The organism is Halobacteriovorax sp. RT-1-1 (assembly GCF_047085455.1).
Lineage (GTDB): Bacteria > Bdellovibrionota > Bacteriovoracia > Bacteriovoracales > Bacteriovoracaceae > Halobacteriovorax_A.
In genome coordinates this window covers 805,998-863,668 of sequence record NZ_JBKIXZ010000001.1, presented here as the reverse complement: position 1 = coordinate 863,668, position 57,671 = coordinate 805,998, and the positions used below count along the sequence as shown (strand labels likewise).

Annotated in this window: 60 protein-coding genes (1 of these 60 only partly in view); 15 read left to right on the top strand and 45 right to left on the bottom strand. The window is 36.7% G+C overall.

Going from position 1 to position 57,671, the window contains the following annotated elements; genetic code table 11:
• Both ACMAWV_RS04285 and aspS read right to left on the bottom strand, forming a co-directional pair.
• Positions 1-1,296, bottom strand: the 5' portion of a protein-coding gene (locus ACMAWV_RS04285) for an SLC13 family permease (RefSeq protein WP_412469877.1). Its footprint begins 165 nt before the window's first position; 1,296 of the gene's 1,461 nt are visible here — the first part of the coding sequence; the start codon lies at positions 1,294-1,296; the stop codon falls past the left edge of the window.
• A gap of 50 nt (positions 1,297-1,346) precedes the next feature.
• Positions 1,347-3,137: an aspartate--tRNA ligase gene (aspS, locus tag ACMAWV_RS04280; RefSeq protein ID WP_392990956.1), complete on the bottom strand. Its 1,791-nt coding sequence runs from the start codon at positions 3,135-3,137 to the stop codon at positions 1,347-1,349.
• A gap of 30 nt (positions 3,138-3,167) precedes the next feature.
• Here aspS and ACMAWV_RS04275 point away from each other — a divergent pair, with 30 nt between their 5' ends.
• Positions 3,168-3,692 (top strand): DUF192 domain-containing protein, encoded by a 525-nt coding sequence (locus ACMAWV_RS04275; RefSeq protein ID WP_412469878.1) that lies wholly within the window; start codon positions 3,168-3,170, stop codon positions 3,690-3,692.
• Here the strand turns inward: ACMAWV_RS04275 and ACMAWV_RS04270 are convergent.
• The 5 genes from ACMAWV_RS04270 to ACMAWV_RS04250 form a co-directional block, all read right to left on the bottom strand.
• Positions 3,637-4,515 carry a septum formation initiator family protein gene (locus ACMAWV_RS04270; RefSeq protein ID WP_103216409.1) on the bottom strand — a complete coding sequence of 293 codons (879 nt, stop codon included), beginning with the start codon at positions 4,513-4,515 and terminating at the stop codon, positions 3,637-3,639. The genes ACMAWV_RS04275 and ACMAWV_RS04270 overlap by 56 nt on opposite strands.
• Before the next feature lie 155 nt (positions 4,516-4,670).
• Positions 4,671-5,507: a hypothetical protein gene (locus ACMAWV_RS04265; RefSeq protein ID WP_103216408.1), complete on the bottom strand. Its 837-nt coding sequence runs from the start codon at positions 5,505-5,507 to the stop codon at positions 4,671-4,673.
• 82 nt (positions 5,508-5,589) lie between these two features.
• On the bottom strand, positions 5,590-5,814 hold the full coding sequence (locus ACMAWV_RS04260; RefSeq protein WP_021266446.1) for a YggT family protein: 225 nt from the start codon (positions 5,812-5,814) through the stop codon (positions 5,590-5,592).
• A gap of 81 nt (positions 5,815-5,895) precedes the next feature.
• The gene (locus ACMAWV_RS04255; protein ID WP_412469879.1) at positions 5,896-6,189 is read right to left on the bottom strand and encodes a hypothetical protein; all 294 of its coding nucleotides are present in this window, start codon (positions 6,187-6,189) and stop codon (positions 5,896-5,898) included.
• A complete protein-coding gene (locus ACMAWV_RS04250; protein WP_412469880.1) occupies positions 6,186-8,525 on the bottom strand; it encodes a DNA polymerase II in 2,340 nt (779 codons plus the stop codon). The genes ACMAWV_RS04255 and ACMAWV_RS04250 overlap by 4 nt, the downstream gene beginning before the upstream one ends.
• 102 nt (positions 8,526-8,627) lie before the next feature.
• Between ACMAWV_RS04250 and ACMAWV_RS04245 the strand changes: the two genes are divergently transcribed.
• From ACMAWV_RS04245 to pheA, 6 genes are all read left to right on the top strand, one after another.
• Positions 8,628-9,116 (top strand): hypothetical protein, encoded by a 489-nt coding sequence (locus tag ACMAWV_RS04245; protein ID WP_412469881.1) that lies wholly within the window; start codon positions 8,628-8,630, stop codon positions 9,114-9,116.
• 76 nt (positions 9,117-9,192) lie between these two features.
• Positions 9,193-9,630 (top strand): 6-carboxytetrahydropterin synthase, encoded by a 438-nt coding sequence (locus ACMAWV_RS04240; RefSeq protein ID WP_103216403.1) that lies wholly within the window; start codon positions 9,193-9,195, stop codon positions 9,628-9,630.
• Positions 9,631-9,834: 204 nt separating this feature from the next.
• On the top strand, positions 9,835-10,926 hold the full coding sequence (locus tag ACMAWV_RS04235) for a chorismate mutase (RefSeq protein WP_103216402.1): 1,092 nt from the start codon (positions 9,835-9,837) through the stop codon (positions 10,924-10,926).
• A 19-nt stretch (positions 10,927-10,945) separates the two neighbouring features.
• Positions 10,946-12,103, top strand: a complete 1,158-nt coding sequence (locus tag ACMAWV_RS04230; protein ID WP_412462944.1) for a pyridoxal phosphate-dependent aminotransferase — start codon at positions 10,946-10,948, stop codon at positions 12,101-12,103.
• Positions 12,103-12,834, top strand: coding sequence for a prephenate dehydrogenase/arogenate dehydrogenase family protein (locus ACMAWV_RS04225; RefSeq protein ID WP_412469882.1), 732 nt, complete (start codon positions 12,103-12,105; stop codon positions 12,832-12,834). The genes ACMAWV_RS04230 and ACMAWV_RS04225 overlap by 1 nt, the downstream gene beginning before the upstream one ends.
• An 8-nt stretch (positions 12,835-12,842) precedes the next feature.
• The gene (gene pheA / locus ACMAWV_RS04220) at positions 12,843-13,664 is read left to right on the top strand and encodes a prephenate dehydratase (RefSeq protein ID WP_146037739.1); all 822 of its coding nucleotides are present in this window, start codon (positions 12,843-12,845) and stop codon (positions 13,662-13,664) included.
• Here pheA and ACMAWV_RS04215 read toward each other — a convergent pair.
• Genes ACMAWV_RS04215 through ACMAWV_RS04200 form a run of 4 tightly spaced genes read right to left on the bottom strand, consistent with a single transcriptional unit; the run spans position 13,661 to position 16,571 of the window.
• A complete protein-coding gene (locus ACMAWV_RS04215; RefSeq protein WP_103216398.1) occupies positions 13,661-14,434 on the bottom strand; it encodes a PP2C family protein-serine/threonine phosphatase in 774 nt (257 codons plus the stop codon). The genes pheA and ACMAWV_RS04215 overlap by 4 nt on opposite strands.
• A complete protein-coding gene (locus ACMAWV_RS04210) occupies positions 14,424-15,170 on the bottom strand; it encodes a protein kinase domain-containing protein (RefSeq protein ID WP_412469883.1) in 747 nt (248 codons plus the stop codon). The genes ACMAWV_RS04215 and ACMAWV_RS04210 overlap by 11 nt, the downstream gene beginning before the upstream one ends.
• Positions 15,163-15,774, bottom strand: a complete 612-nt coding sequence (locus tag ACMAWV_RS04205) for a septation protein IspZ (RefSeq protein WP_103216396.1) — start codon at positions 15,772-15,774, stop codon at positions 15,163-15,165. The genes ACMAWV_RS04210 and ACMAWV_RS04205 overlap by 8 nt, the downstream gene beginning before the upstream one ends.
• A gap of 11 nt (positions 15,775-15,785) precedes the next feature.
• Complete coding sequence (locus ACMAWV_RS04200) at positions 15,786-16,571, bottom strand: WYL domain-containing protein (RefSeq protein WP_103216395.1); 786 nt, start codon at positions 16,569-16,571, stop codon at positions 15,786-15,788.
• Positions 16,572-16,661: 90 nt separating this feature from the next.
• Here ACMAWV_RS04200 and ACMAWV_RS04195 point away from each other — a divergent pair, with 90 nt between their 5' ends.
• Complete coding sequence (locus ACMAWV_RS04195; RefSeq protein ID WP_146037738.1) at positions 16,662-17,159, top strand: hypothetical protein; 498 nt, start codon at positions 16,662-16,664, stop codon at positions 17,157-17,159.
• Here the strand turns inward: ACMAWV_RS04195 and ACMAWV_RS04190 are convergent.
• The 13 genes from ACMAWV_RS04190 to ACMAWV_RS04130 all read right to left on the bottom strand — a co-directional run bounded on the left by ACMAWV_RS04190 (position 17,109) and on the right by ACMAWV_RS04130 (position 29,566).
• Positions 17,109-18,023, bottom strand: coding sequence for a pseudouridine synthase (locus tag ACMAWV_RS04190; protein ID WP_412469884.1), 915 nt, complete (start codon positions 18,021-18,023; stop codon positions 17,109-17,111). The two genes, ACMAWV_RS04195 and ACMAWV_RS04190, sit on opposite strands and share 51 nt — an antisense overlap.
• On the bottom strand, positions 17,998-18,843 hold the full coding sequence (locus tag ACMAWV_RS04185; RefSeq protein ID WP_103216392.1) for a flagellar motor protein MotB: 846 nt from the start codon (positions 18,841-18,843) through the stop codon (positions 17,998-18,000). The genes ACMAWV_RS04190 and ACMAWV_RS04185 overlap by 26 nt, the downstream gene beginning before the upstream one ends.
• Positions 18,844-18,908: 65 nt before the next feature.
• A complete protein-coding gene (locus ACMAWV_RS04180; RefSeq protein WP_103216391.1) occupies positions 18,909-19,676 on the bottom strand; it encodes a motility protein A in 768 nt (255 codons plus the stop codon).
• A 235-nt stretch (positions 19,677-19,911) separates the two neighbouring features.
• Positions 19,912-20,145 (bottom strand): hypothetical protein, encoded by a 234-nt coding sequence (locus ACMAWV_RS04175; RefSeq protein ID WP_021266251.1) that lies wholly within the window; start codon positions 20,143-20,145, stop codon positions 19,912-19,914.
• A 132-nt stretch (positions 20,146-20,277) separates the two neighbouring features.
• On the bottom strand, positions 20,278-21,438 hold the full coding sequence (locus ACMAWV_RS04170) for a chorismate-binding protein (protein ID WP_412469885.1): 1,161 nt from the start codon (positions 21,436-21,438) through the stop codon (positions 20,278-20,280).
• Positions 21,413-22,774, bottom strand: coding sequence for a replicative DNA helicase (gene dnaB, locus ACMAWV_RS04165; RefSeq protein WP_233189671.1), 1,362 nt, complete (start codon positions 22,772-22,774; stop codon positions 21,413-21,415). The genes ACMAWV_RS04170 and dnaB overlap by 26 nt, the downstream gene beginning before the upstream one ends.
• A 71-nt stretch (positions 22,775-22,845) precedes the next feature.
• On the bottom strand, positions 22,846-23,460 hold the full coding sequence (gene rplI / locus ACMAWV_RS04160) for a 50S ribosomal protein L9 (protein WP_103216388.1): 615 nt from the start codon (positions 23,458-23,460) through the stop codon (positions 22,846-22,848).
• Position 23,461: 1 nt separating this feature from the next.
• Complete coding sequence (locus tag ACMAWV_RS04155; protein WP_412469886.1) at positions 23,462-24,472, bottom strand: DUF2232 domain-containing protein; 1,011 nt, start codon at positions 24,470-24,472, stop codon at positions 23,462-23,464.
• Positions 24,473-24,513: 41 nt separating this feature from the next.
• Positions 24,514-25,131 (bottom strand): 30S ribosomal protein S18, encoded by a 618-nt coding sequence (gene rpsR, locus ACMAWV_RS04150; RefSeq protein WP_412469887.1) that lies wholly within the window; start codon positions 25,129-25,131, stop codon positions 24,514-24,516.
• A 323-nt stretch (positions 25,132-25,454) separates the two neighbouring features.
• On the bottom strand, positions 25,455-26,066 hold the full coding sequence (locus ACMAWV_RS04145) for an LON peptidase substrate-binding domain-containing protein (protein ID WP_103216385.1): 612 nt from the start codon (positions 26,064-26,066) through the stop codon (positions 25,455-25,457).
• A 49-nt stretch (positions 26,067-26,115) separates the two neighbouring features.
• Positions 26,116-27,687: an Rne/Rng family ribonuclease gene (locus tag ACMAWV_RS04140; RefSeq protein WP_103216384.1), complete on the bottom strand. Its 1,572-nt coding sequence runs from the start codon at positions 27,685-27,687 to the stop codon at positions 26,116-26,118.
• Positions 27,688-27,869: 182 nt separating this feature from the next.
• Entirely contained in the window at positions 27,870-29,084 is a 1,215-nt protein-coding gene (locus ACMAWV_RS04135) for a NupC/NupG family nucleoside CNT transporter (RefSeq protein ID WP_103216383.1), read from the bottom strand.
• 86 nt (positions 29,085-29,170) lie between these two features.
• A complete protein-coding gene (locus tag ACMAWV_RS04130) occupies positions 29,171-29,566 on the bottom strand; it encodes a hypothetical protein (protein ID WP_103216382.1) in 396 nt (131 codons plus the stop codon).
• Between the two features lie 161 nt (positions 29,567-29,727).
• Between ACMAWV_RS04130 and ACMAWV_RS04125 the strand changes: the two genes are divergently transcribed.
• The 3 genes from ACMAWV_RS04125 (at position 29,728) to ACMAWV_RS04115 (ending at position 33,306) form a co-directional block, all read left to right on the top strand.
• A complete protein-coding gene (locus tag ACMAWV_RS04125) occupies positions 29,728-31,047 on the top strand; it encodes a thymidine phosphorylase (protein WP_412469888.1) in 1,320 nt (439 codons plus the stop codon).
• Positions 31,048-31,055: 8 nt separating this feature from the next.
• Positions 31,056-31,880, top strand: coding sequence for a purine-nucleoside phosphorylase (locus ACMAWV_RS04120; RefSeq protein ID WP_103216380.1), 825 nt, complete (start codon positions 31,056-31,058; stop codon positions 31,878-31,880).
• A gap of 97 nt (positions 31,881-31,977) precedes the next feature.
• Entirely contained in the window at positions 31,978-33,306 is a 1,329-nt protein-coding gene (locus ACMAWV_RS04115) for a PolC-type DNA polymerase III (RefSeq protein ID WP_412469889.1), read from the top strand.
• Here ACMAWV_RS04115 and ACMAWV_RS04110 read toward each other — a convergent pair whose 3' ends face one another.
• From ACMAWV_RS04110 to ACMAWV_RS04085, 6 genes are all read right to left on the bottom strand, one after another.
• Positions 33,307-34,743, bottom strand: coding sequence for a histidine kinase dimerization/phospho-acceptor domain-containing protein (locus tag ACMAWV_RS04110; protein ID WP_412469890.1), 1,437 nt, complete (start codon positions 34,741-34,743; stop codon positions 33,307-33,309).
• Positions 34,743-36,041: an exodeoxyribonuclease VII large subunit gene (gene xseA / locus ACMAWV_RS04105; RefSeq protein WP_412469891.1), complete on the bottom strand. Its 1,299-nt coding sequence runs from the start codon at positions 36,039-36,041 to the stop codon at positions 34,743-34,745. The genes ACMAWV_RS04110 and xseA overlap by 1 nt, the downstream gene beginning before the upstream one ends.
• Before the next feature lie 66 nt (positions 36,042-36,107).
• The gene (locus ACMAWV_RS04100; RefSeq protein WP_412469892.1) at positions 36,108-37,454 is read right to left on the bottom strand and encodes a S41 family peptidase; all 1,347 of its coding nucleotides are present in this window, start codon (positions 37,452-37,454) and stop codon (positions 36,108-36,110) included.
• Between the two features lie 14 nt (positions 37,455-37,468).
• Entirely contained in the window at positions 37,469-38,521 is a 1,053-nt protein-coding gene (locus tag ACMAWV_RS04095) for a murein hydrolase activator EnvC family protein (RefSeq protein ID WP_392990925.1), read from the bottom strand.
• Entirely contained in the window at positions 38,506-39,303 is a 798-nt protein-coding gene (locus ACMAWV_RS04090; RefSeq protein ID WP_103216374.1) for a hypothetical protein, read from the bottom strand. The genes ACMAWV_RS04095 and ACMAWV_RS04090 overlap by 16 nt, the downstream gene beginning before the upstream one ends.
• Positions 39,291-40,064, bottom strand: a complete 774-nt coding sequence (locus ACMAWV_RS04085; protein ID WP_146037737.1) for a cell division ATP-binding protein FtsE — start codon at positions 40,062-40,064, stop codon at positions 39,291-39,293. The genes ACMAWV_RS04090 and ACMAWV_RS04085 overlap by 13 nt, the downstream gene beginning before the upstream one ends.
• A 152-nt stretch (positions 40,065-40,216) precedes the next feature.
• Here ACMAWV_RS04085 and ACMAWV_RS04080 point away from each other — a divergent pair, with 152 nt between their 5' ends.
• Positions 40,217-41,041, top strand: a complete 825-nt coding sequence (locus ACMAWV_RS04080) for a hypothetical protein (protein WP_412469893.1) — start codon at positions 40,217-40,219, stop codon at positions 41,039-41,041.
• On the opposite strand, the gene ACMAWV_RS04075 is transcribed toward ACMAWV_RS04080, so the two are convergent.
• The 12 genes from ACMAWV_RS04075 to sppA all read right to left on the bottom strand — a co-directional run bounded on the left by ACMAWV_RS04075 (position 41,019) and on the right by sppA (position 51,989).
• A complete protein-coding gene (locus ACMAWV_RS04075; RefSeq protein WP_103216371.1) occupies positions 41,019-42,449 on the bottom strand; it encodes an HD domain-containing protein in 1,431 nt (476 codons plus the stop codon). The genes ACMAWV_RS04080 and ACMAWV_RS04075 overlap by 23 nt on opposite strands.
• Positions 42,450-42,588: 139 nt before the next feature.
• Positions 42,589-42,762: a hypothetical protein gene (locus ACMAWV_RS04070; RefSeq protein WP_158246753.1), complete on the bottom strand. Its 174-nt coding sequence runs from the start codon at positions 42,760-42,762 to the stop codon at positions 42,589-42,591.
• A gap of 78 nt (positions 42,763-42,840) precedes the next feature.
• On the bottom strand, positions 42,841-44,388 hold the full coding sequence (locus tag ACMAWV_RS04065) for a sigma-54-dependent Fis family transcriptional regulator (RefSeq protein WP_103216370.1): 1,548 nt from the start codon (positions 44,386-44,388) through the stop codon (positions 42,841-42,843).
• Between the two features lie 130 nt (positions 44,389-44,518).
• Positions 44,519-45,841 (bottom strand): TolB family protein, encoded by a 1,323-nt coding sequence (locus tag ACMAWV_RS04060; RefSeq protein WP_392990921.1) that lies wholly within the window; start codon positions 45,839-45,841, stop codon positions 44,519-44,521.
• A gap of 8 nt (positions 45,842-45,849) precedes the next feature.
• The gene (locus ACMAWV_RS04055; protein ID WP_392990919.1) at positions 45,850-46,494 is read right to left on the bottom strand and encodes a TonB family protein; all 645 of its coding nucleotides are present in this window, start codon (positions 46,492-46,494) and stop codon (positions 45,850-45,852) included.
• A 133-nt stretch (positions 46,495-46,627) separates the two neighbouring features.
• Entirely contained in the window at positions 46,628-47,044 is a 417-nt protein-coding gene (locus ACMAWV_RS04050) for a biopolymer transporter ExbD (RefSeq protein ID WP_392990917.1), read from the bottom strand.
• Positions 47,045-47,058: 14 nt separating this feature from the next.
• Positions 47,059-47,757, bottom strand: coding sequence for a MotA/TolQ/ExbB proton channel family protein (locus tag ACMAWV_RS04045; protein ID WP_158246752.1), 699 nt, complete (start codon positions 47,755-47,757; stop codon positions 47,059-47,061).
• Positions 47,757-48,557, bottom strand: a complete 801-nt coding sequence (locus ACMAWV_RS04040) for a hypothetical protein (RefSeq protein WP_103216365.1) — start codon at positions 48,555-48,557, stop codon at positions 47,757-47,759. The genes ACMAWV_RS04045 and ACMAWV_RS04040 overlap by 1 nt, the downstream gene beginning before the upstream one ends.
• Before the next feature lies 1 nt (position 48,558).
• Complete coding sequence (locus tag ACMAWV_RS04035) at positions 48,559-49,413, bottom strand: hypothetical protein (protein ID WP_103216364.1); 855 nt, start codon at positions 49,411-49,413, stop codon at positions 48,559-48,561.
• Positions 49,413-49,802 (bottom strand): SH3 domain-containing protein, encoded by a 390-nt coding sequence (locus tag ACMAWV_RS04030; RefSeq protein ID WP_103216363.1) that lies wholly within the window; start codon positions 49,800-49,802, stop codon positions 49,413-49,415. The genes ACMAWV_RS04035 and ACMAWV_RS04030 overlap by 1 nt, the downstream gene beginning before the upstream one ends.
• Positions 49,802-51,031 (bottom strand): hypothetical protein, encoded by a 1,230-nt coding sequence (locus ACMAWV_RS04025; protein ID WP_103216362.1) that lies wholly within the window; start codon positions 51,029-51,031, stop codon positions 49,802-49,804. The genes ACMAWV_RS04030 and ACMAWV_RS04025 overlap by 1 nt, the downstream gene beginning before the upstream one ends.
• A 10-nt stretch (positions 51,032-51,041) precedes the next feature.
• Positions 51,042-51,989 (bottom strand): signal peptide peptidase SppA, encoded by a 948-nt coding sequence (gene sppA / locus ACMAWV_RS04020; RefSeq protein ID WP_392990913.1) that lies wholly within the window; start codon positions 51,987-51,989, stop codon positions 51,042-51,044.
• A gap of 158 nt (positions 51,990-52,147) precedes the next feature.
• Between sppA and ACMAWV_RS04015 the strand changes: the two genes are divergently transcribed.
• Entirely contained in the window at positions 52,148-52,417 is a 270-nt protein-coding gene (locus ACMAWV_RS04015) for a hypothetical protein (protein ID WP_146037736.1), read from the top strand.
• Positions 52,418-52,419: 2 nt separating this feature from the next.
• On the opposite strand, the gene rlmN is transcribed toward ACMAWV_RS04015, so the two are convergent.
• Positions 52,420-53,484 carry a 23S rRNA (adenine(2503)-C(2))-methyltransferase RlmN gene (rlmN, locus tag ACMAWV_RS04010; RefSeq protein ID WP_103216359.1) on the bottom strand — a complete coding sequence of 355 codons (1,065 nt, stop codon included), beginning with the start codon at positions 53,482-53,484 and terminating at the stop codon, positions 52,420-52,422.
• Between the two features lie 150 nt (positions 53,485-53,634).
• Here rlmN and ACMAWV_RS04005 point away from each other — a divergent pair, with 150 nt between their 5' ends.
• Positions 53,635-54,471 (top strand): endonuclease/exonuclease/phosphatase family protein, encoded by an 837-nt coding sequence (locus tag ACMAWV_RS04005; RefSeq protein WP_412462950.1) that lies wholly within the window; start codon positions 53,635-53,637, stop codon positions 54,469-54,471.
• A 115-nt stretch (positions 54,472-54,586) separates the two neighbouring features.
• A complete protein-coding gene (locus ACMAWV_RS04000) occupies positions 54,587-55,417 on the top strand; it encodes an endonuclease/exonuclease/phosphatase family protein (protein ID WP_412469894.1) in 831 nt (276 codons plus the stop codon).
• Here the strand turns inward: ACMAWV_RS04000 and ACMAWV_RS03995 are convergent.
• Together ACMAWV_RS03995 and ACMAWV_RS03990 are read right to left on the bottom strand one after the other, a co-directional pair.
• The gene (locus tag ACMAWV_RS03995; RefSeq protein ID WP_103216356.1) at positions 55,407-55,784 is read right to left on the bottom strand and encodes a hypothetical protein; all 378 of its coding nucleotides are present in this window, start codon (positions 55,782-55,784) and stop codon (positions 55,407-55,409) included. The genes ACMAWV_RS04000 and ACMAWV_RS03995 overlap by 11 nt on opposite strands.
• A gap of 2 nt (positions 55,785-55,786) precedes the next feature.
• Complete coding sequence (locus tag ACMAWV_RS03990; protein WP_103216355.1) at positions 55,787-57,514, bottom strand: hypothetical protein; 1,728 nt, start codon at positions 57,512-57,514, stop codon at positions 55,787-55,789.
• Between the last annotated feature and the right edge of the window lie 157 nt (positions 57,515-57,671).

Genomic DNA, 57,671 nt, shown 5'->3' with positions numbered 1-57,671 from the left:
GACAAAAGCCGCAGTAATACTTGAATAATTTGCTTGAGTTGCTGCTGCAATCAGAATTGGAACTAAAACATTGGCCGCAGCAGTATTGCTTACAAGCTCAGTGAGTAATATTGAAATTCCAACAACAAGAACAAGAAGAGCAGCAAAGCTCCAGTTACTAAAAATACTAATCAAGTTATTTGCCACAAAATCGGCAATTCCTGTTTTAAAAAGTGTCGATCCTAGAGAAAGACCAGAGCCAAAGAGTAACAGTGTTCCCCAATCAATCGTCTTAATATCATCTTGATCTAATAATTTTGTACGACTATAAATTGGTGTCATAAAGAGAGTACAAGCAGCAATGATAGCAACCATCCCCGCTGTTAAATATTTTTGTACATATATTGAAACGATATGCCCCTTACCTAATATGAGAGAGCATAAACTTGGAGCAAACCATAAGAAAATTGTAATCGTAAAAATGAGCATTAAGCGTATTTCGTTATTTGTAATTTTATTATTCTTACCTAAGCTCATCATGAGATCATTCTTATCAACTTTCTTAATATCTTCAGTAATTTTTCTCTTTGCATAGAAGAATAAAATTATTGAAAAGAAGATTGTCAGGGGAAAGCCAAACTTGCACCAATCCCAAAAAGTTAAAACTTGATTTGTATGCTGCTCAAGTAGTCCCATTGTAATAAGGTTTGGAGGAGAACCAATTGGAGTGGCCATTCCACCAACGGATGCTGCATAGGCAACAATTAACAAAAAATACTGCTTTGTCTTTTCTTCTTTCACTTTAAAAGACTTAAGTAAGCCAAAACCGATTGGCAGCATCATTGCAGTTGTAGCGGAATTTGAAACCCACATCGAAAATAGACAAGTGACACCAATAACGACGGCCAGAGTACGATTGAAGTCGCCATCAATGAAGCGAGTATTTAGAATCGTCACCGATAATTTTCGATCAAGGCCAAGCTTCTCCATCGCACGCGCTAAAAGAAATCCTCCCATAAACAGAAAGATAATCTGAGAGCTAAAACTACTGAAGGCTTCTTCAAAAGAAACCACACCAAATAGAACAGTCAGAGCAACTCCCATCATTCCTGAAATAAATAAAGGAGTACTTGAAAGAAGCCATTGAATAACAACATAAGAAAATATTGCTAAGAATGTTTTTGCATTAGTTTCGAGCTGTAAATCTGAAGTATAGACTAAGAAGAAAGCGACGATTCCAAGAAATTGAAAAACCACCGACATTGTCGAGCTATGTTTCCACTCATGTAAGAATTCACGGTACAAGCTTTTAAACATAGATCAATATTCCAAAAAAGAGGCCCTCCTAATAAGAGGGCCTTCTACAATTATTTTAAGAAACCAAAGTGTAGTTCATCAGTCTGCTCTTTTGAAGGAACAGATGGTGCATTCGACATCATATCACTTGCTGTCGTTGTCTTAGGGAACGCGATTACATCACGAATATTATCAGTTCCGGCCTTAACCATTGTGATACGGTCTAGACCTAGAGCAATACCACCATGTGGAGGTGTTCCGTACTTAAGCGCATTTACAAAGAACCCAAATTGATTAGCAACTTCTTCTTCACTCATACCAAGAACTTCAAACATTCTTTCCTGAACTGCACCGTTGTGAATTCTAATTGATCCACCACCAAGCTCGTACCCGTTACAAACGAGGTCGTATGCTTGAGCAGGAAGGTCGCGAAGAGTTTTATTGCTAACATTGATCTCTTCGTTCATAAATTTATCCATTTCACTAATCTTAGGAGAAGTGAATGGGTGGTGTTTTGCATAGAATCTTGATTCATCAGTTTCAAAACATGGGAAGTCATTTACCCATAGGAATGCGTAACCGTCTTTGATTAGACCAAGCTCGCGCCCTAGGTGGCGACGAAGAGCATCTGCACTATCGTGTACAATTCCCTCTTGATCTGCAAAGAATAGCCATGTTCCATTTTTTGCATCTCCATCTAAATCAGAAAGACTTGATAAACTTGCAAGAACCTCTTCAGTAATGAATTTAGAGATACCACCAGAAACGGCACCATCTTCAACTTTAAAGAATGCAACACCTTTTCCACCGTGAGGTTTTACAACATCAACGAATCCATCAAGAATCTTACGAGAAAATGTTCCCATTGAAGCTGGTACGAACATCGTCTTAACCATTCCACCACTTTCAATTGCTGATTTGAAAACACCAAATTCAGTATCTTTAAAAATGTCTGAAACAATATGTTGCTTTAATCCAAAACGTACGTCTGGCTTATCTGAGCCGTAGTCTCTCATTGCATCGTTGTAATGCATAACTGGAATTTCAAAATCAGCGCCTAATTCAAAGATATTTCTCATAAGATCAGTTGCGATATTTTTCATATACTCTTCAGTAGCAAATGAAACCTCAATATCGATTTGAGTAAACTCTGGCTGACGGTCAGCTCTTAAGTCCTCGTCACGGAAGCACTTACAGATTTGGAAGTACTTATCAGTTCCACCAATCATAAGAAGTTGTTTAAGTGTCTGTGGCGACTGCGGAAGAGCGTAAACGTGACCAGGGTGAACACGAGATGGAACAACGTAGTCACGAGCACCTTCTGGTGTCGACTTATAAAGAATTGGTGTTTCAACTTCGATGAAGTCGTTTGCACTCATTGTATTTCTTACGTCTAGAGTAATTTTAGAACGAAGCTTTAGAATATCTTGAAGCTTCTTTGTTCTTAAATCTAGGTAGCGGTACTTAAGCTTGTTATCTTCTGTCGCTTCAGTTGCACCATATGGAAGAAATGGAATATTATTAATATCACACTCTGATAGAACTTCTAGTTCAGTTACGTGAACTTCAACTTCTCCTGTGGCCATATTCTTATTTAGCGCTTCTTCAGGACGTCCTGCAACAGTCCCAATAACCTTGATAACTGATTCAAGATGACATTTTTTAAGAAGATCAGCGTCGCCCTTGAAGTTTGTGAAGTTAAGTTGAGTTACACCAAATTTATCTCGTAAATCGATAAAAGTTAGACCACCTAGGTCGCGGTTCTTATTTACCCAACCGCATAGTGTTACTACATTACCGATGTGCTCGGCCCTTAATTCTCCTAAATTGTGAGTTCTCATCAAACCCTTAATCTGTGACATGCTAATCCTCTTGATATATAGTTTTTTGGTATGAAATTTATAACAAATTCTTCACATATTCTCAGTACATTTTTTGTATTTCTACTATTAACGCTAGGCACACATTCACATGCCCAATTTATTAATCCGAAGTGGGCCGAGAAGATCATGATTACGCCAAAGAAGAATGAGATTAAAGTCTCTTGGGCAGTATCAGAAGAGGAAAAGCAACAAGGCCTAAGTGGACTAAAGGCCAACAAGATGAAGAAAAGTGAAGGCCTCGTTTTTGTCTATCAGCAAGAGATGCCACTAAAGTTTTGGATGCCTGATACTTACTTTGATCTCGATATTATTTTTTTAGATAAGAACTTTAAAGTTATTGCTATTGAAACACTACCTCATTATCCAAGTCGCAATGAACCGCAAAAGATTCCAACAACTAAGGTTTATCAAGGTCAATTTGTTTTAGAATTGCATGCCGGTATGGCAAAGAAGTACGGAATTACTAAGGGCTCCCAACTTAAATGGAAGAAAGCCCTCGATCAGAAGTTTCAGAAGTCTCTGGGAATAAAATAAGATACTCATCACGAGCGATATAACCTAAGTGATCACGGACAAGTTTCTTTTTATAGCGGTGATTATTTCTGATTAAATCAAGCTCTTTCATTAGGCCATCATTCTCTGCTTTTAATAGAGTCACTTCATGGTAAGCCTGATCAAGCGTCGATTTCTTATCAAAGTATTCAATTACCCCACCCTGAGAAAAAACTAAGCGGCCTAGAAGGAATAAGCAAAATCCCCAACATAACTTCACACCCCAGTGCGTAAGCTCACCTTTCTTTTTAGATTTAGATTTTACTTTTCTCTTAGCGCTTACCGCAGTCTTGGCCTTAGCAATTGCCTTTACTGGTGTTTGGTCAGCATAATTAACAGCTGCAGGAGCTGTTGTCTTCTTTCTAAGAGGTGAAGACATTTCAATATTATCTGCTTGAGTAATTGGTTTTCTTGTTGGAGCTGCACTTGGTGAAGCTGAAACTGATGGTTTTGGTGCTGCACTTGCTTCACGTTGAGCTCGTTGTGCTCTAAGTTTCGCCAATACAGACGATCCGGATTCACTTGATGCTCCTTCATCACGAGATGGAGCAGACATTGGTCTTGGACGAGCACTTGTTGCAGATGCCCTAGGCATTGGAGGCGGCGTTCCCATTGGGGCAGAAGCACGACTCGGTGCACCTGCAGGAGTCCCTCTTTGATCTTGTCTCGAGGCCATCTTTGCACGATTTCTTTCAATCGCTTTTTGCATTGCTGCACTTCTTGAATTTTGCTCTGAACTACTATTAGTCGTCGATGCAGACCCTGACGCAGAAGGTCCACGATTTCTTCCTAGTGAAAACTGCAAACTTACATCCTGTTTTTTGCGAAGTATTCCTCATGAATACTTTTTTTCCCAATATCAATATTTTAATGCGTTTCAAAATTTCACACAAGTAGTTTTCTCACGGAAAACTTATCGTGACAAAGTGCACAAAGGCGATTCGAAGTTTTTTTATTCGTTTACGAAAGAAGATTTTGAGAAGTCGAATAATCAAAATTTGTGTTTAAAGACTCGATTTGAAGCCAAAACTTTCTGATAGTTGCCAACTCAATTAGATATAATTTCAAAGTCTCATCAAGTCCTCTTAGAATCTGAGCATCACTATCAAGCTCTCCTTCTTCAAAAACTAAAGATAATTCTTCAAATATTCGGTGAAAGCGATCTTTCGGCTTTAGAATGAAATGCTTTTCTGAAATACTAAACTCTAAAAGATTCATTTTCTCTTCCAGGGCCTTTTCCAGACGTGTGAAAAGAATACTTGCGATACACACATCGCCAATTGGACCTAGTTTCAGTCTTTGTCCGCTCCCCTCAAGCTTATGGCTTTTAAAATTAATGCGAATGGCATCGTCACTTCTTTGATACCACCAGCTAAAGCCCGGGTCAGAGATATTGCAAATTAAATCTTCCTCTAAAGGGAAGCGCTTATTAAAAATTTGATCGTAAATAACTTGAGCAAGATCTAAGTTAGGAATTTCGTAGTAAAGAGATTCGGCCACTTCACTCTTTTCAATTCGTAGTGACTTAAGTGTCGATACATCGCCAGAGCTAGCTAATTCGAATGTTTCACTAATATTATCTGTAATTACACCACGAATACTAAAAGTCGAGCTACTTTTAACGATATTGTATACGAAACCAGAGGTTTGAGGATATTCAACACATGATTCTGATTCAGACTCTAAACTTTGTGAGCCAAAAAGAAATTCATTGCGAAAATCTTCATCAGCTAAAAATTGTTCTTGTGTATTAAGATTAAAAGTCTCTTGTGTAAGAAAATCAAACTCGTTGTGCACTAACCCCTCCATAGGCAATACATATAATTATAATTTAATAACTTTTGATACGTATTGGCAAGAATTTGAAATTACAAAGAAACTAAAAAACTGCGACGAAAATCTTTAAAAATAAAATCACAATCATCGGAGAGATATCAAATGGAATATCCATTTCTGGCAACATACGACGAACAGGGCCACATGTGTAATCAGAGAGCTGCTTTATTCTTACACAAATTGGATGTGATTTATATTGAGGGATATAAGAAATAATCACATCAATAATGAGAATAAAAATATAAATATCAATTAGTGTTCGAATCAAAATACAACCCCTTTGAACTGCTAAATAGGATATATAAGAAGCCTAAAAAGTTCAAGGGATGGTTAGCAAATAAAAGCTTACCTATTTCACGATACTGGCCGGAATGCCCCTTCCAAGCTTGTTGCAGGCGATTTCATATTTATTCTGACAAGATAGCTCAAGATACTTTTGTGCCTTAGCATACTCCCCATCTTCCTGATAAATATCAGATAATAAGAAACAGGCCGGAGCATTATTTTCTTGTTCACAAACATATAAGTAGAAATCGCGTTTGAAAAAAATGTAAAAGATTGCCATGATAAAAAAAACAGAACCCATGAAGGCCCAGTTCTTCTTATAGCTTCTTTTTGGTGCTGTATATTCTTGATCGCTCATTCAAATAAACTCATTTGTGAACCCATGACAATATCGTCAAAGGAGATACCCATAAATTTTAGCACATCAGTTGCAACTGGTGATAACTGTTTATCAATATAATGCTGATAATCGATGTCCTTAGGCGCAAAAACAAGAGGAACAGGGCCATGAAGCGTCATTAAGTAATCGATTTTTCTGATGTTCTTATCAGGTTCTCTCTCCTGTAATAACCTAGCGGCCTTTACATGAGGAGGATTTGTTTTTGTGTATTCGCTGATATCTTTTGATAATCGTTTTGAATAAACCAATTGCCTATCAAAAAAACCATTCTTTAAATCATTAACGTAATTCTTAATATATTCATTTAAAGACTCTGAATTAAAAAACCTCTTATAGATTTCATACTGAAAGCTTTTAGCGGCCTTCGTCCAATCAGAACGAACAAACTCCATTCCAGAAAAATATAATTCACCATTTTCAAAAATTCCGGCATAGCGCTTCTTTGCACCCATTTCAGAACTTCGAGATTCAGGGATAAACAACTTCTTAAAGCATTTCTCATATTCCATTTCAAGATGAGACTCGAGGTCGTAATCTCTTTCGATTAACTCCGTTAAGTGAGTTGTTATTTTACGAGCTAGATCTGTACCGGCCTTATCCTTTTGAGATGATTCTAAGAACTTTAATTTTATGAAAACAGAATCAGTATCACCATAGACAACTTCGTAGCCAAGAGAGCGTGCATAATTCATGGATTCATTAAGAAGCCACTGACCTGTTGATGTTATCGATGTCGCTAGATCCGCGTGATAAAAGCGGCAACCACCAGAGCCCATTACACCATAGAAAGAATTCATGAGAATTTTAACGGCTTGAGATAAGTTCTTATCCTGCCTTGTTTTTGCTATTTCACGCTGTTTTAAAAGAAAGTCAATTTGTTCTGGAAGAATATGCTCTGTCTTAGAGAAAGCAACTCCATTTTTAAGTATTGTTGAATTCACATCCCCTTTTAAGCGCGAAAGTGGATCAATCTTAAAAGTTTTAATAATTGTTGGGTAGAGAGATTTAAAATCTAAGACCACAACATTTTCATGAAGGCCTTTCGTTCCTTCAATAACAAGTCCACCCAGAGATGCACTTTCCTTATCAATATCTAAGGTATTTCCCGCAATAAAACCTTTACGGTGTAGGCGTGGTAAATAAATATGATCAAAAGCACGTGTTGAACTTGATAAACGATCAATTAACATTCCACTTAATTGTACGCGACGATAGAGATGTTCAATAATTTCTAACTTTTTATAAATATCTAAAACAAGAGTACAGTCGAGAATATTATACTTTGCAAGAGCATGCTTTTCTTCTAAGAAACGTCTTGTAATTTCTTCAACCTTATCCATTCCTGTTTCAGTGATATCTTTATTTGCACCAAGAACTTCAGTAGCAACAGTATCAAGTTTAAAATTTTCAAATTGATAGAATGCTGCTCTTAAAGTTGGCGGGCCATCAATAACCTGACGACCAGCTATTGTTGAAAACCAACCGGCTCCCTTTCTTTCTCTAAGACGTACTTGCGAGCCATCACGGCCAAGATTAAATTTAATGCCAAATTGTTGGCACTTGCGCTCTAAAAATTTTAAGTCAAAACCAATAACGTGCCACCCAACAATGAAGTCAGGATCATAATCAGGAAAATCATTAATGAATGCAATCATTAACTCTTTTTCACTTCGATAAAAAGTTGTTAACTCATCATTAGTATATTGGCCGCTTTCATCAACCATATAAACTTTCTTAATATCGCGATCACCTATTTGATGTATCGCAATCGAATACAGATCATTGCCCATACTCGTTTCAATATCTAAGGACATGATATTAAAATTAGGCGTTGGTTTTTGGGCGGACTCATGAATTCCCAAAGCCTTCATTTGAGGATTGTGGAAGACACGCATATTGCCAATCATTTGAACTTGACCTTGAATAAGTACTTCTCCATTTATGAATCTCTCCATAAGGAAGCGCTCATTTGGCCTAACGTCACTTTCATAGGTACGAATCCCATTTTTATGAAAGTGCTCTCTCGTATCCATAAGATCTTTATGACGATTAAAATAGATACCATCTAAAGTTCTGCCATTAAAGGCCTTAAGGTTTAACTTCTTTCTTTCTCCTTGAAAGCTAAGATTTAAATTAGCATCACTTTCAATAAAAAAGAGAGGTCTTTCATTTGAAATAATTACTTTGATCACATCCTCTGATGTCTTAATCCAGAAGATTAAATCCATATGATTTGCCTGATCAACGACCTGATCGTGAATGATAAAACCTTGTGTACTCGTGATATTCGTCATAGACAGAGCGTAGCTTATTTAAAGCAATTTGTTAAAGAGGATTTAGCCTTTTTTAGCATTTTCTTAAGTTTAGACATTGGTAAAAGCCCCGATATGCAGGGCATGACAATAACAATCGTATTCACAGTATTCAATTTAGTTTTTTTAGTGGATTTCTTTTCGGAGAAAGATGACAAGGGCAAGAAGTATCGCTTACTAAGCTATATGTTCTTTGGTGTCTTGGCACTCTTATCCATTCAAGTTTTCCAAAACCCTGTAATGAGCGTGGTATTTACAGCACTATCACTTCTATCCCTAGGATTCGCTCTTTTAAATGAATTCTTAAATCCCCCTAAGAATTCGAAAGAGAGGGTCTACAATGGCCTAGTGAATATGCTCTTACCAGTTGCGATTTACTTTATTGCCCTAAGATGGTTCCCTTCACAAGGAAATCTCGTGGCAGCAGAAGGAGGACAAGATATTAATCGCAATATCTTCATTATCCAAACTCTTCTTGTTCTGGGCGTAGCTTTCAAGTATTCCCCTACCCTCATCTTTACCAAAAAAGCTACGAAAGAACTTAATGAAGATATCAAAACTATCAAGTTATAGTCCCATCTGGGGCTAGATCATGTGGCCATGATTACCCGATCTATGCTAGTGTGTAGATACTTAAACGGAGATAATTATGGCCACTTTTAAATCAACAAAACACTTCTATGGCTTCCCATGTACACACCGTCAATGGAAAGCAGATTCACATTGTCGATTCGTTCACGGATACTCACGCTCATTCCACTTTGAATTTGAATGTTCACAGCTGACTAAGGAAATGTGGGTAATGGACTTTGGTGATCTTAAAGACGTTAAAGCTTGGCTTGATGATATGTTTGATCACACTTTTCTTGCATCACAAGACGATCCATTTATGGAAGAATTTAAAAAACTTGATGAAGCTGGTGTTGTTCAACTTCGAGTCCTTCCAAATGCAGGAATGGAAGGAACGGCCGAATTTGTTTATGAGAAAATGTCTGAACTAATTAAAAAGAAGACAGACGGTCGCGTTTGGATTTCACGTCTAGAAGTGAAAGAAAACGAGAAAAACTCAGCTATTTATATTCCATAATTCTTGTCGTGGGTTCATTATATTTCGAGTATATTGGGCCCATAACTATCCCTAAGCAAATAATTCCATTTAGAACAAATAAACACTGAATAAATTAAGAAAATTTAAGTCAATTTCGATGAGTTAAAGACTTGAATAGTATTGTATTGAGTAATATAAATTTATCTTAATACTTGACCAAAAAGAAAGCCTAAAGGATGTCACATGAAAATAGCGCCACTAAACTCTTGGATAAAAATTGATGAAAAACCACTTGTTATCGCAGGCCCGTGTTCTGCGGAAAGTGAAGAGCAAGTATATCAAATTGCAAAAGAGCTCGTGGAGAATGGCAAAGTGGACGCCTTTCGTGCAGGAATTTGGAAGCCAAGAACTCGCCCTAATACATTTGAAGGTGTAGGTCTTGTTGGTCTTCCTTGGATGGAACAAGTTAGAAAAGATTTTAATATTCCAATTACAACTGAAGTTGCCAATGCCTCTCACGTTGAATTAGCACTAAAACATAACGTTGATATTCTTTGGATTGGGGCACGTACAACTGTTTCACCTTTTGCTGTTCAAGAAATTGCAGAAGCTCTTAAAGGTGTCGATATTCCTGTTATGGTGAAGAACCCAATCAATTTAGACCTTGCTCTTTGGATGGGTGCTATCGAAAGGTTCTCAAATGTAGGTCTTGATAAACTTGCTGCGATTCACAGAGGTTTTTCAAGTGCAGAAAAAACGAAATATAGAAATAAGCCTTACTGGGCAATTCCAATTGAATTAAAAAGACTTATGCCTGAGCTTCCAATTATCTGTGACCCTTCACACATTGCAGGGAATCGCAACCTAATTGGAGAAGTATGTCAGAAGGCCATGGATATGAATATGGATGGTGTGATGGTTGAAACTCATATCACTCCAGAAAAAGCATTAAGTGATGCCGCTCAACAGGTAACTCCAAAAATGCTTCACGATATCATCACTCACCTACAAGTAAGAGATGCTATTGGACACAATGATGGCTTTGAAGACGAACTTAATAAACTTAGAAATAAAATCGATCAAATTGATAATGATATCCTAGAGTTTATGCATATGCGTATGAATATCGTTAAGCAGATTGGTGCACTTAAGAGTGCAAATAACGTAACTCCACTTCAAGTAGGAAGAATGGATACGCTAATGAATGATCGTATTGCTAAGGGTGAAAAGCTATCTCTTGATCGCAGATTTGTTGAAGAGCTATACCACGCAATTCACACTGAATCAGTTAGAGAGCAAACTCGAATGATGAATGATTTTAAGAAAGAATCTTAAAAAGTGATATAATTAAATTATGAAAGTATCTGAAAGAGTGGAAGGAATTGCTCCGTCTGGAAGTATCCAGATATCGGCACAAATTACAAACCTTAGAAATCAAGGAAAGGATATCATCGGTTTAAATATCGGTGAGCCTGATTTTCTACCAAAAGAAAGTATTCTTGAAGCAATCTATGAGGCCCTCAAGAAAGGGAAAACTAAGTATTCTTCAGTAAGTGGTGAGCCAGAGTTAAGGCAAGCTATTGCAAGTTACTTTAACAAACGTTGCAATACTCAGATTGGCCCTCAAAATATTCTCGTAGGTAATGGCTCAAAGCAAATTATTTTCAACTCTTTTCAATCAATTCTAGATGAAGGTGATGAAGTTATCGTCCCTATCCCATATTGGGTAACTATTCCTGAAAGTATCAAGCTAGCTGGAGGAAAGTCTGTTTTTGTTAATTCACAAGAAGATTTTCACCTTGATCTTGATGCAATTAAGAACGCTATTACACCTAAGACAAAAGCAATCTATATCAATACACCAAATAATCCATCAGGTGCTGTGTATACAAGAAAAGAATTAACAGAACTTGGAGAGCTTGCTATTGCTCATGATTTAATTATCGTAAGTGATGAAGCCTACGAGTCTCTGACTTATGACTGTGAATTCGTCTCACCTCTTATGCTTGGTAAAGAAATCGCAGATCGTTCAATTTCAATTCAAAGCTTTTCAAAATCATTTTGTATGACAGGCTTTCGTGTCGGTTACATGATTGCCAAGGAAGAATTCATTAAGAAAGTTGATAGTTTTCAAGGTCATCTTTGTGGAAATATTCCACCTTTTACTCAATATGGTGCAATCAATGCCATTGAGCATAGTGATGAAATTATTGGCGATATGCTTAAGACCATGCATGAGCGCAAAACTCGTGCCTATGAATTATTTTCTCAACTCTTTAAAGTCTCTAAGCCTCAAGGAGCATTTTATCTATTCTTAGATATAAAACCATTTATTGAAAAAGGTATCGTAAAGGATTCTATTGAGATGGTTCAAAAGCTAATTGAAGAAGCTGGTGTCGCTCTTGTTCCAGGAAAGTTTTTTGGTCAAGATGATTATATTCGCCTAGCTTTTACAGATTCTGTTGAACGTATTGAACAAGCTTATGAAAATATAAAAAAGGTTCTTTGTTAATGAAAGTTGGAATAATTGGTTTCGGACGACTTGGAAAGTTAATTTCAAAATACCTAGAAGAAGATTTTACAGTTGAGGTTTATGACATCAACGAAAGTGTAAAAACGGAAGTTGAGGCCATGGGTTGTCACTTCAAGTCTCTTAAAGAAGTTGCAAGTAATCCAATCGTCATCCCTTTTGTTCCAATGAATAAATTTGAAGCAGTCATTAAAGAAATAGCACCAATGTTATCAAAGGATGCTCTCATTGCTGATGTTTGTTCTGTCAAAGAAATGCCTGTTGAAGTGATGAAGAAATACTTACCTGAATCAGTAAGTATCCTTGCAACTCACCCAATGTTTGGACCGGACTCAGCGGGTGAAACATTATTTGGAACAAAGATAGCGGTTTGCCCTGTTCGCATTGAAGATAAGTATTATCAAAAGATCTGTGCCTTTATGCGTTTTCATGGAATTAAAGTTATTGAAACAACTGCCGCAGAACACGATAAACAAATTTCACACTCTCTTCTACTCACTCACATGATTGGGAGAACGCTAATGGATATGGATGCGAAAAAACTTCCTATCGACACTAAAGGTTACCGAAGACTTTTAAAAATTCTCAAGACTGTCGAAAATGATTCATGGGAATTATTCGCGGATATGAATGAGCATAATCAATATGCCAAACAAACCCGTGAGGACTTTATTGAATCATTTAATAAAGTAGTTAAAAGGCTTGAGAATTGAATAAAGGCATGAAGGTAGCATTTCAAGGCACCAAAGGTTCTTACTCAGAAGAAGCACTCTATAAATATTTTGGTAAAGACGTTAAGGCCGTGGGCATTGCCCTAAGTGAAGACGTATGTAGCGCCCTTGAAAATGAGGAAGTCGCTTGTGCCATCTTACCTATCGAAAATAGCATCGTCGGAAACGTCGATATCAATATGGATTTAATTTTTAAACATGACTTCTTTGCCATTGGCGAACTCTACCTAGAAATTAACCATTGCCTTATGGCCAATCAGGGTGTTGATGTAGCGGACATTAAGGCCGTCTACTCTCACCCGATTGCCTTGGCCCAATGCCATGGCTTTTTTAAAGATCAAGGCCTAAAACCTGTTGCTGAATTCGACACTGCAGGTTCTGCCAAAATTATCTCAGAGTCGAAGTCTTTGAATGAAGCCTGTGTTGGATCTCGTCTATGCGCTGACTACTACGGCCTTAATATCATTCAAGAAAAGATTCAAGATGAAGCGGCAAACTACACGCGCTTTCTAATTTTCGTCAAAGAAAAGAATATTCCAACAGGAATTGGGAAAGAAAAAACAAGTATCGCTTTCACAACAAAGCACCACCCAGGAGCACTTCTTGGTTGCCTACAAGTTTTCGCTGACTACAGCATCAACTTAACAAAACTAGAATCCCGCCCTATTCCACACGAGCCGTTTAAATATATCTTCTACGTGGACTTCATGGGTGCCCTTCACAATGACAAGGTTCAAGAATGCCTTAAAGAGTTAAAGCGCGACGCTAATGACATTAAGATTCTTGGAAGTTATCCTGCTGGACAATTCTAAGCCTTAACCTTTCGAATCGCGATAAAAGAGATGTCATCGTACTTAAGCCAAGCATCTTCGTTTTGAATTTTACAAAACTCAGCGAGGTTTTCAAATGACTTATCAAAAATCCCCTGTCCAATAAGTTCAGTAAGGGAGTCATGAGGGATATTGTCGAATAAACCATCACTTCCAATGAGAATGGTGTGACCTTTTTTGATATTGGCCCCAGAAGTTGATTCAATCTTAATAACGTCATCACCCATGAGGTTATTAACGTAATTTCTTTCAGGGTGAGCAAGGGATTCTTCCTGACCTAGAACGCCGGCCTTAACCATATGGCCAACTCCAGAGTGCGGAGTAGAAGTATAGATTTCATTGCCGTGGGCATTCCAATAAAGAATTTCCGAATCCCCAACGTGGTAGAAGCGAACCATATCATCTTTTATCTGGGCAAAGGCAAGAGTTGATCTTGCTCCGGCCTTAAGGTCAGAGACGTGTTGATTGGCCGTTTCAATAAGTTCAATACAATTACTTCCATCTTTATACTGGGCCACAGCTTCAACGATAGCAACGGCCGCATCTCGGCCACGTGGATGTCCTCCAGCACCGTCAGAAACTCCAACAACAAAAGATTTCTCTTCACCACTAATAAAGAGTGCATCTTCGTTATTGTCATTAGTTTCTTTTAGTTTGTGTTTAGCTATGAAGTAACCAATTCGATAATCACCAAAATCGAAAATTTCATGTTCAAATTCTTGTATATCGGAAACAATTTTCTTAAACGGCATCTGACCAATCCATGGTTTCTAGGTGATAGCGAAGCATACTAATATTCTTAAAACGATTTAAGATCATCCCACGTTTAAGTCCACAAATAATGTACTTAATCGATGGTGATAGCTTTTTATAATGCTTCTGTCCTCCTAGGATATCATAGAAAATTCTGATGATTTTGATAATATCTTCATCGCGATTATCTTTTTTCGAATCGCCCCAGTGGTGAAGATCGATAATCTTTAAATCAAACTCTAATCCAAAGCGACGAATAATAATATTTTCAGTATGAAGGTCACCATGATACTCACCTTCTAAGTGGATTGATTCAACACCGACAACAATCGAATAAAGTAAGTGGATGGCAGAAAAGATTTCCAGACGCTTATTCTTTTGTTTTTGAATAAACTCTCCAAGCATCTCCCCTTCAATAAACTCAGATGTTAGGCAGGCAACTTTTTGACCTTTAAGAGTAATTAATTCATGCGATAGGCAGTCCATAACAATTGGACTATGTTTAAGCTTTTCAAGCTTCAATGAATATCTAGTGCTTACCTTGAATTTCTTATTTCTTTGCGGGAAGTAAATTTTTACGGCCCTTTCAATATTGGTGTGTTTTTCTCTTACGCGGTAAACTTCACCTTCGTAACCAGAACCAAGTTTCTCAATGACAACATAACGCCCGGCAAGGGTGCGCCCAGGAGCAATATCAAACTCTTCAATCTCAACTATATCGCCTGTTTTAGTCAAATGGTCCTCCACGGTGTGTATGTAGCATATCGGCTTGAGAGTGCATTTGCTCAAGCATAATCTTCTTAACCTCACGTCTTATTATAATAATTTCTAAAACAAGAAAGACGGCAAAAACGATATAGAAACCGATGGATTTAAAGAAGGCCCAACGTGAAGTTGATTCATAAATAGCAAGGTAGCCCATAAAGATTCCATTAAAGAGTAAGAAGTAAGCCAAGTGGTACTCGATCTTTGTCATGATCTCTTCGGGAATATTTGCTTTCTTTTCCATATCTTCCATCATGGTAAGCATTAAGCTTTTTCCTTGCCTAAGATTAAAGATCAGAAAGCCACTTAGAAAGAGGCCTGTAAAAAATGGCTGAAGCTTAAACCACACACCATCGTGTCCAATTAAAGAGATTGGTCCAAGAACTAGAATGATAATGAAATTTAATTTAGAAATAGAGTGAATATGTTTAAAGAAGATCTTTTCAAATATGATTTCTATAATCGCCAGTGAAAGACCACCAATAATGGCAATCTCCACTGTCTGTGTTTCTTCCAGATACCAATAAAGAAGCGCTGGGAGAAACGATATTAGAAATAAGTTATTCTTTTTCATCTCATATCGGATTATGCAGCATTTCTTCTTTTCTGGCAAAACTCCTCAAATTCTTCTTTAATACAACTTGGTTCAAGAATTTCAATTTGATCACGCATTGAATATAGCCAGTCAAATAAGTATAGCGACTTTTCAACTGAGGCCGCCCAAATGATTTCTCCATACTGATTTGTTGTTGAGTATGGATGACCAAGAAAGATTAAATTACTAATTGGAGGTAACTCAAAGCCATAATTTAACTTTAGGACTAAGCGCTGGTCACTTCCATCAATATGTCTTAAGGCATTGATATATTCTTCAATTTCAAATCGTGAATACATGGAAGAGTAGTCGAATTCTTGAAATTCAATATCATCGACTTCGTTCATATCAATAGTGATTAATTTCTTAGTCACAACATCTTCACTAATGACTTTATATAGATTTTGAGAAAGAACGACTCGCCAAGGTCTAACTTTCTTTTTTGATTGATCTAAGAAAGTAAACTCACACACTCTTCCTTCTTTACAAGCGGCCTGGATATCTTTGATCAATTCACGATGTGAAGTATTCTCCAGTAATACATCTCCATAATCTCTACGCCAAGAAAGTGGCATTAATAAGAATTCATCATCCTTAGGGCGCAGATCAATCGACAACCCATAAAAGTGAGACTTCTCATAGAACATATAGAATTCATCTCGATTAATGTGATTTTTTCTTAGGAAAGTAACCAAACTGATTGGCTTTCTAATTTCTTCTAAATTAAACAAAATATTCCAAAAATTTTGATCTTCCATAGACGAAAATGACGTCATTACAGCTCCTTAAATAACCTACTATATTTATCGGATATGGCCATCATTTCCTTTAGTGATTTTTATAAAATTTAGTGCGATAATATTGCTATGGTATTGAAATCACTACTTAGAAATCCAGTACTAGGATTCGGAATATTAATATTTATTATCTTTATCTTTCAGTTAAGAGAAAACGGTGCCTTTCAAAAAAGAGCGGATAGTATGCTTGCAACTTCATGTCGTTCAGTAAAAGTGCGTCTTGATAAGTATATGCACCCTTCTTGGAAGATTGAATGTAATAAAAATAATCTCGAAGTGACAATTCCTGTTGATGAAAAGATCGTACCAGAAGGCACTGACAAAGAAATCCTTCGCCAAGAAATGTATAAGGCGTTGGCCAATTCTTATATTTCAATTTCACGCTATGCTATGGATGAAAGTCTTGAGCGTACGATGATGGTCGTTGTGAAACTTGTTCACCCAAAAATGATTCTCTCTTCTCTTTCAGAAGGGAAATATGTCGTGAAGTTAAAGACTCTTAAGAATAAGAATAACCTAGCTCGCCACATCCATCAGACTATCCAAGTCCAAGAGGTCGCAGAATAAGTCTGCCTTCTCTGCTTTAAAACAAGTCGTGTGTCCATTAACGTCTAAGCAATACTGAAATGCGTGTAAATAAAGACGCTTATCTTGTTCTTTATTATATTCTTCGTTATAAAGCGGATCCCCGATAATTGGAAGGCCAGCATTAGAAAGTTGAACACGTATCTGATGGCGATGTCCTTCGTTGAGTGTAACCCTAACTAACGTAAGATTCTTTCTTTCGTGATAGTAGAGAGAATCTACCTTTAAAGTCGCTTCCACTCCAACATCATTCACAATCATCTTCTCACCTTTAATTCCACTTGAAACGAGACGATCTGTTAGATGTAAACTCTCTTCAAGCTTGCCACTTACGACGGCCAAGTAAATCTTCTCTTTTGCAATTTGAGAAAAAGAATTACGAAGATTCTCATGGATGAGCTCATCTTTAATATAGATAAGCACACCACTCGTTAACTTATCAAGGCGATATAAAAGGCCCTTCTCATAATCCGAGCGAGGGTTTCCAAGGCTTGGAAGATTAAAGTGATCACGCATGAAATTAAGAACAGTATTTGTTTCACTATACTCCATAGGGTGTCCGTGGATCCCCTGTGGCTTATTTAAAACGATAAAAATATCATCCTCATAAATCACTTCAATAGCAACTCCTGTGTAGATAGGATTGACGTGATAGCGATTTAAAAGGTCTCTTGGCAGATATAGCTCACTCTTAGGAGCAAGATGCGACTGTAGCGCAACCTTTGATATATAAGAGGTCTTGATTGCTTTATTGGAAAAATGGAGCTCCCCTTTAAGGAACTCCTTTAATGTATCTTTTTCAGTGAGATTACAGAAATTATTATTGTGCTTCAACTTTGTGGCCATTATCTTCTAGATCACGTTTTCTTATCATAAATTCAACTTTACGATTTTCATTATCAATCTCCATTTGAGATCGACCAGGAAGATCAGTTAAACGAGTATCACCATAAAATACCGTTGAAATTCTTTCTGGATTGATCCCTCTTCTAATGAGAGATTTTGTGGCCGCAGTGGCACGGGCCGATGATAACTCAAGAGCATCACTCTTACCATCATTAGAAACTTCACCGCGAGCAGCATAACCCATAACAAAGACTTTCCAATTTCGCTTTTTAAGAAGATCAATCATTCGCTGATAAGAAGATACCGCAATCTTTGTTGATTCAATTTCAACAGAGCCGCGTTTAAAATAGATTTTATCTTTTATACGAACAACGATCCCTTCAGATTGTTCATATACTGTCACATTTTCGCTTAAGTTAAATTCCTTAAGGTCGTGGCGCATATTTTTTAAAACTTCTTCAGAGCCACGATTAATTTCGTGTTTATCAAGTAACCCTTCCATTGTAAGAAATTCAATTGGAAATGGTTTGATTGGAGTTTGTGATTCCATCATTGTTGGAAAGTTATCAGGAGACTTCCCCTTTTGAATAACTTCACCCTGCTGAAGAACGTTACCACCAAAGGCATTGCGAATTGAACCAAGGGCCGCTTCATACTTAGCAGTCTCAGTCTTTGCAAAAGAAAGAAGTAGTACGAAGAATGTTAGTAGAAGTGTTACAAGGTCAGAGAATGTAGCCATCCACCCCGGAAGGCCAGGAACACACTCAGGACACTTTGCTTTACCACCATCATCTACTACTGCAGCACTATCATCTGCCATTTCTTACTCCTTGATTACCTTTAGTATTTATTCCTCAAATACTGGTTTTTTTATTGGTTTTAAGCCTATTCTTCACCTTCATCCGAAGCAGATCTTTCACTTGGCGGAAGGAATGAATTAAGTTTTTCAATAATCATACGAGGGTTTTCACCTGCAACAATTCCAAGTGTTCCCGCTACTACAATACTCATGGACATAAGTTCCATTTGTGATCGGTATGAAATTTTATTTTTAACAGGTCCTGCAAAAACGTTGGCAATAATCGCACCATAGAACGTTGTCAGAAGGGCAACGGCCATGGCCGGACCAATCGCCGACGGATCTGAAAGGTTCTGAAGCATCTGTACCAGACCGATTAGGGTCCCGATCATTCCCATAGCAGGGCCATCTGCCGCAACACCATCAAAAACATCTGCCCCAGTCTTGTGACGAGACTCCATTGAATCAATATCCATTTGGAGAATCGAAGCAATAACTTCAGGAGGTCTGTTATCCGCTGCAAGAGTCATCGCCTTCTTCATAAACGGATCATCAATTTCAGCTTTCTCTAAAGCAAAAACTGACTCACGTCTGGCAAGCTCTGCTAGTTCTTTAATTTTGTTAATTTTGTCTTTAGGATCAACTGGCGTGAAGAAGATCGATTTCATTGCAATTGCAACAAGACCTTTTACAACCTCCATTGGCCAACGATAAAGAGTTACTCCGATTAGACCTAGACCAACAACAAGTACTGAAGGGACATCAATGAAAATTGAGATCGCCCCACCTGACATAATGGAACCCATGATTCCACCTACTGCTAATACTAATCCAATGACTGATGCTATATCCATACAACATTCCTATGAAAATTTTCCTATTTCATTCTAAGTATCGGAAATGAGAAGTCTTACCTTAATAAAATTTTAGTAAGCACTTTAAATTGCATAGTTGTGGAAATTTCTACCGATTGAAGATGTTCAGTAAGGAGAATAAAAAAATGCCCCTCTCACTAAACCTAAGCTTAATAAGAAGGGCATTAAGGAGATTATTGAGAAACAAGTCCTATGTTTCCAAAAGATTAACTGACTATTTTACTTTAGAAGTATCGACACCATTCTCTTGAAATGTTGTGTCGAGAAACTTAAGCATTTTTGATCTCAATTCATCCATTGAAACAGTATCATCAAGCATTAACTCTTTCTTAATGAAATCAGTTGGTACACCTGAGATTTCAACTAAATCATTTAATTGCACCATAACGTCCTTGTTGTGAGTATCTTTGTTCTGTGTTGTCTGTGTTGTGTTGTTTGTCATATCCATTGACTTCCCTCTCCTGCGACAAATTTTCAACGATCCATGTTGGAGCAATCCTTTGCTTCACTTTGTCACAAAAAAATCATATCTAGCGTGATATTTGAATGTCAAAACTAACAAAACAGATGTAAGAATTTATTAGATTTTTACATCCTTAAAGAAAACCTTAAGAAAGCTATTAGCTTTGGCTTTTAGTTCGAAGAATTCGCTCTCAGCGTCACTTAGTAGAGTGATTCCTCCTCCTGCCCCGTATAGAGCGAGGTTAGAAGATGATGCAATATCTAAAGAACGGATATTTATAGATGATTTATAAATATTGTCAAAATTTAAAATGGTAGAACCTGTGTAAATTCCTCGGTCTTTATTTTCGATATTTTTTATCAATTCCACGACTCTTTTTTTCGGTGCACCAGTGATACTTCCTCCTGGAAACAGGGAGGTAACTAAAGAGAGGTTGTTGCACTCTTCTAGCTCTACACTTATTTTAGAGTACTGATGAATAAGTCCTGGCACATAAAAAAATTCGCGCATTGATTCAACTTTTGAAAAGTTTTTTCCAATGGCAGACAGATCATGTCTTAAGAGGTCTGTAATTATATTGAGTTCACTTGTATTTTTGACGTCGTTAATTAAGAAGTCTTTGCCAAGATGATCGGCCACAGTTCCCTTGATTGGTCTTGTTGTGAGTTTTTTTCTTTCCTGGTCATACTCGTATAAGCATTCTGGAGAATTACTAATAACGAGACGCTCTTCAAATGGAAGACTTAGGATATGTGCAAATTCACCGAGCTTGGGATAAAGCTCTATACTTAAAAATGTATTAATCAGATCATCTGTATTTGAAATTTTTAACTCGATAAGAGAAGTTAGATTTAGCTGGTAACAATTTCCGGCCAATAAATTTTCATATGTCTTATGAAATAGATTTTCATACTCATCTTTAGTAATAATTTTTTCTACTGTAGCTGTCGTTTTCTTATGGGCTTCTGTAGGCCTTATAATGCTTTTCTCTTCAAAGTTTATAAGTGTTGCAAGGCTTAGCTCTTCTTCAAAGTAAGGGGCATCAGACAAAAAGTAATGGCCTAATTCATAATGCAGAGATTGCACATGCCAGCAGTGTCCTAATAAGTCTTTTAAAGCAGCAACAGAGAAGTCCTGTTCAGTTTGACGGAGTCGATCGTAAATTTTCTTATTTGTTATATGAAGGTATTTTGAAGGCCTCTCAAGTTTTAAGAAGCCTTCTTCATGTTTAAAGAGAGCGTAAGTCGATTGACTAGTTTCTGCCATCGTCTTGCGCATAGGCGATATTTTCGAAACTTGTATGCGCACCAACGAATGTTAGCTTTGCAGTTCCAACTTCACCACCACGGTTTTTACCAACGATAACTTCTGCAATCCCCTGATCTTTTGTATCAGGGTTATAATATTCATCACGATATACGAACATAATAATATCCGCATCCTGCTCAATTGATCCAGATTCACGAAGATCCGAAGTCATTGGACGTTTGTTAGGACGAGATTCAACCCCACGGTTAAGCTGTGAAAGTGCGATTACCGGACACTCAAGTTCTTTGGCCATATTCTTTAGGCCCCTTGAAATTTCCGCAATCTGCTGTTCACGAGGAAGCATCTTATTGTGTGAACTCATTAGCTGAAGGTAGTCGATAACCACAAGTCCCAGACCTTCAGATGCTTTGATCTTACGACAAGCAGACTGAATATCGAGAAGGTTTGTCCCAGCATTATCATTAATATAAATTGGCATATCAGCAAGTTGCTGAATCCCCTGCCCAATTTTTCTTAAATCTGTTTCAAGGAACTCTTTTGTACGAATTCTTTTTGAATCGATCTTCGCACGTTGAGTTAGAAGTCTCATTGAAAGTTCCTTGGCCATCATCTCCAGAGAGAAAAGAGCAACTGGAAGTTTTGAGAACTCACAAGCATTCTGTGCAACGTTTAGAGCAAGAGCAGTCTTCCCCATGGCAGGACGGGCAGCTAGAATAATTAACTGACCAGGTTGCATACCAAGTAATAACTTATCAAGGGCACCATAACCAGTCGGTACACCATGAATCTCACCGGCAACGCGCGATGTATCTTCAATTTCTTTAATGTTTTCTTTTAGACACTCATTAAGCTTAATCATACTTCCTTGTTTGGCCTCGTTTGTAAGACCAAAGAAGATTGATTCTACTTCCTGAATGAAGTCTTGTGCATTTCCAGAGAAAGTTGCACCTTTGTCCGCTACCTTTCTAGCTTGGCGAACGAGGTCTCTAAGAGACGCCTTGTCTTTTACAGTCTTTGCATAGTGACGAAGGTTTGCACTTGATACCTGATCTTCTGTAATATCAAGAATGAAGTTCTGACCACCAATTTCATCAAGGCGATTGTGGTCTGAAAGATATGAACAAATTGTTACGTAATCAACAGGGTTATTCGAGTGAACCATATCTTTAATGGCATCGAATACAATTCCATATTTCGGATTATAAAAATCCTTTCCCTCTAATTTTAAATCAGAGATTTCATCAAATGACATACTATCTAAAATTAAGCATGAAAGTAGAGATTTCTCAGAAAGAGTATCGTTTGGAAGTGTTCTTGCGTTGTTCGAGTTGTTTTGCTCAACCATATTCTGCCCCATAATATGATTAGAAAAAAGAAGGGAGGCTTAAAGCCCCCCTCTTTAATATAAGAAAAAAATTAGCTTCTTAGGATTCTATTAGCTTCCATCTTAAGCTTTTCTTCTTCAGACATCTCACCTGAGTTGTCACCAGAAGCAGCAGCTTCAGCAGCTTCTTTAGCAAGAAGTTCTTGAGCAGCTTTCATTGCAGCAAGTTCTTCAGCTTTTTTCTTGTTTTCTTCTTCTTGAGCTGGATCCATTTTTACAGTTACTGTAAAAGTAGCATCTACACCTGCGAAAACTTTAGCTTTAACTTCGTAGCTACCAATCGCACGGATTGGGTTTTCTAGAAGAAGGTGTCTTCTTTCTACATCGTGACCTAGTTTACCTAGTTCAAGAGAAAGTTCGTGAGTAGTAACAGAACCAAATAGTTTACCGTTAGTACCTACTCTTTTGATAAGTTCAATGTTTAGTCCATTGATTGCACCAGCAACTTTTGTTGCAGATGCTTTATCAGCTTCAACTTGCTTAGCAAGTAGTTTCTCAAAGTGCTTAACCTGAGCTGTGTTTGATTCATCAGCTAGAACTGCAGCACCATTTGGAATTAGGAAGTTTCTTGCATAACCAGCTGAAACGTTAACGATCTCACCAACGTTACCAAGAGACTTTACAGTTTCTTTAAGAATAACTTTCATTTTATATCTCCTTATTATTTTTAAAAAATCTTCTAAAGTTGACCCAATAGTCTAATAGGCCAACAATCGCAATAAAACGATGAGCAAAGAAAATAGTCATAATCGCAAGAATTGAGCGAACAAACCCAGTCACCTTAATATATTTTAAGAAGTCTAAGTAAACACCCATTCCTTGAAAGAAATAGAATATTCCTAAGCAAAGTAAGATATTAAGGCCAATAACCTCAACAATCTCACCACCAATATACTCTCCACCTAAGAAGAGAGCTAGCCCAATAACTACGATAAGGGCAAAGTACTCTGGCACTTGAAAGCGCACAAAGTGCTTTAGACCAAATTTGTAGCCATGAAGCATTTTCCATAACTTTGCATTTCTTAAAAGCATGAAAACTGTTAACCATAAAATAAAGAACGTACTTACAAAAATAACAGAGAAGCCCCATTGATAGATTCTCTTAATGATATCTTCTGGGTTTTCAAAAACACTTTGGTAAGTTGCTGCGACTTCACCACCGCGAGCAATTAATTCTTTATAATCTGGTGAATTCTTTAATTGTGACAAACCTTCATTTACTGAAGTTGTAATCGTCGTCGAGATTGTTGAAGGAAAAATCACTTCAATTGTTCCCAAAAGTCCGAAGATCACAAGTAGAAGTATAAATCCTCTCTTTAATAATCCTTTTACAGGATCTTCATTGCGTAAAATCGTAGCGGCACTCAAGTAACCAATGATAACAGCGTAGAATAAAACGTACGCCGAGTTAGCAAGGATTAAAAAAGAGTCGTTCGTTTGTGCAGCAATAAAGCAAAGAACGATCATTACACCGAAAGTCACAAGCGTCTTTAAGTTTCCATAGATTAAGAAAGCGAATGCCACTGGAAGTGGTGAAAATACACCTAGTGGATAAGCAACACTTAAGATCAAACTCACTACACATAAGAAAAGTAACTTCCCAATTGTGAAGTTATCTTTTGAGATAAGTGTAAATGTGTTTGGTTTCTTATCGTTCATTATCTTTTTCTAATTCCCTTAAGACTAAGTTCTCAACGCTCTTAGTGAGCGAAGTCACCTCTAACGTGAGATACTAGACCAATATTTCTTGCTCTCTTAATTGCAGATTGTGCCCATCTGTGGTGCTTAGTAGAAACACCTGTAACTCTTGCTGGTTGAATTTTACCAAACTCGTTGATAAGCCAGTTGTAAGTTTTTGGATCTTTCCAGTCTGCAGTGATGCTGTTTGCTTTGAACCAACAGTTCTTTCTCTTAGCAAATCTTCTCTTATCTTTTTCTGCACCTTTTTCTAGTTCATCAGTTTGTGAACCTGGGTGAGCTTTTGAGAATGGAGTTTTGTAAGCTTTAACAACAGCTTCTGCGTCTGCGTTGTTGTCTGCTAGTTTAATGATTAGATACTTGTGAACGTCTTCGTTGATTTTGAAACGTCTTTGAAGTTCTGTGTTTAGGTCTTTGTTACCTGAAACGATGAAATAGATGTAGTTACCTGTTTTAGCACCGTTCTTGGCAGTTTGAGCAAATGTTCTCATTCCCCAATCATCAGTTAAAAGGACTTCACCTTCGTAATTTTTTACAACTTCTGATACTAGGTTTTTAAGGCTAGTTTGTTGCTCTTCAGTTGCGCCCGCGTGAGCTACTAATGCTAACTCATAAATCATACTTTATCTCCTGGACAATAGTTATTATTGGCCTCCCTACCACAGGGAAGCGAGTAAATTAACGGTCAAATGTGGTGCTAATCTATCAGCAACAGCGCTTTGTGTAAAGCGACTTCGGGTACGCGCCACCTTTACGTGATTACAATACGTTGGACAATACAAGGAGGGGCAGAGGTATGTAGTTTCAGACACTTAGATGATAGCGACGGTAATAATATCCCTCGAATGAGCGTAAAATAGCCTAAATATGCGAATTTTTTTCAATTTATTCAAAAGAGAACAACCTAAACTACTGAATTCTCGATAAGGTGGCGCGTACTACTTTAGTCGAGCCATTCAAGAAGGACGTCGATCTTAGCGTTGATATCATCGATTTCAAGAATTCCCTGCTTTAGATCTGGCGAAGTAACCACAAATTCAGTAATGGCCCCGATTAAAACAACAGGATCTTTTGTTGCTTCCATGAGGGCATCGTACTCAACTTGATTTTTAAAAAATGATTTTGCCCAATGACGAAAAACGAGACCAAGCCTTTGCAGTGAAATCATGTGCTCAGGCATCACTGTTAAAAACTCTGTAATCGGGTCGACTTCAATTGTATTAAATGGAAGCTCTTCATTATAGACGTCCATGATGAGACCTTTAAAAAGAGGCTCAAGAACAACAAGCATTGTTCCATCTTTTGATTTTTGAAGAATTTGTACGCGGCCAAGCCCCACAACTCTCTTTACCGCATGATACTTTTCATGGTCAATTCCAATGGTATCAGCTTCTTCATCAGCATCTTGCAAAGTCGCATAGGCCAAAGCGACAGGTGTATTAGTTTTCTCTGCTTCATGAATCATATGTATGTAGCGTGGTTCAAAAATATTGAGGGGCTTTTTTAAGATCGCCTGATATGAAACTTTATGTAATGGGAATAGAAGTGCTCTCATATCAGTAAAACCTTAAAAGCAAGTAAGGGTGCCTTAGGCACCCATGCAGCTAGAATATTTCGTATTGTTCAACGTGATAAGAGTTCTCCGAGCGAATCTGAAGATTAACGCTGAATACCTCTTCCATCGTTTCGATAATATCAAGCTCTTCACCACAAAGAGATGCCGTCACTTCTGGGTGAGCATAAATTGATATCTTCTTTGACTCTGGATTGTTGCGAATTTTCTTTCCAAGTTCACGAACAATCTCATAGCAAATCGTATTTACTGTTTTTACAATTCCATTTCCTTCACAGTATGGACAAGGCTCACACATGATACGTGTAAGAGTGTCACGAGTTCTCTTTCGAGTCATCTCAACAAGCCCTAGTTCGGAAATAGGAAGGACTTTTGTTTTTGAACGATCTTTCTTAAGAGCGTCTACTAGTGAGTTATAAACAGCTTCGCGGTTTTCAACTTTTTCCATATCGATAAAGTCGATAATAATAATCCCACCACAGTTTCTAAGTCTTAGCTGATAAGCGATCTCTTTAACTGCTTCAAGATTAGTGCGAAGAATTGTTTCTTCTAATGTTTTTCGTCCGACAAATTTACCCGTGTTAACATCGATTGAAACAAGGGCCTCTGTTTGGTCGATATTTAGTGAACCACCTGAACGAAGGTAAACCTTATTGCTTAGTCCCCTTTCAATTTCAATATCAACACCAAATTTTTCAAAGATCGGATTTGTTTCATCAAAGAATTTTGCCTTCCCCTTAATTTGTGGAAGATACTTTGTTGCAAATTTTTCAACTTCTTTCACACCGTCTTTATCGTCGATAATAATATTATCAACATCTTCATCTGTAATATCTCTTAAAACTCGTTGAATAAAAGTTAAGTCTTCATAACAAAGCGCAGGTGCTTTTTCTTTCTCAGACTTCTTTTGAACTTCTTTCCAAATCTTTGTCAGCATATCGTAGTCTGACTTAAGAGTTTTGTATGAGCTTCCCTCTGCAACAGTACGAGCAATAACACCCTTACCTTCTGGACGAATTGTCTCAAGCATCTCTTTTAGACGATCACGCTCTTCCTCATTTTCAATACGGCGAGAAACACCAGTGTGCTCAATAAAAGGCATATAAACAACATAGCGCCCAGGGATTGTTACATGACGAGTAACACGTGGACCTTTAGTTGAAATAGGCTCTTTTGCAACTTGAACAATGATCTCATCCCCTTCTTTTAAGAATGATTCAATCGTTGCAGACTCTGGACGCATTTTCATATCCATCGATTCTGAAAGAGTTGCTAACTCATCAGGAATCACAAGACCATTTTCTTTCTTCTCTTTCTTAATTTCCTCGGCCTTCTTTGCCATCTCTCTTTGCTCATCAAGAGTCGGAAGATAAGCATCATCAACGTAGAGGAAAGCTGCTTTTGAATAGCCGATGTCAACGAATGCAGACTGCATTCCTGGTAAAACTCTTAATACTTTTCCTCGGTAGATATTCCCAAGGCGTGGATGCGGCGTTGTCGTTGGCTTAGTTCTCTCCATTAGGAAGTCGAGAATTTCACCATTCTCCATCAAAACAGCACGCCACTCGTTAACTGTTTTGTTAATAATTAAATCTTTAGACATATATATTCCTTTTAAACTCAAATCGAAATATGCAATAAAAACACGAGGCAAGTCGGCGAGCATAGCTCAAGCCAAAGACTTTAACCTACTAATAATTGTACGTCTGGGCAAGGTTTTGCGCTAGAAGATATAATATTCCGCGTTACCCTACTCAACTAATCAATCATTAAAATAAATTAGAATTAAATGAAGATACCAGCGATACAGGCCGTCATGAAACATGCAAGTGTCCCTGCAATTAGAGACTTCACACCTAGCTTTGCAAGGTCTTGCTTACGGTTTTCAGCGATCCCACCGATTCCACCAATTTGAATCCCAATTGATGAGAAATTGGCAAAACCACAAAGGGCATACGTTGCAATAGTAATTGAGCGCTCCGATAGGTTACCCATATTCGCCTTAAGGTCTAAGTAGGCCACGAACTCATTTAGTACTAACTTCTTACCAAGAAGCATTCCCACGATTTCCGCATCCTTCCACTCAACACCTAATAACCAAGCAAATGGAGCAAATAATTTACCCATGATTAGCTCAAGAGTAATTCCTTCAAAACCAAACCAACCTGTGATTAGGCCAAGAGCACCGTTGAACATTGCTACAAGAGCAATGATTGCAATCAACATTGCACCAACATTAATGGCAAGCTTTACACCTTCACTTGCACCATTGGCCGCAGCATCGATTAAATTTACACTGTTATCTTTTAAATCTAATTTTAAGTCACCTTGAGTTAGAGACTCTTGTGTCTCTGGCACCATAAGCTTGGCACAAACAAGTGCCGCTGGAGCCGACATAACTGATGCCGAAAGTAAGTGTGCAGCATCAATTCCGAAACCAACATATGAAGCAAGAACCCCACCTGCAACAGTGGCCATTCCACCAGTCATTAGCGCCATAAGTTCCGATTGTGTCATTTTTGAAACCAGTGGCTTTACCACAAGTGGTGCCTCAGTTTGCCCAGCAAAGATATTGGCAGCGGCCGCTAGAGACTCAGCTCCCGATGTCCCCATCACAACTGACATGACTTTAGCAAAAGCCTTAATAACAACCTGCATGATACCTAAGTGATAAAATACACTCATTAATGAAGACATAAAAATAATTGTCGGAAGAACCATGACAAAGAAAATAAAGCCGAATTTTGGAACATTTGAAAGTGGACCAAAGATAAAGCCTGAACCTTCGTTAGTATAATTTAGAATTGCAGTGAAAAAACCACGTGCACCTTCAAAGAAGTTTTGCCCTACATCAGTTTTTAGAATGATGAGACCAAAGAAGATCTGAAGAGCTAGCCCAGAAAGAACGAGACGCCAATTAATTTTCTTACGGTTATTTGATAATGCAAAAGCAACACCAACCATAACGATCAAACCAAATGCCGAAATAACTCTTTCCATGGAATACCCTATTACTAAATTAAATTAATTCTAAAATTAGCCTTAGAGTATAGGTTTGAGCATAAATGGACAATAAAAAAGAATAATTAGAAGTTAAACGACCAACCAACTTTTGGATTTACAGCATTAAACTCTTTGATATCTTGTGCCGTATTTGACGCATGCCAATTAAGACGACTAGTCGTATCAAAGTCACGGTAACCCGTTTGACGAATTGTTGCTTGAGACTTTGCAGCTTGATTGTAGGCCACAACACCAACACCAACAACAATCCCTACAGCAGCACCAACGAGAATATTTTTAAGGTGATCCTTAGGCTCCTCAACAAAAGATAATGTCGACAGACCAAGAATAGCACCACCAAGGCCAAGACCAGCAACAGTTGTTAAGTCACGTAATCCTTCTTCCTTAAAATTTGTTTGTGCAAATGAAGAGAATGAAAATGTAAGAGCTAAACATATAATGATAATTTTTTTGAACATTTCTATAACCTTAAAATCCCTGCGCTACGCATTAAGTTTCATCATTGCCACCTCTAATGGCCGTGTCTATAATGACCCTTTTACTATTCTATACGCATAAGTAATTTGATGCAATAAATGCACAGGAATTATTAGGGAATTAAATTTTTAAAAGGAATACTATGTCGGAAAATTTTAGCGCATATCAGATCATCTCAAAAAAAAGAGATGGTAAAAAATTAACAGATGAAGAAATTAAGTGGTTCATAAATGGGATTACAAATGGTGACGTTGCTGACTATCAAATGTCTGCACTACTAATGGCCATTTACTTAAATGGTATGAGCGTAAAAGAAACTGCCGCTCTTACAGATGCCATGCTTTACTCTGGAAAGACGCTAAAGTTCTCAGGAGTGAACGTGATCGACAAACATTCAACTGGTGGTGTTGGAGACAAGGCATCGTTCATTCTTGGCCCAATCGCTACGGCATGCGGAGTTAAGGTTCCAATGATGGCCGGACGTGGTTTAGGCCATACAGGTGGAACAGTTGATAAAGTTGAATCGATTAAAGGATTCAAAACTGAACTAACTCTTGAACAATTCAAAAAGCAACTTAATAAAGAGAAGATCGTTCTTATTGGTCAAACAAAGGATATCGCTCCTGCTGACAAAATCATCTACGGTCTAAGAGATGTAACGGGAACAGTTGAATCAATCCCATTAATTACAGCATCAATCATGAGTAAGAAATTAGCAGAAGGTGCTAATGGTATCGTAATGGATATTAAAGTTGGTGACGGTGCATTCATGGATAATATCAAGGATGCAAAAGCACTTGCAAAAAGTCTTCGTGATACAGCAAAGCGCTTTGATAAGCGTATGATCACAATGATTACAGATATGAATCAACCACTAGGTCAGTATATTGGTAACTCTCTAGAGATCATCGAATCAATTGAGACACTAAAAGGTAACGGTCCAAAAGACTTAACTGATATCAGTGTTAAGCTTGCAGGTGCAATGATCTATATTGCAGGAAAAGCTGATTCACTAAAAGAAGGTGAAAAGAAAGCGCAAGCAGTAATTGATAATGGAAAAGCACTTAAAGTTTTCAAAAACCTTATTAAGGTTCAAGGCGGAGATGAGAAAGTTTGTGACGACTACTCTCGCCTACCGATAGCAAAAGAGAAGACTGTATTTAGCGCAACTAAGAATGGTTACGTTTCTGCGATTGCTTGCAAGAACATGGGCCTACACTGTGTAAGCCTTGGTGGTGGACGTGCAAAAGCAACTGATAAGATCGACTTTGGAGTTGGTTTTATTCTTAATAAGAAAGTTGGTGACAAGGTTTCTAAAGGTGAAGCACTTGTTGAGATCTACCATAACAAAGATCAGAAGAAACAAGTTGAAACTATCCTTGCAGACTTAAAGAAAGATATTAAAGTTACAACTGCTAAGCCTAAAGCAAGTAAGTTAATCTTTGAAGTGAAGGAAATCTAGAGGTACGTATGCACGCAATTTTTAAAAGACTAGAAGAGACAAAAAGTTATATCCAAAGCAAATATGACAAGGCACCTGATATTGGAGTTATCCTAGGTTCAGGACTTGGTGAATTTGCTAACCTTTTAGAAAACAAAGTTGAAATCAGCTACGAAGAAATCCCAGGTTTTAAAAAGACAAAAGTTAAGGGCCACAAAGGTCAACTTGTTATGGGTGAGCTAGGTGGAAAAGTTGTAGCTGTTATGCAAGGACGTATTCACCGCTATGAAGGCCACTCTCTTGATGAAGTTGTTTTTCCTGTCCGCGTTTTAAAAACACTTGGTATTAAGAATCTAATCATCACAAATGCTGCTGGTGGAATTAATTTAGATTACAGCTCTGGTTCACTTGTTCTAATTACAGATCACCTAAACTTAACTGGTGAAAACTGTCTTGTGGGAGAAAATATTGAAGAGCTAGGAACTCGTTTTCCAGATATGACTTATGCATGGTCACCTGCTCTTAAAGAAATTGCACATGCTTCGGCAAAGAATATTTCATATGATCTTAAAGAGGGTGTTTATGTTGGTGTAATGGGACCAACTTATGAAACTCCTGCGGAAATTCGTATGTATCGTAATTTTGGTGGAGACCTTGTTGGAATGTCGACAGTACAAGAGTGTATTGCTGCTAACCACATGGGACTTGATGTTCTTGGTATCTCTTGTGTGACAAATATGGCCGCAGGGATTGAGAATACTAAACTAAATCACGATGATATTAAGCACGAGGCCGCTCGTGTAATGAAGAAATTTCTAGAGCTTCTTGAAGAAGTTATCTCAAATATCAAATAAAAAAATCATAATTTCTCCCTACCTCGGTGGGGAGAACTTTGCTATAATCTATTCAATACCTAACCACGAGTGAATACTCGGCTTTCATGGATTATTGATGGAAACACATTCTTCAAAGAAAATGCTAGCAGACATGAGCTTCTGCGTCTTCGATTTAGAAACGACTGGTGGAAACCAGAAAAAAGATAAAATCATTGAAATTGGACTTGTCCAAATCGATAACCTGGAAGTAGGAGCTCAAAAAAGCTTTCTTATCAATCCAGAAAGAAAAATCCCAGACTTCATTCAAAAGCTAACTTCCATCACACAAGATGAAGTTGAGGGCGCACCAATAATTGATGCCGTTATTGATGAAGTTCTAGAGTTTATTGGTGACCGAGTTCTTATCGCTCACAACTCTTCATTTGATATTCCATTTTTAAATTCAGTTTTAGAAAGGCTTGGAAGAAAGCAACTTGAGAATAAGGGTTTGTGTACAAACCTTATGACGAAGTATCTTATTCCAACTCTCATGAACTCGAATCTAAACTATATGTCGCGTATTTTTAATATTTCTCACCAAAAGGCACACCGTGCCCTTGATGATGCTATCGCGACGGCCCAACTCTTCTTAAACTATCTCAATATCTTTATTGAAAAAGATATTAAGAAGATCAATCATCTTTACTACCCAAAAAATCGCTACGAGCTTGATCTTTGTAACTTTAAAAAAGATACAAGTGAGCACGAAGAAATCGTAGCAAAGATGAAAAAGATTTTTGCTCCTTTTGTTATTACAGTAAAAGGACAAAACGGAGTGATCCTCTTCTCTTTCCCATGTACGAACAAAGATAATGAAATTCAATTCATTAGTGAGCGTATTAAAGATCTCGAATGGCAAACTATTTCCATTAAACTTAGTGGACCAATTCTAGAGGCCCTTATTCGCTTTAATCATTCATTTAATAAAATGGATGAAGCCGATCAAGAAGAGGCCATCACAATGCTTCGTCAAAACCTGATTGGCGATGGTACGAAAGAAGAACTAAACGCCGAGTACAAAGAAGAGCTTCAAAAAATCAAGCAAGCTGACTTCGTTCTTATGAATCACCTTGTGCCAGAACAGTTTACAATCTACCCTCTTGGCGCTCTAGGAATTAGACAAGGATTAATCTTTCGCTACCCTGGTCACGACAAGAAGCTGATTCAATATATCAATTCAAAGTCTAATCGCAAGAAAGCGCAGAAGCTTAAAGAAATTCACTTCCCTGAAATGCTGCAGGAACTTGTTAATCTTTATATGGCAAAGAACCTGCGCCAAGAACGCGAGCTTATGATCTTTAAGGATTCATTTGCCCTTAAGAATAAGGACTTCTTCTTTACTCAACTTGATAAGTTCATTGAAGTGAATCCGAATAAGTATAATTATCCGGAAGCGTTTATTTAATCAGACCAAATTATAAATCACAATATCCTGCCCATGAATTTCAACGCGTGAATTTTCAAGTGCAAGTAAGTGGATGATTAAGCGGTTTAAGATCTTACTCTTTTGTCCTTCGATATTGAGATTCTTAACCGTAAGAATGATATCGTGTTCACTACGATAGAAGTTACAATCGATTGAGTTAGAGCTAGCATCAATTAAGAGTTCGTGATTTTTAAGCGTCATCATCTCACTTAGGATTAAGTAGAGAATGATTGGAAGACTTGCACCACTGATGGCATATTCTTTGAGATCATTTGAAATATTTGTATGAATCGATATTCCCGATTCGATTTTTCGATTGCTTAGTAGCGAGATTGCCTGTTGGAGAATACTCTCAAACGTACTTTGACGACTTAGTTGATCATTAACTTTGGCAAAACCAAGGAAAGTATTGATTAGGCTCTTACAACGATTTGCTGACGCCTTCATTTCATTTAGGATTGTTAAATCGTCTTCTTCCCACTCTTCAAGTTCTAACATATTAATGGCCGCAAGAATTCCAGCAAGAGGATTATTGAGTTCGTGGGCAATGGAGCTTGTAATAATACCAAGTTCAGAGTGAGACTTTGTATAATTGAATTCCTGTTTAACAAGACAAATTGTTTTTAAATTAGAAGTTGTACTTGAAAGAATTTTATACTTTTGATCTCCAATATCTAACCATCCTGAATCAATATTCTTAATAAGATTATTTGGTGTGATACCAAGCTTTAGAAAATGATCATTATGATAGTGAACGATACCATCATCACTCAAAATAACAACAGGATATGACAATTTGTTAATTAGGTCTGTAACACCTAACTGCTCACTTGAAAGCTCTTCTTGGTTAACATTAATTAATTGAATAACATTGGCGATCGCTTGTGCGGCCAAAAAAGCTTCTTCCCTATCCCCTTTTACAGTAAGTAGATAATAAGAAGTACTATCTTCAAAACAATAGTCTTCTTTAACAGGGTAAAGATGTGAATCGGCTTTATCGATTACCTTAATATTAAATTCATTTTTGACTTCAGAGATCTTAAAAAGTTCAGCTATAAAATTCTCATCATTATCTTGATATACCTTTTCAAGATAAAGACCTGCGATTTCCATTTCATCTAGATTGGCACTGGCCATACTAGAGTTTAATTTAAAGACTCTTGCAAGCTCTCTTTTGAAATGAAGAAGCTCTTTAAGATTCTCTATTGTTTCAATCTCAATAATGTGGTCTTCTAACTTAACAATTAGAGGGATACTAGATTCAATTGAAAAATCAAATTCATAATCACTAGAGCTAAATCCAGAATAGTTTAGATTGCGCTCCAGCTCTTCATCAATCTCTATATTTGAGTGGTAGTAAAAATTCTGTTTAGGCGAATTAACTTCACTATCTTGAAAGCCAAGAGATGCACTCACTAGTTAACTCCTTTATGAAGAGTCACCTTACCGTCAGCATAGTGAATATCCACATCGACATTTTCAAGCTTTGCCATGTCCTTGGCAGAGCTAATGACCTTGTCACCAATTTGAGTATAGGCATATCCACGAGTTAGAACATTTTTAGGATTTAAGGCACCGAGAATTTTTTCAAATTCCATATTCTTATTTTTATAATTCACAATTTTATTTTGGATTGCTTTTACGAGCTGACGACTAAGGCGATCAAGCTCAAAAGTATATTCATAAAGAGATAGGATCTGTTCTTTTCTCTTAATAAGATTCAGCTTCTCAAGCTCATGCTTATAATCTGAAATTTTCGACTTAAGAGCAATGAGGAAACTCTTCGGTGACGTTTCAGAAAGAACATCATAGCGACGACGAAGTTCCATATTCATGGCACCTTTTAAATCCTTACGAATGCGATTCATATCAGAGTCTAAGGCCATAAATTTTTGAGTTAAAACTTCTGCAGCAGCTGAAGGTGTCTCCATCCTAAGATCGGCCACATAATCAGAGATAGTAAAGTCCACTTGGTGACCAACGGCACTAATCGTTGGGATTGGGCAATTATAAATATCCCAAGCAAGTGCTTCGTCATTAAACGCCCAGAGGTCTTCCATCGACCCACCACCACGAGTGAGAACGATGACATCTAACATATCTTTCGAGCGGCCTTCTTCCTTGGCCTTTAGGTGATAAGCAATGAGTTTTTCAAGGGCCTTACGAATTGAGGCAGGAGCATTTACTCCTTGAACGAGGGCCGGTGAAAGAAGAACCTGATGATACTCAGATCTTCTTTGAGATACATTTAAAAAGTCTTGCAGGGCCGCGGCTCCTTTTGCCGTAATAACACCAATTCGTTTTGGCATCGTCGGTATCGGCTGCTTTGAACTCATATCAAAAAGACCTTCTGCTTGAAGTTTCTTTTTTAATAATTCAAATTGTTCCTGAAGATCACCCTTACCTGCCGGCACAATACGCTTAACAATTAACTGAAAAGTTCCACGACTCGGATAAACGGAAACAGAACCAGAGACTATAACCTTATCTCCTGCACGAATATTTTTAATGACTGGATTTCTCATGGCATCCATTTTAAAAAGGGCCATTTGCATGAGGGCACTGCCATCACCAAGTGAGAAATACCAATGTCCTGCACCAGAGGAGCTAAGGTTTGAAACCTCTCCTGTTACACTAATATTTTGATAATTAGACTCGAGATTTTTCTTAATGTGATTTACGAGTTGTGAGACTGATGGGACTTTATTATTCATCCCTTAATGATGTTAAAAAAGGCACAAAGTGGGAAGACAAAGAGCGTCATCCCACTGTGATTTCAACTAGATATTTTGAAATTTATTGACTGCGTTTAAAAATTTAATTGCCTGAAGAACTTGGTAGTCTTTGTCGGCCGAATACTTTCTAGCTACCGATGATTCATCTTTCTTTTGATTGATTTCTTTTGCTCTTTCAATTCTTTTTAGACGTGCTGCTTTTTCACGCTTAAGACGAGCTTCCTTTTCTTCTTCAGTTTCAACAGTGGCCGTTAAGTGATTTCTAAGATCGACTTCTCTTACTCCACCATCATCATACATATGCTCTTCAACAAATTCACCTTCGACTTGTGAAACTTGAACATCAGGCCTAATACCAAGGGCCTGAATTTTTCTTCCTTTTGGTGTCATATACTGGGCAATTGTAAGTTTAATCCCCTGCTCTTCTGAAACTTGAGAAACGGTTTGTACACTTCCTTTTCCAAAAGAATTTGTCCCAACAATTAGAGCACGCTTGTGATCTTGGAGAGCACCTGCCACAATTTCAGAAGCAGAAGCACTTGAGCCGTTAATTAATACAGCAACAGGTATCTCTAGTTCTTTATGGCCACTCTTTTTAACATAACGAATTTCTTTATTCTTTGGATCACGACCTTCAGTCGAAACAACTACTCCATCATTTAAAAAGATTGAAGCAAGATTTACTGCTTCATTTAAAAGTCCACCTGGGTTCGAGCGAAGATCTAGAACAACTCCTCTAAAATTCTTTCCAAGTTTCTTTTTTTCTTTTTTAAGCGCCTTTACTACATATTCAGCTGCATCTTTTTGAAATTGGCTTAAACGAATAACAGCATAGTTATTTACTGCAAATGACTTAACTGGCTTAGTCTTGATCTTTTGGCGCTTTACCTTGAAGTTACGAATATCTTTTTCACCAGCTCTTAGGATTCCTAGGTTAATAACAGTTCCAAGCTCACCTTTCATACGATCAACGGCTTCATCAAGAGTGATACCAATTGTTGACTCATTATTAATTTCAACAATTTTATCTCCTGGCAGAAGGCCCGCTTTTTCAGCAGGAGAATCCTCGATTGGAGTTGTAATGACAAGAACACCATCTTTTTGCGTAACTTCTATTCCAAGTCCACCATACTCGCCACTTGTGTCTTCTTGCATCTTCTTGAATACTTCTTCATCTAAAAATGCAGAGTGAGGGTCTAATGTTTGAAACATTCCCTTTAGTGCTCCATCAATGAGCTTATCAATATCTACCTTTCGGTAATAATTTGTTTCGATGATATGAATAACTTTATTGAAGAGTTCGAGCTTTTCAAAACGCGACCTCTCAGTTTGCTTTGCCTGAGCAGGTGCCACAAATGCCGTAAGCATAAGAGCAACAAATAGCTTTTTCATTATTATTCCTAATTTTAAATATTAATTTTATTATTAATTAGTTGTGCTGTATTTTGTGCTGTATTTTTCTTTCTAATTTCAAAATAAACTTTACTTAGATTCCCCTTCTTAATTGAGAATCTTGTTTTTGCAACAGATGAGCCAAGATCAACAGCTTGTCCCTTTTTTACGCTTGCTGCGAAGTCACCAAGATAGATACTACGAATATCATTTCCATGATCCACCATAATCACATTACCTACGTTGGCAAGTGAACCTACATATTCAACTTTTCCAGCTTTGGTCGCAAAAATTTCTTGTCCACTCTTAACAGTATAAGTAATTCCTTTCTTGCCATTTTCTGTCGAAATAAATTTTTTAACAGGAACAGCAAAATTAGCAACTAACTTAGTCGAAGAGCTACTTGCTTTGTTTTTACTTACTTTTAGTTTTGCTTGAGCTTTCTTTTTAGCAAGTTGTTGTGATTTTCTTAACTTACTATATTCTGATTTTAACTTTTCGTGATTTTCTTTTTCAGTTAAGAATTCTTGAACGGTTGAGCTTTTACGAGTTTCAAGCTCTTGTAAAAGAGTATAAAGCTCTCTTTCTATTTTTACTGTTTCACTCAAACGAGTTCTAAGTTCAAATGTCTTCTTTTTTAGGTCTGTACAATAATCAATTTTTGATTGAATCTCTTTCTTTTCATTCTTTAGAGACTTTAAAAGAAGCTGACTTTTCACAAGGTCTTCGTGCGTCGAGTTTTCCATGTAACTTAAGGCAACATGACGAATCGTCTTTTTTACACGAACTTTATCTGATTCCAGGTCAAATAAAGATTGATTAAGATTTTTTTCTAATTCAAAAATTTGATAATCAAGATCTTGTCTTGATTTCATGGCCTGAAGATAGTCTTCATTCTTTGTCTGTAATTGAGTTTCGATTGATTGAATCGACTTTTTGTAATTGTCGATCTTGCTGCGAGAATCAGTTACCTGCCCTTTAATCGCATTCAAGTTTGGTGCCGCCTCGGCCCTCATTGAAGCTGAAGTAATTAATAGAACTGTGAAAAGAACTAAGCTTTTTGCCATTCAAGTTTCCCGATCGTGTACCACGCAGAAGTTGTTAATAATGCTGCACTTACTATTAATGTAAAAACTTCATCCGGAGAGAAGAAGGCAAATGATAGAGCGCAACCAATAAGAGTTGATGCGATAATATTAACTGTGTACATTTTGAAAGCTACATTCTTCTTTCTTTGAAACTTTTCAATAAGGTAAGAAACCTGCTTTAAGTTGCGCTTAATAGTCATAAAAGCAACAACCCAAAAAAGAGCTAGAACAGTGATTAAAACTTGAAGCGGTCTTCTCTTTAGTTCATTCATTACATTTTTCCAAGATTGTGAATTTGAAATTTTCTTTCTCACACTTCCTAGAACAACATTGTCCTTACCTGTTAAACGAACTAAGTATTCTCTAATAAGGTTAGTCGAACTCTCCGAAACTTTCTCATCTAAAATAATTTTTAAACCCTTCATTGAGATAATTGAAGTAATTTCATCTTTTCCAAGTTCTAGAACATCTTTAAGTTGGTTTGTTACGGCCATGCTCTTTGTTGCACTGATCGCTTCAACACCCTTTACTCCAGGTAGTCCCTTAATCTTTCTAGAAATACTTGATGTGTTTAAATCCCCATCAACGAGAGCATTAAAGTAATACTCATTTTGAATTGCAGGAAGCGCATTTGAAATCTTCTTTTTAAAACTGTCATAGTTAGAAACAGAAATAACAAGAGAGATTGTTAAAAGAGAAAAAAGCGCTTGCCCAAAAAGATTATTTTTTGTGAAACGAGCTAATTCTTTTAAATAAAACATGCATGCCCCGAGTGGATTAGACGAGAGTTATCTAGGTGGATAATTCGTCCCGTGAAACGTTGTACTAATTCGCGATTATGAGAAGCCCAAATAATTGTTGTCCCTCTTTTCGCATTATAGATATTTAATAAATCAAAAAGTCTTTTTGTATTATCAAAGTCTAGTGAACTTGATGGCTCATCCGCAATAAATACGTCAGGCTTTGCAAGTAGCGCGCGAATGATGGCAACTTTTTGTCTTAGTCCCCCATTAGCATCCTTGGCCTTAAGTTTTACGCGATTTTTAATTCCTAGAATTTTAATTAGCTCGTTTAAGTCGCTCTCAAATTCTTTGCGAGAACGATACACACTTGGATCAAATGCAAATTGTAAATTATCGATTAGACTCATATTTTCAATCAGTCTTAAATCTTGAAAAACTTGTGTTGTAAAAACTCGATCATCAATTTTAATCGTTCCGCTCGTCGGTGAAACGTTTCCTGCAAGAACATTTAGAAGTGTTGTTTTCCCTGCTCCAGAAGCCCCGGTAACAAAGACAATTTCACCTTTTCTAATTTGCAAATTGATATTGGAAATGGCCTTGATTCCGTCGAAATCAACAGTGACATTCTCCAGCGTAAAATACATATTCGTATTTAAATTCTGGTTTCCAAATAAATTACTTGCTTGATTCGCGTAACTGCTTGAGATCATTGATATGAGTCCTTCATTTAAATATTCAAATCTTCCTAACTTGAATTGGGCAAAAATCCTCTTTGCCACTCTATAATTTTATAACAAAATCAAATTTTAAGCAAAGGTAGATAAAAAGACCGACTATGCGCGTCAAATAAGTAAATCTTTATCTTTCACCTGTTGAAGGAAACAAATTTTATACGTAGAATCAGGTGCAAATCAGTTAAAGCGAGGTCAAAGTGCTTGAAAAAATTAATGGAAAGCAAGTCGATGCCCATCTACTGTCTTCCCTCTTACAAGACAGTAGTGTTGATGGAGATTATGAAATTCGAAATCTTTCATTTTATGACATCATCTATGTCATCGACACAGCTGTTGATATTGGCCCGCGATTTAGAACGAAGCGAATTGATGAGGTCGGGATTAATGTGACCCTGGCCTTTACAGATAAAACACTTTGCAATGAATATCTTGATCAAAACAGTCGAATACGTGCAATCACTGTTGGAATGTTATGTGCAGAAGTTGAATCTAATTTTATTGAGGTCATCGCTCTTAACCCAAATTTATCTGGCCGATTCGAAGAGTTTATCTTTGTTCCACCTTACGACAAGCTAACTTGCCAATACATTCTCTCGCCTCGTGATGAAACAATTTCTCTGTTATCAATTGATAATGAATCTCATCGCTTTATGGGTGTTGAGGCAACTTTCTTTTCAATCACAAATAAGACGATGGTCACTTTTGGGCAAGAACAGAGAGAAGAATATCTAAATAATCTCATTGAGAATTTAAGTTTTATCATTCCTCGTATTCCACAAAGAAAAGGAAGTGCTAATATCATTTGCTTACTTTTAAATTTAGAGAATTCTATTGAAGAAAAAGCCTTTGTAAGGGATTACCCAACTTTTGAAGGCTATACTGAAGTACTTTTTGTGAACTCGAATCTTGAGCTACTAACTGGGAAGCTATCAAAAATTGAATACGATGGGGCAAGTCTTGAAGGTATCTACTTACCCCTAATCGAAAGGGCAAAAAAACTTAAATCACACCTTGTTCTTTAAGTAATTTATACGCACCGTCTGAGCAGAAGCAATTCGGTGTATAGCTCATAGTATTTGAAAGCTTTGAGATTATTGAGTTTTCAACATCAGCAAGTAGCTTAACCTGGCCATCATCCAATCTTATTTTAACTGGATCACGCTCTAGTAATAAGTTTGTTAATGTTGTCTTCTTTGCGAGCTCTCTTGGACTCTTAACAAAGATAATCTTCTTTTTAGGAATATCTGGAATAACCCAATCAGCATCACTTCCATTTTCTTTTACGAAGTTAACGATATCAGTGGCCTTATTACCAGTCTTCTTAAAGAGTTTATCATTGAATCCAATATTATCTTGTTCAAGCAAGCTTTGTGAAAAGTCACTTGTATCGATATTCTTAGCGCCATGTCTTAGAAGAAGGATACGTGCCATATCTTTAATATCTGCATACTTATCAAATTGTCCATCTACAAGAAGCTTATGAATTGTATTCATAAAGTATGAATCATTGAATCCGTAAAAACGCATAGGATCGTTACTGATAATATCGAGAAGATCACTATAGCGATAAATATGACCTTTTTCTAGCATGTGATAGCAAAGGGCATCTGCAATTGCATCATACTTTGATCCACGTGGAGAGCGAATAACTTGCGAGTACCAAGCAAAGCGTGCACTTAAAAAGTCTTCCACACAGTGAAGAGCATTTTCTTTAATTGCAAGAATGTCGTGACCTGCTACCTTCTCTGTTGTGAAGTGATGAAGTAGATATTCCCTATCATAAGTACCATACTTAAGACCTGTGTAGTGAGCATCTCTTAAAAGATAATCCATGCGGTCACAATCAATTTCAGAGTGAAGAATTTGATTAGCAAGGATTGACGAGTGTGTTCCTTTAACAAGATCTGAAACTTCTTGTGGATCAATTCCATGATCTTTTAGAATTCGTGTTAGGCCACCTTCATAGTCAGTATTCTTGATAATGAATGAGCCTAGGTTTTCGTGATCGTCTTGTAATCCCTTTCCACCTTTCTTATTTGTTGTCTCCCCTATCTTGATATAGGCCATCTCAGTTGTATGAGAAAAACAAAATGTTCCAATATCATGAAGAAGAGCTGAGACTCGAATGGCCTGATGATACTTGGCCTCTTTTGATTTCTGCTCTTTTACAAAGAGTTCATTATCTTCAACACCACGGCCAACTGACCTTAGAATAAGATGAGCATTATTAAGTACGCCAATACAATGTCCATAGCGAGAATGCTCGGCACCGTGAAAAACGTAGAATGAAAATCCTAATTGTTTAATCCAACGCAGCCTTTGAAAAAATGGGCTGTGGATAATCTCCATCTCAAGTGGAGTTAAGTCGATGAATCCATATAATGGATCATAAACTTTTAGACCTAATTTAGCGTTTGAGACAACTTCCATGTTGATCCTTTAATATAAATGTACTTGGTTCACTCTCGGCTCCTGCCTCCGTGGACATACCGTACATCCTGTACATAAAAAGCCCGTTAATTAACGGGCATCTTATATTTTATAATGAATTTGTTGATAGATACAAGGATTAAGACTTTTTCTTTCTTCCTCTTTTCTTTACAGGAGTTGTAGCGACTTTTAACGCTTCAAAAATTTTCTTCGCTTCACTTCTTAAGTTATTTTCATAGATAAAGCGGTAGAAATTCTCTAAATCTGGTGAATTTCTGAAGTTCTTTGGTAGTCTATTGTCTTCTGTTGACATGGGCTCTCCTTATTAGACTGACATATTAACTTCAAAAGTACGCTTTATCAATTCTCTTTAAGCTTCTTTAAAGGTTGATTAAGCTTCTTTTGCTTCAATCATACCGTAGCTGTGCAGCTTGTTATAAAGAGTCTTAACTGTAATTCCAAGAACCTTAGCTGTTTTAGTCTTGTTACCACCTAGGTGATCTAGAGTTTGACAGATATGTTCTCTCTCAATTTCTCCTAGCGTCATTTCTCTAAAAATTCTAATTTCTTCTTTTTCTTCATTAATTTCAGCTTGCTCAACTTTAATGCTATCTGCAAGGTGATCTCTTTCAACAATCATTCCCGGAGATAGAACATATGCTCTTTCCATGATTGAGTGAAGTTCTCTTACGTTTCCTGGCCAGTTGTAGTCTTCAAGAAGCTTAACAACACCTGGAGACATAGACTTTTGAGCTTCTGGTAACTTTCCTAGGTTTAGGAAGTGGTTAGCTAGAATTTCAATATCTGACTTTCTCTCTCTTAGTGAAGGAATTCTTAAACCAATTGTTGATAGGTTGTAGAATAGGTCTTCTCTAAAAGTTCCTAGTGCAACACTTTCTTTCATGTTTAGAGAAGAAGCTGCAATAATTCTTACGTTTGATCTTAGTTTTTCATGAGTTCCAACTCTTGAGTAAGCAAGGTCGTTGATAAAGCTCATTAGTCTTGCCTGTACTTTAACTGGCATTTTATCAATATTGTTAATGAAGATTGTTCCACCATTCGCTGCTTCTAGAGCACCTTTTTTAATTCTGAAACCTCTTACAGCATCAACTTCTTCTTTTCCGAAGATTTCTGATTCTAGGTACTCATCATTACCCATTGAACAGTCAACTACGATGAAAGCGTGATTCTTTCTCTCTGAACGACAGTGAATTCTTCTAGCGATCATCTCTTTACCAACACCAGTCTCACCTGCCATGTAAGAGTTAACATCTGATGCAGCTACACGATCAACTGCAACTAGAAGCTCTTGCATGATTTCAGACTTACCGATGATCTCTTTCTCTTGAGTTGTTGAGCGAGATAGAGTTACACCTGGTACAGAGTTCTTTAGTTCAATTTCTTTTTCTTCGATCTTCTGCTTTAGTGATTCGTTAAGGAACTTAGCAGATAGATACATTTTCATATTCTTAAGTGGCTTTTGGATAGAGTTTAGGCTATCGATAACCATGTTAATGTCTTCTTTCTTAAAGTTAACTTCTTCGCTATTTCCTTTGAAAGAAATAGTACCGATGATTACACCATCGATGATCATTGGAACACACAGTTCAGAGTGAGATACTTCTGTTTTTGTCGAAGCAAATAGAGGATCTCTTTGTACGTTGTTTGAGAAGTAAGCACGCTTAGTTTTGATTACGTGTCCTACTGCACCAAGACCTTTTGAAATTCTTTGTGCGTTCTTTACAGCGCGAGCATCTTTAGCAACCATGCGACAGCTTCCGTCTTCGTGTGCAAGGTTTACGATGATTTCATCACAAACGATTTCTGATTTAAAGAATTTTGATAGTTCAGAAAAGAAAACCTGCTCATCTAAAGTTGTAAGAAGTGTAGACAGTAGATTTTCAATTTTTGTTGATTCTTTTTTCATTTCGATTGTCATGTATAAACTCCCGTGTAATTTTTAGTGTGTGTTTTGCGAAGCGTTAATCTAAATTCATGATACAGCGCGTCTGAATTTTTTACAAGACTAAAATACTCGGTTGTTCAAAAAAAATATAGATATACTGTGATTATAATGACTTAAGCCATCTACCACTTGTACACTTTCCGAAATTTGAGGTCAGTGGCCCTAGGATTTTACCCCAAGTGTCCATAATATAGACACTTTGAGTGGCCTTAGACTGTGAAAGAACCCTCAAACTTGTAAAAATAATGAACTGTCCATCTTTTGAATACTCTGGATCCTCATTTGAACCGAAATCCTTTGTTAATCTAACGAGATTTTGGCCATCAGAACCAACCTTAAAGAGGTCAAAACGATTATCTAACCAGCTTGAGAAAACAATTTCTGAAGCACTTGGGTGAAAACGTGGAGTTGCATTGTATTTACCGACATAACTAATACGCTTCACATTCTTCTCTAGTCCACCTGGATCCATTGTGTAGATCATTGGCTTCCCAGGTCTTCCCGATAAGAACGTTAGGATTGAACCATCCGCACTAAGTGATGGATCAACGTCAGGAGCATAGCTTTTCGTTAGGCGTGTGATCGCACGAGTGTTTAAGTTCATACGGTAAAGCTCAGCATTACCTTGATGTGATAGCGTAAGAATAATTTCATCACCATTATTCGTAAAGATTGCACCAGAGTTAATCCCTTGCCTCTTTGATAGAATACTAGTTTTCTTAGTTGCTACATCATAGAGCATTAGGTTGACGTTCTTCTTTGCTCCTTTCACAGACTCGTCAATTAAGCTGTAAACAATTTTAGAGCCATCATGTGAAACCGCAGGAGAAAGTACAACACCATTGTGCCATGTTAATCTCTTTGGATTGGCACCATCAAAATCCATCATGAATAGTTCTTTCTTACCATCTGGCATTTTATAATCAGAAACGAAAACAATCTTATCTTTGAAGATAGAAGGCTTGCCTACTATTGCACGATAAATCTCATCGGAAACAGCGTGAATGGCAGCTCGATCATTGGCATCATAAGGAATCGACTTTGATATAAGCTCTTGTTCCGCAGCGATATTCCAAAGCTTATACGATAATGTCGTTTGCGTTGCACTTCTAATAATCTTAAATCGAACTAAGAAGTTCGTTTCTTTCGTTTTATAATTTGTAAATCGTACATTATCAAAAGATGTCTGAGAGATACGACGTGGCAGAACGTTGAAATAATTCTGATAAAACTTAAAGTCATTTCTTACAATATTGATGTAGTTCTCTGACTGCTCGACTTCATTAGGTGTAAAAACTCCTTCAGAGAATATTTTTTCAACTAATAAGCTTTCTTTAACAACTTCAGCATCTCCTACAGAGACGACAGTCAGTCCACCATCAGCAATAACGTTAAAACATATAAGTAAAAAAACTAAATACTTCATAAAAACTCCTATATAGGAAAGGCAAGAACGAGTTCACCTGCCACTAGCCTATTAGTAATTTCTTTCTTCGGACGAGGAAATGAGCCTACCGCGCGTATTGATCCCACGGCCTTGCTATCATATTCCGCATTCCCACTCGATTTTATAATTTTATATTCTAATAATTTACCCTGTGAATTGATGAAAACCTGAACGTGACAAGATAATTCAAGATTCGCTAGATACGCTGGAAGTCTCCAGTGCTTTCTAACGGCTTCCATTACAGAGATAACATAATTGTCAAAGTCACCTTGTGCCTGGGCGCTACCAGTTCCTGTATAAGAGGACCCCTCACTTAACTTATTTCCAGCTGCAATAATGTTGCTATAGTCAGTTGTATCTTCAACGACCTTTTGCTTAGGCTTTACTTTTGATTTCGCTTTCGTATCTGTTTTTACGTTACGGTTCGCAAATTTTGACAGCATATCTTTTAAAGACTTTTGCTTTGCCGCTTTTTCAAGAACGGCCTTATCGCTTCCGCCTGTCTCCTTTGCCTTTTCCTTAATCACTTCAACTTTTTCTTGAGGCGGAGGAACCATTTTTTTTAGCTCTTGATAAGTCATTTTTGGCATGGCCACAACATCAACCTTAATGGCTTTTCCAATTACACGCACCTTATCTAGGTTGGCCCTCTTTGGATCAAAAGGTGTTCCTAGTTTGAAGATCGATAGAAGATACAGTCCTAGTATTAGGATTGCATGGGCCCCTAATGAGATAGAAATGTATTTATTAAAACTCTTTTCGATACTACTTATCCTCTAACTCTGTTACCAGAGCAATATCATTTATATTATTTGATTTTAAATAAGACATAAGCTTTGCTACCTTACCGTATTCAAGCTGATAGTCAGCTCTAAGGAAAAGAGTCTGTGATTTAGTCTCCTTTAACTTATTTGAAAGTACTGCAATTAGCTCACTTAATAGGATTTTATCCTTTCCAACATAATACTCTTCTGAATTTGTAAAACTTAAAACAACCTGAGAAGAGTTTAAGCTCATGACATTTACTTCTTTCGTTTTTGGTAAAGTAAGTTCAATCCCATTTAACATCAAGGGCGCTGTAATCATGAAGATAACAAGTAGAACTAACATAACATCAACAAGTGGTGTTACGTTGATCTCTGATACCGGTCCATCTCCATTACCACCAGAATTCATACCCATTGCTTACCCCTAAATTATGATTTTGAAGAAATATATCTTTCAACTTCGTTGATAAATTGATTACCAAAAATATGAAGTTGTTCTTTTAACTTATTTCTTCTTTGTCCAAATTTATTAAAATACCAAGTTGCAGGAATTGCAGCAACGAGACCTACTGCAGTTGCAACAAGTGCTTCTGCAATACCTGGAGCAACTGTTTCAAGAGTTGCACCACCGCTTGCAAGTCCAGAGAATGAATCAATGATCCCCCAAACTGTTCCAAATAACCCAACAAATGGTGTAATCGAGCCAATTGAAGCAAGAGTTGTTAGCCCATTGCTCATTTGCTGATCAACTTCAACTGCCTCGTTTGATAGAGCACGCTCCATTGATTGGTTCGCAATAGACGAATAATGTTCTTTAATAAGTCCATAGTTTTCACCTAAAGCAATTTCTGTTTTTTTAAGTTCTCTATAACCTGAAAGAAATAGTCTCCTTAAAGGACTATCTTCAATTGTTTGAGCATCATGATAAGCCTCCTCTAACGAGTTAACACCACTAAAGAATGTTTTGAACTCACGATTGGCCTTTTCTGTTTTATTAAAGAGTGATCTCTTTTGAAAAATAATAGTCCAAGAAAGCACAGATGCCGCGATTAAAAGAAGTAAGTCTAACTTAACAACAATGCTTGAATCTAAAAGGATTTGGAAAATATCTAAATTATGACCTTCCACTATACTTCTCCTTGCTTTTTTAAAATATATGAATATGCGGATGTAACAATTAATAAACTAATAGCTGGTACTATTAGGTTGCTTAGTTTTGAAAAGAATATCGAATAATATGTACCCCATAATGGGTCATGACCCAAGAAGGCAAAAAGAGGTACAAAGACAATTGATATAAATATCATTCCCTTAAGAACTGAATAATTAAATAAATAAAGATGAGCATAAGCTAAGAAAAATAAGAACATATGCCCAATTTCGAGACTTGTATTTCTTGGGAATAAAACAAAAAGAGATAGATATAAGAAAGATCCCTCAGTTAGAATATGAAATCCCTTACCTACTCTTCTAGACTTTAAAAAGATTTTTGAATTTAAGAACTCAAAGAAGAAAAATACGAAGATTAAGATATTATGAACAACTAATTGCCAAAAACTAAATTGAACATTCTCCATATGCGAAGGTCGACTAAAAAATACAAAGACAATCAAAGTTGCGATCGAAATTAAATAAGTTGGAACATTTACACTATTGTACCAATCGAAAGATAGCTGACTCTTGATATCTTTAAATTTCATATCTGAGAAAAAATAGATTGAAACGAGATATCCCAGAACTCTGGCCGTTACTAAAACTTGCCATGAAAAATCATAAAGCCAATTCTCTACAATTATAAGCTTATGCCCAAGCCTAAAGTGGAAGAACGTAATAATTGAGACAAGAATAAAGTAAATAATCCAGTATATTATTGTCGATGTGGCGTACTTTGCCAGATAAATAGATTTTTCTTTGGCGAATAACTTCATACTAATTCGTCGTTGGGTTTATCCAATTCAATTGCAGCTCAGGCGCTGGATAAATCTTTGAATAATTCTTATAAAGTAAATTCCCTTTTGTTAAAGAATCGATTTTCTCTAATAAGTGATAATAGTTTTTCCAATACTTTGGATTATTTTTTAAAATAATATCCATTTTCTTAGTTGTCTTGAACTGATCTTTGAAAGTAAAACCAGTGTTAAAAACAATATCACTGAATCGAGCCAATACCTTATGAAATTCTTCTTTTGGAAATTGCTTCTTATAAAAATTATTATTCATTAATTTCAATAGTGTTTCATCATCAAATTTTTTAATAAATTGTTGATCCTCTAATCTAAGTAAATCCTCAAATAGTAATAGAGATATTTGTAGTTTCGATAAATCCATTGCCCTAATAAATGGGACACTAATAACAAATAAATAGTGATTAGTTGATAGAGGAAAACCAAAGTGTGTCACATTAGGTGAGTTTAAATATAAAATATCAAACTTAATACCAAAATAGCCTACTTCCTTGAGAAACTTTGCATAATATTCACGAACACCAAAATCCGGCTTATGGAAATCCCATTTAAGAACACCAACATTTTTTACTAACCAATATTGTGTCATGATATGCCAAAAATCTTTTCCAGCAGGTGTATTATAAAAGGCCTTCTTTTGAGCATCGACATCAACTTGTTTTTTCTTTGCTTGCTTGGCCTTCTCTTTTGCAGCTTTTTCAAGCCCGTCTTTTTTTAGAACTTTTTGAATTTTATTAAAATTCACAAATTCATTTTCAACAGGAAGGTTATCTTGTGCATTTATGTTAAATAAAAGGAGAAATGATAAGAAGTATTTCATTACTTACTCTCCCCTTTAATAAGAAGGTCTTGAAGCCTTCCCCAGTAATGTATTTCAGTAACACCGATATCAATTTGATCAAAAAATCGTCGATACATATCTTGCCAGCAGCTACTTGGTTTTGTCTGCGCCAAAACATTAGTACTCATAAAGCCTTTATAATTCGAATACTCTACTTGATAGAACTCTGAGATTGGTGAACTTAATACATAAAAAGGTTGTCCACACTCAAATGTAGAAAGTACTCGTGAGAACTTTGATGGGTTTTGATGCAGTTGAGAATAAACTGACTGCACGTAGTAAATCGTCTTCTTCTGCTCACTAGTAGACTGAGCCTTAGTTTGAGCAAAGGCCGGTAGAAGAAGAAAAAATACTACAAATATTCTCATTAAACTTTCCATCTAAATTGAATTGTTTCCCATTCGTGACATTGAGGACAACGCCAGAAAATTTCATCTGAGTTGTATCCACATTCACGACAGTAGTGCTTCGTAAGAGTTTGGTGCATATTTTCCAGAAGATCCTTTGTCTGAGTTACAGCCTCTTCCTTCTTTCCAAGCTCAATTAAAATTTTAATATATTCTGATTTTAAAGCTTGTGAAGTTGCATTTGATTTCTTATCCCACTCACTTAGCAACTCGTATGCTTTATGTAGTTTACTTTGTTGTTTATAAAGTCTGATTTTAGTAAGAATGATAGATTCATTAGAAAGTAATTCTTCATCATTCATTTCTAAAAAGTATTCAATCAGTAAATTCAATCTTTTAAAGTATTTCTCTTTTTCCTCTTCACTTCCCTTAAAACCTTCTTCAAGTGATTCAAATGCAAATGAAGCATACATTGGTTGCTCTTTTAATAGCTCAACAAGATAAAACTTCGCCTCATCTATATTTCCTTCATGAAGAAGAATTCTAAGTTTTAGAATTTTTGCTGAAACAGAAGGAGCAAAACGAAAACCATCTTCTAAATCCTCAATAGCTTTTGATAGTTGCCCATTTTCAAAGAACTTCTTGGCCTTTTGAACTAGAATATGTGAAATCGTTTCTGATTGATTCTCATGCCCTACTTTTGAAAGCATTATGCGGTAATTATAAGCTTGGTCCCAGTCCCCAATATCTTCATAGATACGGCAAAGAGATTGGATTACATCATATTCATCGCGGTTAATTTTTAAGACATCTTTATAAGTTTCGATGGCCTTATCAACAAATCCACCCTTATCAAAGTCAATTGCTAATTCCTTTAGGGCACGAATACGATGAGATTCGGAAATATTATCTCTGGCAATAAGGGAGCGGTGAATACTGATTGCTTTTTCAATTTCACCATTACTTCTAAATAGACCACCAAGTGCAAAATAAGTATCTATTGTTTCTCTATTAATATCGACTGCACTTAGAAACTCTTTAATCGCAAGGTCGCGATTTCCAGAAATTAAGTACTGAGTTGCATTTAGGAATACTTTTGATTGGGCTTCAAAAATCGAGTTACGATATCTTTTCGATAGTTTTACACCTGTGTCCTTCTCACTAAAATAGTGATAGATCAGAATAAGTGTAAATACGAATGCTACAACTGCTAGGATATGATCTTGTAGCCAATTTAAGTATATATGCATTATGCCTCTATTATTTGTACATTAATGTTGTCGAGCTGTTAGCCTTAACAAAGTTTTTAACGGCCCCTTTAACATCTTCTAAATCTTCTATAATTGAAAAGAAATTAGCTTTCTTTTTAATCTTCATTTCTGAAAGGTTTAAGTCCCCTTCTAGTTCAAGTTTTGCATGAAGTTGGCGAGCACATGGCCAAAGTCCAACAAGATCATCAACAAGTCCAAGCTTCTTAGCTTGTGCACCTGAGAAAACTTGACCTTGAGCAACCTCATCTATTTCTACTGTGATTCTTTCACTACGCTGTGCTGCTACATCGTCTTTAAATTGCTTATGAACATCAAGAGTCATCTCAGTCATAAGAGCTCTTTCTTCCTTTGTCATTGAGCGATTTGGTTGACCAATATCTTTGTAGCGTCCGGCCTTAATTGTTTGTGGGTTAACCATGGCGAATTTATATAATTCAGAAAGGTCAACAAATTGCATGATCACACCAATTGAACCAGTAAGAGTTCCTGGTGATGAACAAATCTTCTCTGTTGCCGCACCAATATAGTAACCACCACTTGCAGCAATCGAAGAGAAAGAAGCATAGATTGGCTTTGGATTCTTTGTTACTTCAGCGTAACTTCCCGCTCCTCTAATTCTTAAAATTTCTTGATAGATTTCTTGAGTAGGTGCAACAGCTCCACCTGGTGAGTTAACTCTTAGGATAATTCCCTTTACCGATTCATCAGCTTCTGCACGATGAAGAAGTTGAATAGTCTTCTTCGCGTCCATGATGACACCTTCTACCTCAATCAGAGCAATCTTATCCTTAGACTTCTTACTCGACGAAGCAAGATCATTATTTCCTTTGAAAATTGTTACCGTATAAGCGGAAAATAAAATTAATACGACAAAGAAAACTGCAACCATTGCCATAAGGCCTATGACCGCACGATCTTTTGATTTTGATTTCGACAAAGCATCCTCCCTGAGCTTATAAATCCTACCCCTCTATCTTCCCAAAAATATTGGATTTCGTAAACTTTTTAACAAGTTACAAACTTGCCGATTAAAGTAAATTTGTCCCTATCCGAAAAGGTATAGGAATCAAACCGCAAATGCGAAGTGAGGGATATATGAAAGGTTTCAGCATTAAGACAATTGCCATAATTACTCTAGTAATTCAGTCTAGCATTGTTTTTGCTGAGAAGTATGAAACACCCGCATTTTATCAAGAAGCGCAAAAGCCAATTTCATTCAAAAAGAAAGTAGTTCACCATAAGAGTCAAGAATCTTGGGAAGACTCTTATCAAGTGGAAGATGACTCTAAATCAGAGAAGTCAAAGCGTCTTCCATCTTCAAAGAATACAAAAGTTAAGTATTGGGATTACGAGAATAAGAAGTAATCTTACTTCCAAAGATTTAGATCTTTTTCAAGCTCACTCTTAAGCTGGCCGCAGGCAGCTAAGATATCACTCCCCTTTGTCGTACGAATTGTCGTCGTGATTCCACCATTATCGAGTTGATTTTTAAACCAATTGATACGACTTACACTCGGGCGCTTAAAGTTAGACTCGGGATACTCATTAAAAGGAATCAAATTCACTTTTGATACTTTCTTAGGGAGTAGCTTTAAAAGTGCATCGACATCTTCGGCACGATCATTATATTGATCGATTAAAAGATACTCATATGTAATATAACGATGGGCCTTAAGAGGAATCTCTTTAATGGCCGTTAGAAGTCTATCGAGATCATACGCCTTATTGATTGGCATAAGTTCTGTACGAATTTCATTGTGAGCTGCATGAAGTGAGATTGCGATATTAACAGGTGGAAACTCTTCTAATTTCTTGATAGCCGGTACTAGTCCAGATGTTGAGATCGTCACTCGTCTTTGAGAAAGACCTAATGCCTTTTCATCAACCATAAGCTCTGTAGCGGCCTTTACTTGTTCAAAGTTATGAAGAGGCTCTCCTTGACCCATGAATACAACATTTGAAAGTCTTTCTTCAGGTCCAACGTTTTCTCTTAGGAACTTAGTTACGGCAAGGAATTGTCCAATGATCTCCCCTGCTTCAAGGTGGCGCATAAGTCCCATTGTACCAGTATGACAAAATGTACAACCAATAGCACAACCAACTTGTGATGATACACAAAGTGTCTTGCGATTTGAGCGAGCTGGGATCATAACTGTTTCAACAGTTTTCCCATCTCTCATGGCCACAAGAAACTTTCTCGTTCCATCTTTAGATAGTCCATTCCAAACAATTTTAGGAAGTGTGAAATCAAAGTTCTCCTCTAAGAGCTCTTTAAGATTCTTAGAAATATTTGACCATCCCTCAGGATTATATTCGTGTTTTTCATAGACCCATTGAAGAATTTGATTTGCTACAAAAGCCTTCTGACCATTCTCAACGAGGAATGATTTCAAAGACTTAGGTGAAAGCGAGTAAAAAAGCTGCTTTTGCATATGATTCTCCAATATTAGGTGACATTTATATGGTCAGGGACTAAATATTACAAGCTCCTCTGTAGAATTTTTGCTATTTAGCCTATTCTTTGGTCTATTAAGGTTGAAATACAACAAAATCTGATGACATCAGGACAGATAGGAACTGAGATGAAAAAAATTAGCCTATTAATAACTTCCCTACTTTTACTTCAAGGCCATGCTCTGGCCGGAAATAATATGGCCAACCTGGTTTATAAAGTTCCGGCAAAAAATAAAATACTTTCAACAAAAGGCTCTCTTAACTGTTTCGATTGTAAAATGCCCTCTAAATTTACAGTCACGATTTGGAATATGTATAAAGGTAAAGAAGATTCTTGGTCAGCAGATTATTTAAAATTAGCTAGTGAGAGTGAAATCATCCTTGGGCAGGAGTTCTTACTTCAAGGTGAAATGAAGGACGTCTTATCTAATGCTAATCGCGAAAATATTTTGGCAACTTCATTTTATGATACGAATGGACAAGCAACTGGAGTTTTTACAAGCTCAACAGTAAAGGCCGTAAGTAAACAAGCCTTTCAAAGTAGCGACCGTGAGCCTATAGTTAATACACCAAAACTAGCGCTAATCTCAAAATACCCTGCTGATAATGGACAAATCATTACATTTATAAATATCCATGCTCTAAACTTTGTGGGAATCCAACCTTTCACAATTCAAATTGCAACACTTCTTAGTGCAATTAAAGATAATGCAGGACCAGTTATATTTGCAGGAGACTTCAACACAAATGCTCCGACAAAAACTCTCATAATGAATATGTTATTTAAGAAAGAAGGCTTCAAACAGGCCCGATATACTGGCAGAGATGATCGCATGACTTTTCTGGGACAACCTCTTGATCATATTTGGTATCGAGGGCTAAATCTTATTGAAGCAAGAGTTCTTGGTGAAATCGAAGGCTCCGATCACAAACCTATGCAGGCAGAGTTCGAGCTAATTGATTAAGTATTAGCTTTGACAGTTTAGCTGATAAAAAGAAAAATTCAGCTGCATTTCTTTGCACATTTGTGCTCACTTATAGATAATTAAGATTAAGTATATTCAAACAAAAGGATTTGTTATGAAAAAGCTTATGATAAGCTTAGCCGTTGCTTTATTTGCAACTCCATCATTTGCCCAAGAAAAGCTCGTACACAAAATACCAAGCGAAGATAAAATCATTCAAGTTAAACAAGGACTTTCTTGTCATGATTGCCCATTTCCTAATGAATTCAAACTGACGGTTTGGAATATGTATAAAGGCAAGAAAGATAGTTGGCAAATAGACTTTGAAGAATTAATGAATGAAAGTGATATTTTTCTAGGACAAGAATTTAGCTTTAAAGGAAAAATGAAAGCGCGTCTCTTTAATCCGGAAGATGAAGAGATTATTCTTGCAACTTCATTTATTAGTTGGGGTAAGCACAATACAGGTGTAACTAATATTTCTAAATATCCAACGATTCAGATAACTCCTCTACGAAGTAAAGTGAGAGAACCATTTATTCGCACACCAAAACTATCTCTTGCAAGTCAGTATAAACTTGAAGACGGTAGGAGTATTACTTTTATCAATATTCACGCTATTAATTTTGTAAAAAAGAAGTCTTTAAAAAAACAAATCAATCAAGTCGTTAATTACATTAGAACAACAAACGGTCCAGTCGTCTTTGCCGGTGACTTCAATACCAACTCTAAATCTAAAATAAAAATGATGAGAAATATTCTAAGCAGTGAAGGCTTTCAGGAAGTTAAATATACTGGTGAAGATGATCGTATGAAATGGCTTGGTAATAAACTTGATTATATATGGTATCGCGACCTTGAGCTAATTAGCGCTAAGGTTCGCGGAGATGTAGAAGGCTCAGATCATAAGCCTTTACAAGCAAGTTTCAGAATTCCTATCGAATAAAACTCGATAGGAATCCTTTCTTTGTTCTTTCTGGATTTTCTAAGACATTGCCATGTTCAATGAATGCTTCTAATAGCCCACCAATTTTCTTAGTAACTTCTAATACTTTGTTGAAACACTCTGGGGAAATAAGACAAACCTTGTCTTGCTTTAGTCGATCACTTAAATCATAAGCAAATTTCGTAAGCTCCTCTTCATCGAAGAAACCACTTAAGTAGCCATCAGAAGTAATTTCCATACGGGGACCAAGCTCAACTTCATTAAAATCAATTGATGACTTTGCAGTAAATATTGATCGGATAAAGAAAAGACTGTGCTCTTCACTATAGACATAACTTACATATAAAACTTTATCACTTCCACCCATCTCTACTCCGAAATTATCCCAAAATCTAATGAAATACTTCCCTTAGGCATAAAGCTTAGCTCGATCTCATGTGGAGTATTATTAATCTCAACATGATTTTGATCGATCATTTTTTGGAAAACGTATTCCGATGGATATTTAATATTAAGTTTCTGTTTATAACTTGAAGGATTAAAAAAGCTGATGCGCTTTACCTTATCATACTTAAGGTCTGAAGACGCAACCGCCCTCTCCTGCCACTTGTATCTAACTTCACCACTTTGAGAAATATCACATCCAACATAACCTATGCTCTTTGTAACTTTTGACCAAAATGTATTTAACTCATCATCACTACATTCTTGAAAGTCATTTGAATTAAAAATAAGAAGTCTTCCCTCACCCATTGTGACAGTATTGATCTCAGTTAGAAAGCGAATCTTTTCAACACTTAATTCATTTTCTAAGTAGAATGACTCCAGTCTTCTTCTTAAATTCTTTTCAAGGTATGCGATATCAATAAGTACTTTTCCACCGCTCATGAAGAGTTTCAACACTTTACCTAAAAGTTCAGCGTTGATTTCTTTTCCATTGAAGTAAAAAAATTGAAATGGGCTTTCAACAAAATCTTCCCAGTGGAACTCATTTATATCGCTATAGCTATAATTCCAACTAAATTGACTTTTACAAAAATCAATAAAGCCAGAAAATGCAATGATCTCTTTGCTCTTAAAGTCTTTCACATTATGAAAGATATTAACCGCATTTGAAGTTTTAAAAATAAATTCATTATCTGAAAGTATCGTCTTATCGTTATAGAATTCGTCCAAACGAGAAGAATTAATGACTTGTTTCTTTAAATCAGAATAGATCCCATTCTTATTTCGATTTGGAAGAAGAATTGATGAAGGAAGAATTCCATTATCCAAACTCTTAAGGGCATCATCAATAATCTTCGTATCACTTACTTGATCAAGCATTCGGTTTTCAATTGAATTCATCGATCCTTCTAAGAAGGAAAAGTTCTTAACACCTTGCCAGTTCTTGTCTAAAGAATGCTTAACGATATCAATATAGATATGAGAGATTGTTTCATTATATTCAATAATAAACTCATGCTCTTGTTCAGCAGTTATTTTCTCAAGCTTAAGTTCCGCCTTCTTCATTTCCACAAAACGACTAAATCCACTTTGGAATGCGATTGAGCGATCAAAAATATAAGAATGAAAGTGTCCATGAGAATAATGACCACAATTAGCACCCCATAAAGGAGCATTAATTCCACTTTCTTGAAAATATGAGTTTAGCTCAGAACAAAAGCGAGTAAATCCCTTATAAACACGTGGATCATAGAAGCTATAAAAGTTATGAATTGTTCCGTCACTATCAGCACTTGCGCGATTAAGGCCATATTGATCACAGCTAGCTGTTCTTGCTAAAAGATATGGAATTCCACCATTTGGTAAATAAGGTACTGGTGAAACAGGTAAAAGAAAGATAATTTCCTTATCTAGCTCTTTGCAAATATCATAAAGGCGCTTGAAGTCCGTCTCGGGCTTTTGCTTTGCAAAATCAATCTTATCCCCCGTATCAGTATGGAAGCTCCAATTAATCGGTACGATAATCTTGTCCGTTAAAGACGTTTGTTCAATTTTAGATTTCCAAAGAGAAGCTGAAGTTTTCCAGTAGAAAAACCAATTCTCTCCTGGAAATACCGTGTCCTCATCCTTGACTACAGGTGTTGTAAGCATCAATCGACTCCTTAAAAAAAATTGTAGGTCATGTAAAACACTTTGACAATTTCAAGGACTTACAATTTTTATCTTAAGCCTAAATATTGGATATTGTCTAAAAACATCTTTGGGATTATTGCCATAGGATGTAAGACACGGTAAGTTATTTTGATTA

Coding starts and splice junctions, on each gene's coding strand:
- rpsR (WP_412469887.1), bottom strand. CDS start 25,131: ATGATTTATGAGTTAGCATTAGTAGCTCACGCGGGCGCAACTGAAGAG.
- ACMAWV_RS04205 (WP_103216396.1), bottom strand. CDS start 15,774: ATGAAAAAGAATAACTTATTTCTAATATCGTTTCTCCCAGCGCTTCTT.
- ACMAWV_RS04135 (WP_103216383.1), bottom strand. CDS start 29,084: ATGGAAAGAGTTATTTCGGCATTTGGTTTGATCGTTATGGTTGGTGTT.
- ACMAWV_RS04170 (WP_412469885.1), bottom strand. CDS start 21,438: ATGCGCAAGACGATGGCAGAAACTAGTCAATCGACTTACGCTCTCTTT.
- ACMAWV_RS03990 (WP_103216355.1), bottom strand. CDS start 57,514: ATGCTTACAACACCTGTAGTCAAGGATGAGGACACGGTATTTCCAGGA.
- ACMAWV_RS04195 (WP_146037738.1), top strand. CDS start 16,662: ATGGTATTGAAATCACTACTTAGAAATCCAGTACTAGGATTCGGAATA.
- ACMAWV_RS04215 (WP_103216398.1), bottom strand. CDS start 14,434: ATGCCGTTTAAGAAAATTGTTTCCGATATACAAGAATTTGAACATGAA.
- ACMAWV_RS04000 (WP_412469894.1), top strand. CDS start 54,587: ATGAAAAAGCTTATGATAAGCTTAGCCGTTGCTTTATTTGCAACTCCA.
- ACMAWV_RS04125 (WP_412469888.1), top strand. CDS start 29,728: ATGTCGGAAAATTTTAGCGCATATCAGATCATCTCAAAAAAAAGAGAT.
- rlmN (WP_103216359.1), bottom strand. CDS start 53,484: ATGCAAAAGCAGCTTTTTTACTCGCTTTCACCTAAGTCTTTGAAATCA.
- ACMAWV_RS04200 (WP_103216395.1), bottom strand. CDS start 16,571: ATGACGTCATTTTCGTCTATGGAAGATCAAAATTTTTGGAATATTTTG.
- ACMAWV_RS04245 (WP_412469881.1), top strand. CDS start 8,628: ATGACAATAACAATCGTATTCACAGTATTCAATTTAGTTTTTTTAGTG.
- ACMAWV_RS04025 (WP_103216362.1), bottom strand. CDS start 51,031: ATGCATATATACTTAAATTGGCTACAAGATCATATCCTAGCAGTTGTA.
- ACMAWV_RS04005 (WP_412462950.1), top strand. CDS start 53,635: ATGAAAAAAATTAGCCTATTAATAACTTCCCTACTTTTACTTCAAGGC.
- ACMAWV_RS04060 (WP_392990921.1), bottom strand. CDS start 45,841: ATGAAGTATTTAGTTTTTTTACTTATATGTTTTAACGTTATTGCTGAT.
- ACMAWV_RS04225 (WP_412469882.1), top strand. CDS start 12,103: ATGAAAGTTGGAATAATTGGTTTCGGACGACTTGGAAAGTTAATTTCA.
- xseA (WP_412469891.1), bottom strand. CDS start 36,041: ATGAATAATAAAGTCCCATCAGTCTCACAACTCGTAAATCACATTAAG.
- ACMAWV_RS04090 (WP_103216374.1), bottom strand. CDS start 39,303: ATGTTTTATTTAAAAGAATTAGCTCGTTTCACAAAAAATAATCTTTTT.
- ACMAWV_RS04255 (WP_412469879.1), bottom strand. CDS start 6,189: ATGAGCGATCAAGAATATACAGCACCAAAAAGAAGCTATAAGAAGAAC.
- ACMAWV_RS04275 (WP_412469878.1), top strand. CDS start 3,168: ATGAAATTTATAACAAATTCTTCACATATTCTCAGTACATTTTTTGTA.
- ACMAWV_RS04230 (WP_412462944.1), top strand. CDS start 10,946: ATGAAAGTATCTGAAAGAGTGGAAGGAATTGCTCCGTCTGGAAGTATC.
- ACMAWV_RS04120 (WP_103216380.1), top strand. CDS start 31,056: ATGCACGCAATTTTTAAAAGACTAGAAGAGACAAAAAGTTATATCCAA.
- ACMAWV_RS04030 (WP_103216363.1), bottom strand. CDS start 49,802: ATGAGAATATTTGTAGTATTTTTTCTTCTTCTACCGGCCTTTGCTCAA.
- ACMAWV_RS04250 (WP_412469880.1), bottom strand. CDS start 8,525: ATGACGAATATCACGAGTACACAAGGTTTTATCATTCACGATCAGGTC.
- ACMAWV_RS04240 (WP_103216403.1), top strand. CDS start 9,193: ATGGCCACTTTTAAATCAACAAAACACTTCTATGGCTTCCCATGTACA.
- dnaB (WP_233189671.1), bottom strand. CDS start 22,774: ATGGTTGAGCAAAACAACTCGAACAACGCAAGAACACTTCCAAACGAT.
- ACMAWV_RS04130 (WP_103216382.1), bottom strand. CDS start 29,566: ATGTTCAAAAAAATTATCATTATATGTTTAGCTCTTACATTTTCATTC.
- ACMAWV_RS04070 (WP_158246753.1), bottom strand. CDS start 42,762: ATGTCAACAGAAGACAATAGACTACCAAAGAACTTCAGAAATTCACCA.
- rplI (WP_103216388.1), bottom strand. CDS start 23,460: ATGAAAGTTATTCTTAAAGAAACTGTAAAGTCTCTTGGTAACGTTGGT.
- ACMAWV_RS04155 (WP_412469886.1), bottom strand. CDS start 24,472: ATGAACGATAAGAAACCAAACACATTTACACTTATCTCAAAAGATAAC.
- ACMAWV_RS04095 (WP_392990925.1), bottom strand. CDS start 38,521: ATGGCAAAAAGCTTAGTTCTTTTCACAGTTCTATTAATTACTTCAGCT.
- ACMAWV_RS04035 (WP_103216364.1), bottom strand. CDS start 49,413: ATGAAATACTTCTTATCATTTCTCCTTTTATTTAACATAAATGCACAA.
- ACMAWV_RS04115 (WP_412469889.1), top strand. CDS start 31,978: ATGGAAACACATTCTTCAAAGAAAATGCTAGCAGACATGAGCTTCTGC.
- pheA (WP_146037739.1), top strand. CDS start 12,843: ATGAAGGTAGCATTTCAAGGCACCAAAGGTTCTTACTCAGAAGAAGCA.
- ACMAWV_RS04140 (WP_103216384.1), bottom strand. CDS start 27,687: ATGTCTAAAGATTTAATTATTAACAAAACAGTTAACGAGTGGCGTGCT.
- ACMAWV_RS04175 (WP_021266251.1), bottom strand. CDS start 20,145: ATGGATATGACAAACAACACAACACAGACAACACAGAACAAAGATACT.
- ACMAWV_RS04185 (WP_103216392.1), bottom strand. CDS start 18,843: ATGGCAGATGATAGTGCTGCAGTAGTAGATGATGGTGGTAAAGCAAAG.
- ACMAWV_RS04100 (WP_412469892.1), bottom strand. CDS start 37,454: ATGAAAAAGCTATTTGTTGCTCTTATGCTTACGGCATTTGTGGCACCT.
- ACMAWV_RS04075 (WP_103216371.1), bottom strand. CDS start 42,449: ATGGAAGTTGTCTCAAACGCTAAATTAGGTCTAAAAGTTTATGATCCA.
- ACMAWV_RS04180 (WP_103216391.1), bottom strand. CDS start 19,676: ATGGATATAGCATCAGTCATTGGATTAGTATTAGCAGTAGGTGGAATC.
- aspS (WP_392990956.1), bottom strand. CDS start 3,137: ATGTCACAGATTAAGGGTTTGATGAGAACTCACAATTTAGGAGAATTA.
- ACMAWV_RS04050 (WP_392990917.1), bottom strand. CDS start 47,044: ATGGGTATGAATTCTGGTGGTAATGGAGATGGACCGGTATCAGAGATC.
- ACMAWV_RS04190 (WP_412469884.1), bottom strand. CDS start 18,023: ATGGCCACAAAGTTGAAGCACAATAATAATTTCTGTAATCTCACTGAA.
- ACMAWV_RS03995 (WP_103216356.1), bottom strand. CDS start 55,784: ATGGGTGGAAGTGATAAAGTTTTATATGTAAGTTATGTCTATAGTGAA.
- ACMAWV_RS04065 (WP_103216370.1), bottom strand. CDS start 44,388: ATGACAATCGAAATGAAAAAAGAATCAACAAAAATTGAAAATCTACTG.
- ACMAWV_RS04015 (WP_146037736.1), top strand. CDS start 52,148: ATGAAAGGTTTCAGCATTAAGACAATTGCCATAATTACTCTAGTAATT.
- ACMAWV_RS04145 (WP_103216385.1), bottom strand. CDS start 26,066: ATGAGAGCACTTCTATTCCCATTACATAAAGTTTCATATCAGGCGATC.
- ACMAWV_RS04235 (WP_103216402.1), top strand. CDS start 9,835: ATGAAAATAGCGCCACTAAACTCTTGGATAAAAATTGATGAAAAACCA.
- ACMAWV_RS04040 (WP_103216365.1), bottom strand. CDS start 48,557: ATGAAGTTATTCGCCAAAGAAAAATCTATTTATCTGGCAAAGTACGCC.